This window comes from Rhizobium sp. 05L419 (genome assembly GCF_056397845.1).
The window spans coordinates 225,193-282,863 of sequence record NZ_JBFTOF010000005.1 but is presented as its reverse complement, the minus strand read 5'-3'; the positions used below and the strand labels follow the sequence as shown (position 1 = coordinate 282,863).

Sequence of the window (57,671 nt, the reverse complement as noted above, 5' to 3'; positions counted from 1 at the left end):
GCGAATTGGCGGCCGTGCCGGTTGCAACGAAGAAGACCGCGACTTCGCGCTCGAAGATCTCCGCGAAACGTGCCTCAACGCGGCGATCGAGGTCGCTTGCGCCATAGGCGGCCGCAAAACCTGTGGATTCCTTGAGCAGGCGTTCGGCAATGGAAGGATGGGCGCCAGCCCAGTTATCGGATGCAAAGAACATGAAAAACCGCATGGGAATGGGTGGAAATGATGTGCGCGCGGGAGATTAAGCCAAAGCTTCACCCGATCAAGCGTCGGTGCGCGAACCCATCACAAAAATTGAATTCCGCAATCAATAAACAAAATAATGCGCAGATGTGTAATTAAATTTCGCGGTTTCCTTCGGTTTGGCAATCTTCCGTCGTTAATTGACGATTTTTTAATCCGTCACTCTTGCGAAGTTTGTGCGTTTCTGGCATAGAACCATTGAATTAGGACAGGGTTGCTGTCCTATTTTGGCCGCTCAGGCCGAAGAGGCGCCGAAAAACCTTACACTCGTTGGGTTTCACGCTATAGTTCATCGGGCGCGGGCGAAAGCTCCCGCAGGGAACGCATGGCAGGCGCGGAGCGCAACGGTTGCTTTCCCCGGAAAGCCTGCCGCCGGCGACCGGATCTTCGACAATGCAACAGCGCTGTCACGCGCCGAACCTAAGATAGGGGGCGGTGTGCGACGAAGAGCCGCCCGCAAGTCGCGGGCTCTGACAGGAGGAAAACGATGACGAAGAACACGCCATCCACGGGTATCGACCAGTTCGCAGCAGCAGATGCGCGCGCGACGGCCAATGCACGTAAATTCGCCTCCGGTCTGCCACGAAAACAAGGGCTCTATGATCCGCGCAACGAACATGATGCCTGCGGTGTCGGCTTCGTCGCGCATATGAAGGGTCAGAAGTCTCACCAGATCGTCAAGGACGGCCTGTTCATTCTCGAAAACCTGACGCATCGCGGTGCCGTCGGCGCAGATCCGCTGATGGGCGATGGCGCGGGCATTCTGGTGCAGATTCCCGACCGCTTCTTCCGCGAGGAAATGGCCAAGCAGGGCATCACGCTGCCGAAATCAGGCGAATATGGCATGGGCCATATCTTCATGCCGCGCGACGAGAAGCAGATCGAGCACTTCAAGAAGGTGATCAAGGACGTCATCACCGAGGAAGGCCAGGTCTTCATCGGCTTTCGCGATGTGCCGGTCGATAACGCGTCGCTTTCCAAGGCACCCGACATTGCCGCCACCGAGCCGCACCATGTTCAGGTCTTCATCGGCGCCGGCGAAGATGCCGCGACGAACGACGAGTTCGAGCGCCGCCTGTTCACGCTGCGCAAGGTGATCTCCAACCGCATCTACGACGAGTTCGACGGCGAGGAGAGCAACTTCTATCCCGTCTCGCTGTCGTCGGCGACGGTCGTCTACAAGGGCATGTTCCTGGCCTACCAGGTCGGCGCCTACTATAAGGACCTGTCGGACCCACGTTTCGAAAGCGCTGTTGCCCTCGTTCACCAGCGCTTCTCGACCAACACCTTCCCGTCGTGGAAGCTTGCGCATCCGTATCGCATGGTCGCCCACAACGGCGAGATCAACACGCTGCGCTCGAACGTCAACTGGATGGCAGCGCGCCAGGCCTCGGTGTCTTCTCCGCTGTTCGGCGACGATATCTCCAAGCTCTGGCCAATCTCCTACGAAGGCCAGTCGGACACGGCCTGTTTCGACAACGCGCTCGAATTTCTCGTGCGCGGCGGCTATTCCATGGCGCATGCCGTGATGATGCTGATCCCGGAAGCCTGGGCCGGCAACCAGTCGATGGCCGCCGAGCGCAAGGCGTTCTACGAATATCACGCCGCCCTGATGGAGCCGTGGGACGGACCGGCGGCGGTTGCCTTTACCGATGGCAAGCAGATCGGCGCGACGCTCGACCGCAACGGCCTGCGTCCGGCCCGCTACCTCGTCACCAACGACGATCGCGTCATCCTCGCATCGGAAGCCGGAACGCTGCCGGTTCCGGAAGAGAGCATCGTCCAGAAGTGGCGCCTGCAGCCGGGCAAGATGCTGTTGATCGACATGGAAAAGGGCCGCATCGTTTCTGACGAGGAAGTGAAGTCGGAGCTCGCGACCAAGCACCCCTACCGCAGCTGGCTGAACCGCACGCAGCTGATCCTCGAAGACCTGAAGCCGGTCGAGCCGCGCGCGCTTCGCCGCGACGTGTCGCTGCTGAACCGCCAGCAGGCGTTCGGCTATACCACCGAGGACACCCGGCTCCTGATGTCGCCGATGGCGACGACCGGTCAGGAAGCGATCGGCTCGATGGGCACGGATACGCCGATCTCGGCCATGTCCGAGAAGTCGAAGCTGCTCTACACCTATTTCAAGCAGAACTTCGCGCAGGTCACCAACCCGCCGATCGACCCGATCCGCGAAGAGCTGGTCATGAGCCTGGTATCCTTCATCGGACCGCGACCGAACATTCTCGACCACGAAGGTGCGGCAAACGCCAAGCGCCTGGAAGTGCGCCAGCCGATCCTGACCAATGGCGACCTCGAAAAGATCCGCTCCATCGGCCATACGGAAGATCGGTTCGACACCAAGACGCTCGACTTCACCTATGATGTCGAGCGCGGCGCCGAAGGCATGCCCGAAATGCTCGACCGTCTCTGCGAGCGCGCAGAAGCGGCCGTCAGGGGCGGCTACAACATCATCGTGCTTTCCGACMGCCAGGTCGGCCCGGACCGCATCGCGATCCCGGCACTGCTGGCGACGGCGGCCGTGCACCATCACCTGATCCGCAAGGGGCTTCGCACCTCCGTCGGTCTCGTCGTCGAAACCGGCGAGCCGCGCGAAGTGCATCATTTCTGCCTGCTCGCGGGTTATGGCGCCGAGGCGATCAACCCCTACCTTGCTTTCGACACGCTGCTCGACATGCATGCCAGGGGCGAGTTCCCGAAGGAAGTGGACGCCACCGAAGTCGTCTACCGCTACATCAAGGCTGTCGGCAAAGGCATCCTCAAGGTCATGTCGAAGATGGGAATCTCGACCTACCAGTCCTATTGCGGCGGCCAGATCTTCGACGCGATCGGCCTGCAGCAGACGCTGGTCGACAAGTACTTCTTCGGCACCGCGACGATGATCGAGGGTGTCGGGCTCGAAGCGATCGCCGAGGAAACCGTGTCCCGCCACACCTCGGCCTTCGGCAAGGATCCGCTTTTGGCGACGACGCTCGATATCGGCGGCGAATATGCCTACCGCATGCGCGGCGAAAGCCACGCCTGGACGCCAGATGCGGTCGCGACGCTCCAGCATGCCGTTCGCGGCAATGCCGAGGATCGCTACCGCGAGTTCGCCGAGATGGTGAACACGTCGGCGCTGCGCATGAACACGATCCGCGGCCTGTTCAACATCAAGAGCGCCGAACAGCTCGGCCGCACACCGGTCTCGGTCGACGAGGTCGAGCCGGCGATCGATATCGTCAAGCGCTTCTCGACGGGTGCCATGTCCTTCGGCTCGATCAGCCGCGAGGCGCATACGACGCTTGCGATCGCCATGAACCAGATCGGCGGCAAGTCCAACACCGGTGAGGGCGGCGAGGAATCCGACCGCTACATGCCGCTGGCGGACGGCTCGTCGAACCCTGAACGCTCGGCGATCAAGCAGATCGCATCGGGACGCTTCGGCGTGACGACCGAGTATCTTGTCAACGCCGACATGCTGCAGATCAAGGTCGCGCAGGGTGCAAAGCCCGGCGAAGGCGGCCAGCTGCCCGGTCACAAGGTCGATGCGACTGTCGCCAAGACCCGCCACTCGACGCCGGGCGTCGGCCTGATTTCGCCGCCGCCGCATCACGACATCTATTCGATCGAGGATCTGGCGCAGCTGATCTACGACCTGAAGAACGTCAACCCGACGGCCGATGTTTCGGTCAAGCTCGTCTCGGAAGTCGGCGTCGGCACGGTTGCTGCCGGCGTTGCCAAGGCGCGCGCCGACCACATCACCGTCTCCGGCTTCGACGGCGGCACGGGCGCGTCGCCGCTCACCTCGCTGAAGCATGCCGGAAGCCCGTGGGAAATCGGTCTTGCCGAAACACAGCAGACGCTGGTGTTGAACGGSCTTCGCTCGCGCGTTGCGCTGCAGGTCGATGGYGGAYTGAAGACCGGCCGCGACGTCATCATCGGTGCCCTTCTCGGCGCCGACGAGTTCGGCTTTGCGACCGCGCCGCTGATCGCCGCCGGCTGCATCATGATGCGCAAGTGCCACCTCAACACCTGTCCGGTAGGGGTTGCGACGCAGGATCCGGTTCTGCGCAAGCGCTTCAAGGGCACGCCCGAGCACGTCGTCAACTACTTCTTCTTCGTCGCCAACGAAGTGCGCGAAATCCTCGCCTCCCTCGGCTTCACCAAGCTCAATGACATCATCGGCGCTTCGGAGCTCTTGGAGAAGGACGAGATGCTGGCGCACTGGAAGGCCGAGGGTCTCGACTTCAGCCGCATCTTCCACAAGGTCGATGCCGCCAAGGAAGAGACCTACTGGACCACGCGGCAGAAGCACCCGATCGACGACATTCTCGACCGCAAGCTGATCGAGCAGGCGCAGCCCGCGCTGACCTCGAAGACACCTGTCGCCTTCGAAGTCGACATCAAGAACGTCGACCGTTCGGCGGGCGCGATGCTGTCCGGCGAGGTCGCCAAGCGGTATAATCATCGCGGCCTGAAGGAAGACACTATCAGCGTGACGCTGAGGGGCACGGCCGGACAGTCGTTCGGCGCGTTCCTGGCACGCGGCATCACCTTCAACCTGATCGGCGACGGCAACGACTACGTCGGCAAAGGACTGTCGGGCGGCAAGATCATCGTCCGCCCGCCCGAAAACTCGAAGATCCTTGCGGAAGAGTCGATCATCGTCGGCAACACCGTTCTCTACGGCGCGACCGAGGGCGAGTGCTACTTCCGCGGTATCGCGGGCGAACGCTTCGCGGTGCGCAACTCGGGCGCCATCGCCATCGTCGAAGGCGTGGGCGACCACGGCTGCGAATACATGACGGGCGGCGTCGTGGTCGTACTTGGCGAAACGGGCCGCAACTTCGCAGCCGGCATGTCCGGCGGCGTGGCCTACGTACTCGACGAGAGCGGCGATTTCGCCAAGCGCTGCAACATGGCCATGGTCGAGCTCGAGCCGGTTCCGGAAGAGGACGACATGCTGGAGAAGCTGCATCATCACGGTGGCGACCTCATGCACAAGGGACGCGTCGACGTTTCCGGTGACATGACGCGCCACGACGAGGAGCGCCTCTACCAGCTGATCTCCAACCATCTGCACTATACGGGCTCCACCCGCGCCAAGCAGATCCTGGACAACTGGATCGACTACCGCCCGAAATTCCGCAAGGTCATGCCGGTCGAGTACCGCCGTGCGCTCGAGGAAATGGAGCGGAGCCGGATGGGGATCGCTGCGGAGTAAAATGTGCCGACACATCCGTCACAAGCGACTGCGCATGTGACGGATGACCGAAATATCTCGATGACCATGATGATGGTGGCGACGGCAAATGCCGTCCCGGTCGCATGATGCCTTTCAGGGGATATGTTCAAATGACGGTCAAGCAACTTGCCCCGGATACCGGGACTGACAATAGACAGCTGGCTGCGGTGAGGCGGTCATGAGTGTAAGGGAAGACAGCAGTATGGGTAAGGTAACAGGGTTTCTGGAAATCGACCGGCAGGTAGCGAAGTATCAGCCGGCCTCGGATCGCATCCGTCATTTCCGCGAATTCACGATCCCGATGTCGGACCCGGAAGTGCAGAAACAGGCGGCGCGCTGCATGGACTGTGGCATTCCTTATTGCCACGGGCCGACGGGCTGCCCGGTGCACAACCAGATCCCGGATTGGAACGACCTCGTCTACAACAACAACTGGGAAGCGGCGATCCAGAACCTGCATTCGACCAACAACTTCCCGGAGTTCACCGGCCGCGTTTGCCCCGCGCCTTGCGAAGAAGCCTGCACGCTGAACCTTGAGGACACGCCAGTTGCGATCAAGACTGTCGAACAGGCGATTGCCGACAAGGCCTACGAGCTCGGCTTCATCCGCCCGCAGCCGGCAACGGTTCACACCGGCAAGCAGGTGGCGATCATCGGTTCCGGTCCCGCCGGCATGGCGGCTGCCCAGCAGCTCGGCCGCGCCGGTCACGACGTCCATGTCTACGAGCGCGAGAGCAAGCCGGGCGGCCTGCTGCGCTACGGCATTCCTGACTTCAAGATGGAGAAGAACTTCATCKACCGCCGCGTCGAGCAGATGAGCGGCGAAGKGGTGAGCTTCCATTGCGGCGTCAACGTCGGCCTCGACGTGAAGGTCGAGCAACTGCTCGCCGATCATGATGCGGTGCTTTACTGCGGCGGTTCCGAAACGCCGCGCGAAGCGGGCATTCCCGGCATCGAACTCGCCGGCGTCCACGACGCGATGCCCTACCTCGTTCAGCAAAACAAGCGCGTCGGCCGCGAAAACATCGACAGCGTCGGCTGGGCCTCCGATCCGATCCTTGCCGGCGCCAAGCATGTGGTGGTCGTCGGCGGCGGTGATACGGCGTCCGACTGTGTCGGCACGGCGTTCCGTCAGGGCGCGGTGAAAGTCACGCAGCTCGACATCCGCCCGCAGCCGCCGGAAAAGGAAGACAAGCTCGCCGTCTGGCCGTTCTGGGCAACGAAGATGCGCACCTCCTCCTCGCAGGCGGAAGGTGCGGTGCGCGAGTTCCAGGTCGCCACGCTCGAATTCGTCGGCGAAGACGGCGTCCTGACGGGCGTCAAGTGCTGCGAGGTCGACGAGCGCCGCAAGCCGATCGCCGGCACGGAGTTCGTCATCAAGGCCGACCTCGCCTTCATCGCCATCGGCTTCAGCGGCCCGTTCACCGGCAGCGTTTTGAAGGAACTCGACGGCAAGCTGACGCTCAACACCGACCGCCGCGGCTCGACCAACGTCGTTGCCAACGACCGCGACTACAAGACCTCGGTCGACAAGTTCTGGACCGCCGGCGACGTACGCCGTGGGCAGTCGCTGGTCGTCTGGGCGATCCGCGAAGGCCGCCAGGCCGCCCGCGCCATCGACGAAGCGCTGATGGGCTCGACGGTCCTGCCGCGGTAAGATTGGGCGTTTGATCGGGGATTGAACGGGGCCGCATCACGCGGCCCTTTTCATTTCGCCGAGACTTCGGCGGCGGACTTGGCGGGCAGCATGCGATAGTCGTCGACGCGGCCTGCCGGCGGGGGTGCCATCTGACCGTCCTGGACGAGCTTGTCGCGCGGCGACTTGGTCATGCTGACGGGTAGCGCCGTGCCTCCGAGGAGGGCCGTTCCGCCATCGAGGTTGGGGTCGGACAAGCTGATCGGATCGGTGTGGTCGGCCGGGTTCGATGACGGGTTAAGGCTCGGCATACTGCTGCTGTCGAGGCGGACGAGGTCCGGGCTTGCCTGTGTGCCGAGGATGCGCCGGGCGGGCTTTTCGACGTAGAAGGCAAGTTTGCGGCGTCCCGCCTCGGTGAGGTTGATGCCGTCGGACGTCCTCAGGCGCACCTGCTGGCCGTTGATGTCGGAGCCCGTCACGACGAAGTCACCGTTCTCACTGACGAAGCCGTCCCATATGTCGACGAATTCGCCGCCGATGCTTTCGACTTGCTTGCGGTAAAGGAGGTTCATCTGAACGGCGTCTGCGGTCATCGCCGGCGAATCGAAGGCCGGCAATCCGACCCACAGAAGCGGGATCTTGCGGCTGGTAACGTCCTTGCCGAAGTTCATCACCCGGCGCTGGTATTCGGCATACCAGCCGTCGGTGCGGAACTTCTCCTTGCCGCCGTCGGTCACCATCTGCTGGCGGTCGTTGGCGCCGAGCATGACAACCACCATGGCGGGCTTTGCCTCGTCCATGAATTTGGTGAGCTGCGCCGGCCAATTGTAATAGTCGTCGCGAACCAGGCCGGAGGCGACGTTGCTGTGGGTCTCGATGAGAATGCCGGGCGAGTCCTGAAACGCAGCCTCCATGCCGACCCCGAGGCCGCCGGCCAGGAAGTCGCCGACGACGAGGATCTTCTGCGCGTTGTCGAGCTTCTGGACGAGCTTGTCTTCGGGCGCGATAACAGGTGCAGCGCGGGGAACCGAAACCACTGCCTTCGGCGGGGCCTTCTTCTTTCTGGGGATGGCCCGGGGTGCCGGAGCATACTCGTTGGGGGCCGGCGGATATTGATCGACGTAACGGCGGCCGAAGAAGAAATCGAGGATGGAGCGGCGCTGGTAGTAGCGCTCCTGGGCTTCGGCAACATGCACGGGAGGCAGCACGCCCGATGAAAACACCAGGGCGGCAGCGCAGAGGGCGCCCCAGCGGGCCGTGCCCCATTTTACTCGTTTACGCATCGTCAGCAGCCTCGCATCTGCCGCTATTTTCTCATGTAGCGGGACATGCGTCCACACCCCAAAACGCATGGCGCCAGTCTACATCACTTATTTGCGAAGTGCATTCAGCAGCGGCAACGATGGTTCGCCGTCCGCCTGCATGCCGAACCGGCCCTGAACGACCGCAATGGCCGCCTTCGATCCGCTGCCGAAATTGCCGTCGACTTCGCCGTCATAGTAGCCGAGCGCTTTCAGACGGGTCTGAAGCTCGAACTTCTCCTTGACGTCGAGCACGCCGTCCGGGCGTGGCCAGCGCTGCTTCATGCCGCCATAGCCGGCGATCTCGTCGGCGAGCAGGCCGACGGCGATGGCATAGCTGTCCGATGCATTGTAATTCTTGATGGTGAAGAAGTTAGCGGTCATCAGGAAGCCGGGGCCATTCGGGCCGGCCGGCATCTTCAGGACGGCTTTGCTGCCGCCGTCCTTGAAGCCCTTGCCGTTTGGTCTGGAGAGGCCGAGGGACGCCCATTGCGACAGCGTGTGGGTCTTGCCCACTTGCTTCAGGACGCCTTGCGGAACCACCACTTCGTATCCCCAGGTCTTGCCCGCATCCCAGCCGTTCTTCTTCAGCAGATTGGCCGACGTCGCCAGGGCATCGGGCACGGAATTCCAGATATCGCGGTGGCCGTTGTTATCGGCATCGACGGCGTAAAGCAGATAGCTCGTCGGTATGAACTGCGTATGGCCCATGGCGCCTGCCCAGGAACCGGTCATGCCATCAGGCGAGATGTCGCCGTTCTGGAGGATTTTCAACGCAGCGATCAGCTGCTTCTTGGCAAATTTGGCGCGGCGCTMGTCGGCATAGGCAAGCGTCGCCAGCGCACGCGGCACGTAATGCAGCCTGTCGTCCTTTTCGAGAACTGCGCCGTAATTGGATTCCATCGACCAGATGGCGAGGAGAATCGTTTTGTCGACGCCGAAGTGGCGCTCAATCGCGTTCAACGTAGAGGCATGTTTGGCGGCCATTTTGCGGCCGATCTGGACCGTGTAGGGATTTACACGGGAATCGACATAGTCCCATATTTTCGTTGTAAATTCAGGCTGATAGGCGGCTTTTTCGAGCACGGTCGGGTCCGGATCGGTCACACCTGAAAAGGCTTTGCTGTAGGTTGCCTTGCTGATGCCACTTTGAGCGGCTGTTTGATAAAAGTCCGCGATCCATTTCTGGAACCGCTGATCGGCTTTCGCGTTAAGGGGGGCCAGACCGGCGGACGCGGTCACGATGAGTGCAAGAGCAAGACCACGAAGGGAGTTTCTGTGATTTTGAGTCATCGGCGGTTATCCGTCCTTTCGTTTCAGGCGCAGCAGAACGCGAAGTTCCGCTCAGGCCCGAGACTACCCGAACGGAGTCAACAAATTCTTTACCATGACGGACGAACACAGTCACCATTTGCAAAACAGTAGCAAATCTCATCTAGTCCAATCAAATATGCCTTTTATTTCAAGCGGTGAAATCACCGCAGGAGGATTGTGTGGCAGAGCATAAAAAAGTTCGCAAAGCTGTATTCCCGGTTGCCGGCCTCGGCACCCGCTTTCTCCCGGCCACCAAAGCCGTTCCAAAGGAGATGCTGACGGTCGTCGACAAGCCGATTATTCAGTATGTCGTCGATGAAGCGCTGGAAGCCGGGATCGAGCACTTCGTCTTCGTCACCGGCCGCAACAAGCACATCATCGAAGACTATTTCGACATTCACTTCGAACTCGAGCAGACGCTGCGGGAGCGCAGCAAGAAGGCCGAGATCACGCTGCTTGCCGGCCAGCTTCCCAAGGCCGGCACGGTCAGCTTCACCCGACAGCAGGAACCGCTCGGCCTCGGCCACGCGGTGTGGTGCGCCCGCGAGATCGTCGGCAACGAGCCTTTCGCGCTGTTGCTTCCCGACATGATCATGAAGAGTGACGCCAGGGGCTGCATGAAGGGTATGATCGACCTTTACGCCCACAGTGGCGGCAACATCATTGCGGTCGAAGAGTGCGCGCCCGATCAGGCCCACAAATACGGCATCGTCGGCGTTGGTGACGCCATCGGCGACGGTTTCCACATTACCGACATGGTCGAAAAGCCTGCCAAGGGCACGGCGCCGTCGAACTACTTCATCAATGGTCGCTACATCCTGCAGCCGGAGATCTTCAAGATCCTGGAGACCCAGGAACGCGGTGCCGGCAATGAAATCCAGCTGACCGACGGCATGCTGAAGCTGCTCAAGGATCAGGATTTCGCGGGCTACCATTTCCGCGGCACGACGTATGACTGCGGCGCCAAGGATGGCTTCATCCTCGCCAACGTGGCGTTTGCGCTGGAGCGTGCGGACATTCGTCCGACCGTCGAGGAAGGCTTCAAGGCGCTGCTCAAGACCCTTGATCGAGGCTAGCGCTTCAATTTGAGACCAACGCCGGCTCGCCATTGCTGCGAGTCGGCGCCTGTCTTGCGGGACGTCAGCTCGTATCCGAGCGTGCTCGTCAGGTCGAGATAGCGGTTGATGTTCCAGGTCAAGCCGGCGCTTGTCGCATAGACCGTCTCGTCGCTCGACTGGCTCGCCGATGGATAGTCGCGCAGCGTAATACCACCCAGGAACGTGCCGACCAGATTGTCGCGCAGCTGGTGCGTGATGGTCGTCGTCAATGCATGCGAGACGTAGCCGGAGTCGCCGGCATTGGTCGACGGCTGAATGCTGGTCTGAAGGCCGAAGTCGACGTCGGTTCCGCGGAGCGGGGACCAGAGCAGCCGGGCATCGACCACGGGCGTATCGATATCGGCCAGGCGGTCGTCGTCGAAGGTGGCGATCTCGTAGCCGAGCCCGATTTCGCCACGAAGCTTCTCTCCCATGTCCACTTCGACCCCGGCCTTGGCGCCGTAGGACTGGCCCGAGCGCCGATAGCCTGCACTGTCCACGGTGTCGTCGTAGTGGGTTTTTCCGATATTCGCCTCGATGAAGGGAATAAGGGCGGGCGAGAGCTCGTAGCCGATGCGGCCGCGAAGGGTGCCGCTCGTCTGGTTGCGGTCGCTCAGCGAGACCGTCGTGCCGTCGGAAAGCGTTGCATCCGAATAGATGGTCCGCGTCAGATCGATGCCGGTGGTGCCGCGCAGAATGCCGAAGTCGCGCTCGATCGAGCCGCCGGCGCTGAACAGCTGCACGTTGGATTGCTTGTCGGCGTTCTGGATTGCATTCGGATCATCGGTGTCTTCGCGATAGAAATGGTAGCCACCGAGGATGTGGGCGGTCGTATCCTGCGGCAGGTCGAGACGCAGATCGCCGCCGATCCTGAAATCCGGCTGCTCCTCGCCTTCGCCGCTGATGTTCTGCTGCCAGGCGCCCTCTGTCGTCACGAGGAGCTGATGCAGGGCCCAGTCTGATGTCAGCGTCGCCAGCATGTCGGTTTCGAGGAAGGCGCGGGTCTCCTTGGTGCCGTTGTCCCGCTGCGTTTCGGTGTTTATGCTCTGTGTTACCGTCGGGCGCAGAACGAAGGTGCCGATGCGAATGCCCGGCGTTTCCTCGGTCGTAAGGTTCCGCTCCAGCCTGCGGGTCGATCGTTCGTCAAGCGGTGCCTCGCGCGTGTTCAAGCGCAGCATGTCTTCATCGAGAATCGCGCCGGTGGTTTCGTCGCTTGGCTGTTGATCTCCAGATACCGGTTGTTGATCGGCAGGCGTTGTCTGCTTTTCCGCAGCGTCGGCGGGTTCCAGCGGTGATGCCGGCTCCTGCGGCTGGGCGCCGGCGTTGTCGCCGCCTTGGCCCGCAGCGGCAGGTGCTGCCGTGGCGGCGCGATCTGGCGAACGCAGCTGTGCGGATTGCGCAAGCGAGGGGGAGGGCACGAGCGTGATGCCTGATAGAACCGAGCACACGGCAATGCTCGCCGCGCGGAGCGGCGTCAGACTGCTCGTGTATTTCCAATGGCCCATCTATCCGTGCCCGGCATGCTTCGAAGTGTTACCCGAACGTAAAGCCTCGTGGTTAACCATTCGTTGCCAAGGCGCACTTGGAACGGTGCGACGAGGCGATGGACTTGGCCGCGGAAAACCGCTAACGCATTTGCCATGATCAGAAGAGCGGAAAATCTCATCGAAAATGGGGTGGTCGACTCGGCCAAGCGCACGATCGGCACCGAGAGGCAGGCCCTCGAGGCTCTGGAGAAGGCGCTGGACGGCTCTCTTGCCGAGCCCTTTGCGCGTGCAGTCGAGGTCGCGGGCGCCATTTCGGGGCGCGTGATCGTCACCGGTGTCGGCAAGAGCGGTCATATCGGGGTGAAGATCGCGGCGACGCTCGCCTCGACAGGGACGCCGGCCTTCTTCATGCACGCCGCCGAGGCCAATCACGGTGATCTCGGCATGGTCGGCAGGGGCGACGTGGTGCTTGCGCTGTCGAAGGGCGGCGAAAGCGCCGAGCTTCGCAACATCATCGTCTATACGCGACGTTTCTCCATTCCTCTGATTGCGCTGACATCGTCGGAAAAATCCTCGCTTGCATCTGCCTCGGACGTCGTTTTGCTGATGCCGAATGTGGAGGAGGCATGTCCGCATGGTCTGGCGCCGACGACGTCGACGCTGATGCAGCTTGCCATGGGTGACGCGCTGGCGATTGCGCTGCTCGAAGCCCGCGGCTTTACGGCGCGCGATTTTCACGTTTTCCACCCGGGCGGCAAACTCGGCGCGAGCCTCAGCCACGTTGGCGACATCATGCACACCGGCGAACGCGTGCCTTTGGCGCCGAAGGGTACGACGCTGCCGGAGGCGATTTCAACGCTTTCGCGCAAGCATTTCGGCTGCGTCGGTATTGTCGACGGTGACGGGCGGCTGTGCGGGATCGTCACGGAAGGCGATCTGGCGCGCAACTTGACGCGCAATCTGTCGGAACTGGCGGTCGACGACATCATGACCCGCACGCCGAAGACCGTGAAGGCGACGGTCCTGGCGACGGCTGCTCTGGCACTGCTGAACAAGCACAGCATCGGCGCTCTGATCGTCGTCGACGATGACAACCGGCCGATCGGGCTCATCCACTTCCACGATCTGCTCAGGATCGGGGTCGCCTGATCAGGCCTCTTCGACCGTCAGGTCGCGGCCGTTGCTCGCAACGACTTTCACCCGCGCACCGACCGGCAGATCGGGGCCGCTGACGCGCCATTGCGTATCGTCCAGACGGATGCGGCCGCGCCCCTCGTGGATGGGTTCGGCAAGCGTTGCGGTGCGGCCGACGAGGCTGGCGCCGCGCTGGTTCAGGAAGGGTTCGTCGGTGGTGGCGTGGCGGCGGGTCAAACGCCGGCCGATGAAGGTGGCGGCGACGGCAAGGGCAGCAAACAGGATCGCCTGCACCTGCCACAGCCAGAAGGTCTCGTTCCAGAACAGCAGCGACAGCACACCCACGGCAAGTGCCGCAAGGCCGATCCAGACGAGGAAGAAGCCGGGGGCGATCATCTCGGCGGCAAGCAGCACCAGTCCGGCGATCCACCAGCTCCAGGGTCCGAGCTCCGCGACAATGGCGGCGATCATCGCTCAGCTCTCCTGATTGGTGTTAAAGGGATTGACCGGCGGCGTCGTGCGCGCCGGCACCTGGCGAGGGCGCGGTGGGGCAGGCGGCGTGGATGGATCGGCGAAGACTTCCTTGGCGATTGCGCCGATGCCGCTCAGCGAACCCAGAATGGACGAGGCTTCGATGGGCATCAGCACGACCTTCGAATTGCTCGCCGAACCGATCGCGGTCAGCGCCTCGGTGTATTTCTGCGCGACGAAGTAGTTGATGGCCTGGATGTCGCCGGCGGCGATCGCCTGCGACACCATCGTCGTCGCCTTGGCTTCGGCCTCGGCAAGGCGCTCGCGGGCCTCGGCGTTGCGAAAAGCGGCCTCGCGCTGGCCCTCGGCCTGCAGGATCGCCGACTGCTTGGCGCCCTCGGCGCGCAGGATCTGCGCGTTCCTGGAGCCCTCGGCTTCGAGAACCTGGGCGCGCTTTTCACGCTCGGCCTTCATCTGCCGAGCCATCGCGTCGACAAGGTCGCGCGGCGGCTGGATATCCTTGATCTCGACGCGCGTGACCTTGATGCCCCAGGGCTGGACGGCGTCATCGACGACGCGCAGCAGGCGGTCGTTGATCGCGTCGCGGTTCGACAGCAATTCGTCGAGATCCATCGAGCCCATGACGGAGCGGATATTGGTCATGGTCAGGTTGAGGATGGCGTTTTCGAGATTGGAGACCTGATAGGCGGCCTGGGCGGCGTTCAGGATCTGGTAGAAGGAGACGGCATCGGCAGATACGGAGGCGTTGTCCTTGGTGATGACCTCCTGGGTCGGCACGTTGAGAACCTGCTCCATGACGTTCAAGCGGGCGCCGACGCGCTCCACAAAAGGCGTGATGATGTTCAGGCCCGGTTCCAGCGTCCGGGTGTAGCGGCCGAAACGCTCGACCGTATAGCGATAACCCTGCGGCACGGTCTTAATCGCGGCAAAGAGCACCAGAATGACGAAGACCACCAACGCGATCACGACAATGTCGAAGCCGCCCAAAACCATGAAACTCCCCCGCGATAGAATCGATTGACCACACCTTAGCGTAGACGAATTCAAACGCCAGTCTTGCAGCGTCGCCGCCAATGATCACGCTTGATATATGGGTTTTCGATTGGCCCTTCACAACGGGAGGGGGCTGGCGTAAAAGGCGCCCTGTATCCGGTCGCAGCCCACCCGGTCAAAACAAGGGACCCATCATGAAGACTATCGTCATCTGCTCCGGCGGATTGGATTCCGTTTCGCTTGCCCACAAGGTCGCGGCGGAACAGCAACTCATCGGCCTTCTCTCCTTCGACTACGGCCAGCGGCATCGCAAGGAGCTGGATTTCGCCACCGCCTGCGCCAAACGGCTCGGCGTGCCGCACCAGATCATCGACATTCGCACCATCGGCCGCCACCTCAGCGGCTCGGCGCTGACCGACGATATCGACGTTCCCGATGGCCACTATGCCGAGGAGACGATGAAGGCGACCGTCGTTCCGAACCGCAATGCGATCATGCTGGCGATCGCTTTCGGCCTTGCCGCCGCGCAAAAGGCCGATGCGGTTGCGGTCGCCGTGCATGGCGGCGATCATTTCATCTACCCAGATTGCCGTCCCGGCTTCATCGACGCGTTCCAGGCGATGCAGAACCAGGCGCTCGACGGCTATGCCAGCGTTTCGCTCTACGCGCCCTACGTCAACATCTCCAAGGCCGACATCGTGACGGACGGGGTGAAGAGCGGTACGCCTTTTGCGAAGACATGGTCCTGCTACAAGGGCGGCGTTCGTCATTGCGGACGCTGCGGCACCTGTGTCGAGCGGCGCGAGGCCTTCCACCTGGCCGGCGTCGAGGACCCGACCGAGTACGACGACGCGGACTTCTGGGTCGCTGCGACGAGTGGCTTTTCGGCCGAGGAGGTGAAGTGATGTTTCGCATCACCAAGGAATTCCACTTTTCCGCCTCGCATCAGCTGACACACCTGCCGGCCGAGCATCAGTGCGCCCGGCTGCATGGGCACAACTACATCGTCGAAGTGGAGCTTTCGGCCGCTGAGCTGGACGACGACGGGTTTGTTCGCGACTATCACGAGCTGGCGCCGCTCAAGCGCTATATCGACGACAGTTTCGACCACCGCCACCTGAACGACGTGCTCGGTCATGGGCGCGTGACGTCGGAATATCTGGCGAAGCACTTCTACGACTGGTGCAAGGAGCGCTTGCCCGAGACTTCGGCAGTCCGCGTCAGCGAGACGCCCAAGACGTGGGCGGAATACCGGCCATGAGCGGGGTTCGCGAGGCGCCCATTCGCGTCAGCGAAATCTTCGGACCGACGATCCAGGGAGAGGGCATCCTGATCGGCCTGCCGACGGTGTTCGTCAGGACCGGAGGCTGCGACTACCGCTGTTCGTGGTGCGATACGCTGCATGCGGTCGACAGCGACTACCGCGATCAATGGCGGCCGATGTCGGTGGACGAGATCTGGCACGAGGTCCGGCGGCTTTCCGGCGAGGTGCCGCTGACCGTCTCGCTTTCCGGCGGTAACCCGGCGATCCAGCCGCTCGGCGCCCTCATAAAGCATGGGCACGCGCAAGGCTACACGTTCGCGCTTGAGACGCAGGGCAGTGTCGCCAAGGACTGGTTTGCCGATCTCGATACGCTGGTGCTGAGCCCGAAGCCGCCCTCAAGCGGCATGGAGACCGACTGGGCCGCCTTTGATGACTGTCTGCGCATGGCRGACGACGGGCCTAAGGTGGCGTTGAAGATCGTCGTCTTCGACGATCGGGACTATGCCTATGCGCGCGATGCGGCTGTCCGCTACCCGCACCTGCCGGTCTATCTGCAGCCCGGCAACCACACGCCGCCACCGCCGGACGATGACGATGCCAGGATCGACATCGACGGGATCATGGACCGGATGCTCTGGCTTGTCGGCAAGGTGACGGAGGACAGGTGGTTTATGGCGCGGGTCCTGCCGCAACTGCATGTACTGCTCTGGGGGAATCGGCGCGGGGTGTGACATGTTGAGGGTGTGCCATGTTTCCCCTTCGTCCGGCTGCCGCCACCTTCTGCCCGCATCTCTTCTTCCCTCGATGAGAAAGTGGCCCGAAGGGTCGGATGACGGGCTGCGCGGCAAAACAGCAACCAGCTGAGCCGAGGCTTTCAACACCTCGCCCTCGATCACGCCCAGCCGAGCAGTTCGCGGCGGACGACCTTCTCCAGTACCCGCACCCCATCCTCGCTGTCGTTGAGGCAGGGGATGTGCGTGAACTTGTCGCCGCCGTTCTCAAGGAACGAATGGGCGGCCTGTTCGGCGATTTCCTCCAGCGTCTCCAGACAGTCGGAGACGAAGCCGGGGTTGAGCACGGCGATTTTCTTGACGCCATCCTGCGCCAGCTTCTCCACCGTCTTGTCGGTGTAGGGCTGCAGCCACTCTTCCGGGCCGAAGCGGGACTGGAAGGTGACCATGAATTTCTCCTTGGTCAGGCCGAGCCTTTCGCGCAGCAGCCGGCCGGTCTTCATGCACTGGCAGTGGTAGGGATCGCCCTTCTTGAAATAGGACATCGGGATGCCGTGGAAGGAGGCGAGGATCATCTCCGGTTCCCAGTCCAGCGTCGCCAGATGCGTTGTGATCGAGTTTGCGAGCGCTTCGATGTAGGTTTCGTCGTCGTGATAATCCGGTACCGTGCGCAGCGCCGGTTGCCAGCGCATCTTCAGCAGATGCTGGAAGGCCTTGTCGTTGACGGTTGCGGTCGTTGCCGCTGCATATTGCGGATAGAGCGGGAAGAGCACGATCCGGTCGCAGCCGTCGTCCTTCAGCGCCTGGATGCGCGAGGGGATCGACGGGTTGCCATAGCGCATCGCCCAGTCGACTTTCACGTTCGGCAGGTCCTTCAGGCGCTCCGCCATCATGTCCGACTGGCTGCGCGTGTAGGTGCGAAGGTAGCTTTCGTCCCTGTCCTTGTTCCAGATCAGCTCATAGGCCTTTCCGACCTTGCCCGGACGGGTGTTGAGCACGATGCCGAACAGGATCGGATACCACTTCCAGGGCGACCACTCGATGACGCGCTTGTCGGTGAGGAACTCCTTGAGGTAGCGACGCATGGAGGCGTAGTCGGTGCCATCGGGTGTTCCGAGATTGACGAGCAGGACGCCCACCTTGCCTGATTTCACGGGCGGGTGGTCCGCCGGGAGGTGCGCAGTATCGATGCTTGTCATTTAAACCCCAATGCTCGTCGTCTCTGCCCGGCTCATACGAAGCCGTACGCGGCTGGTTCACCCTATAAGAACAAAAGCCGGCCCGGGAAAGCCCGGGCCGGCTCAGGCACTCGAGACAAATCGTCTTACTTGGTCGGTATCTGCAGCTCCTTGCCGATCGTCAGATGACGGGGCGTCGGCGTGCCGTTGGCCTCAGAGATCTTCTTCCAAAGGGTGCCGTCGCCGTAGAATTGCTTGGCGAGATCCCAGAGCGTGTCGCCGGATGCGATGACATGGCTGGTCGGCGTGTTCGGTGCAGGCGCTGCCGGCGCTTCCGCCACCGGTGCTGCGGCCGGAGCCGCGGGCGTTGCCGTCCCAGGTTCCGACGCCGCCGGCGCTGTCGTTCCCGACGCGGCGACTTCGCTCACGCGACCATCGGTGTAGGGCTTGTAGGGCGAATGCGCTGCGATGTAGTCGGCCGTTACATCGGCGAGATCGGGACCGAAGTCGTAGGCGTTCTTGCCTGCTGTCGCGAAGATCGAATAGCCGTCGCCGCCGGCGCGCATATAGTTGTTGGTGACGACGCCGTAGGTCTTTGTGTCGTCGAGCGGCACGAAGGCATCGCCTTCCCGGGCCTCGACGGACACCAGGCGGCTACCGGCCGGCTTGGTCTTGTCGTAGCTGTACTTGAGGCCGGAGACCTGCGGGAAACGGCCCGCGCCTTCCTCGATCTTGCCGAGGCCGTTCTCAAGTGCCTTGCGGATATCGCCGCCCGTCAGCTGGAATGTCGCCAGCGTGTTCTGGAAGGGAAGGACGGTGATGACTTCGCCCTGGGTGACATCGCCGCCGTCGATCGAGGCGCGCAGGCCGCCGCCGTTCTGGATGGCGATGCTCATGCCCTGGCTCTTGCCGCGGTCGAGCATGGCGTCAGTGACGAGATTGCCCATCGAGCATTCCTCGACGCGGCAAACGGTGCGGTCGCCTTGGATCGGCCCTTCGGACGAACCGATGACCTTCTTGCGCAACTCTTCGATCGGCTTGGCCAACTCGGCGATGCGGGCGGTCATCGCGGGATCGGGCGTGAAGGAGGAATCGATCAGGATCGGATCGCCCTTGGCGCTCTTGACGACGCCGTTATCGTCGAAGTCAACGACGAGATCGCCGAGATACTTGCTGTATGACGCCGCCTGTACGACCGGCACCTTGTAGCCGCCGGGGTTGTCCACCAGCGTGGGGTAGGGACCCTCGGCTTTCGGGTCGGTGTTCGACAGAAGGCTGTGCGAGTGGCCACCGACGACGATATCGACATCCGGGATCTTGGCGATCGCCGAGAGATCGCGCGGATAACCCACGTGGGTGAGCGCGATGATCTTGTTGATACCCTGCTTCTTCAGATCCTCGACGGCTGCCGTGATGGTCTGCACGTCGTCGGCAATCAGGATTTTCGGGCCGGGCGAGGAAATTTCCTCCGTATCGTTGGTTACGGCACCGACGATGCCGATCTTCTGGCCGCCGACGTCAAGCACCAGCGAGGGCTTGATGCGATCGCCGAGCTTGGAGCCGTCTGCGGCAAGCACATTGGCCGAGATGACCGGGAATTTGACCTTGTCGAGGAAGGTCGCCAGGCCGTCCTCGCTGTCGTCGAACTCGTGGTTGCCGACGGTCATGACGTCGAACTTCATGTCGTTCAGGAATTCGGCTTCGGCGGCACCCTTGTAGGTCGTGTAGAAGAGCGAGCCCTGGAAATTGTCACCGGCGTTGAGAAGCAGGACATTCTGGCCGGAGAGCGCTGCACGGCGCTGGTCGATCGCGGTCTTCAGGCGGGCGGCGCCGCCGAAGCATTCCTTCTTGCCTTCCTCCTCGGCCGAGCAGGTGGAATCGAACTTGTTGATCGCCTCGATGCGCGAATGGAAATCGTTGATGTGCAATATATTGAGCTGGTAGTCCGCCAAGGCGGCACTGCTCGACAGCGCCAGCACCGACGCGGTCAGAAGACCGAATTGAAACGACTTCGTCATACTGTTCTCCTGGTTTTGCTGGCAAAGCCTGGACCCCCGCGCTCCGCCGTCCCTACGCTATCGATGTTTCCACTAAGCATTAGTGTCTGCAAGAGAAAAAGCTGTGACAGCGGACGCCGTTTCCAAGGGCGGGAAACAAAAAAGCTCCCGCGAGGGGAGCTTTTTTTAGCGAAGTTGACGCTCTTACATGTGGCGGTTCAGCGTGAACTGCGATCCTGCATCCGAGGTGCAGTTCAGCTGGCTCTGTGTCACCAGAGCGCAGTTGACCTTCGATTGGGTTTTGCGCACCAGCGACGTCATGTTGATCTCAACCAGCGACGGCGAGGTGTTCACGTAGGTGCCGGAGGCGAGCAACTGGTTGCTGTCGGTCGTGCGGGTCGTGAAGGTTCCGGCCTGGAATGTGGAAATAATGCCATTCGGATCCGCCCAGGAGCCTTCCACACCCGACGGTGCCGGATTTGCGGCGACCGGCATCGGGCGCGGCGACGGCGAAACACAGGCTGCAAGAGCCGCGCAGGCGCCGACGAGGACAACGAGGGTTTTGATTTTCATGAGCTTCTCCCGGGGATTTCGGAACGAAAACTATCCGTGTGGTTGCGAAAAACATGGCGCGGGCTGTCGGGGAAGGCAAGGCTCCAGGGGAGCGAGGCGGCATTTTATACAGCAAGCGTTACAAAAATGCCCGCCTTGCGGCGGGCATCTTCGAGGTGGGTTCAGGCAGAGTTCAACGAACGAGGACGTTCTTGAACTGCCACGGATCCTTGGTGTCGATGTCCTCGGCAAACAGGCCCGGACGACCGTCGAGCGGGGTCCAGTCGGTGTAGTGGCCTTCCACCGGTCCGAGATACGGCGTCTGCACTTGGAGGCAGCGCTTGTAGTCGATCTCGTCAGCTTCGACGATGCCGGCCTTCGGGTTTTCGAGGGCCCAGACCATGCCGGCGAGAACGGCGGAGGTCACCTGCAGGCCGGTTGCGTTCTGGTAAGGGGCGATGCGGCGGGTCTCTTCCAGAGACAGGCGCGAGCCGTACCAGTAGGCATTCTTTTCGTGGCCGTAGAGCAGCACGCCGAGTTCGTCGATGCCGTCGACCAGTTCGTCCTCGTCCAGAACGTGGTGGACCGGCTGAGCCGTGCCCCCGTTGCCGAACATCTCATGCAGCGACAGCACCGCGTCATTGGCCGGATGGTAGGCGTAGTGGCAGGTCGGGCGGAAGGTCACTTCGCCGTCCTTGTCGCGCACCGTGAAGTAGTCGGCGATGGAGATGGATTCGTTGTGGGTGACAAGGAAGCCGTATTGCGGGCCGGGCGTCGGGCACCAGGTGCGAACGCGCGTGTTGGCGCCCGGCTGTTCCAGGTAGATCGCCGCCTTGTTGCCCTTCTTGTGCTTCTTGGCGTTCTTCGGCATCCACTCTTCGTGCGTGCCCCAGCCGAGTTCGGCCGGCTGCAGGCCTTCGGAGATGAAGCCTTCGACGGACCATGTGTTCCAGAAGACGTCGAGCGGCTTCGGGTGGATGGTGCGCTGGGTGTCGCGCTCGGCGATGTGAACGCCCTTGACGCCGACCTTCTTCATCAGCTTCGCCCAGCCTTCGCGGTCGTGCTGATCCGGCTCTTCGAACTTCACGCCGATCTCGTTGGCGAGGTTGACGAGCGCCTGCTTGACGAACCAGGAGACCATGCCGGGGTTCGCGCCGCAGGTGGAAACGGCAGTCGCGCCGCCGGGGTTCTTCTTCTTCTCATGGCGAACGGTTTCGCGCAGCGCATAGTTGGTGCGGTCGGCGTTCTTCATGGTCTTGTCGAAATAGAAGCCGAGCCACGGTTCGACGACGGTGTCGATGTAGAGCACGTCGAGCTTGCGGCAGAGCTTCATCAGGTCGAGCGAGCCGGTGTCTACAGACAGGTTGACGCAGAAGCCCTGGCCTTCGCCTTCGGTCAGGAGCGGCTTCAGCAGGTCCTTGTAGTTGTCCTTGGTCACATATTCCTTGATGTGACGGACGCCGTGCTTCTTCAGGATCTCCATGTCGGCGGGCTCTTCGCGCGGGTCGATGACGACCATCCGGCTCTTGTCGAACTTGAAGTGGCGCTCGATCAGCGGCAGCGTGCCGCGGCCGATGGAGCCAAAGCCGATCATAACGATCGGACCGGTAATTTCGGCATATACCGGGTGGGTCTGTTCCGTCATTCTTTTCTCCTGTGGAAGGCGACGAAGGCGATGGGCCTTAAGAATTCATCTGAAATGGTGCAAAATACTGCGAGGTTGAGCGGCTCTAACCACAAATCGCCGTCACAATAAAGAGTGTTCGGGCCGAGAACGCAAATATCAGGCGGGCGAGAACGCGTTCGCCAGCCCGCGCAGCTTGGCCGCAAGCTCGGTTTTCTGCACGGTCAAACCCTTGTAGGCGGTCTGTTGCGGATCCAGGCCATCGAGCTGTGCGGCAAAGCTTGCGGCGAGCGCGGCGGCATTGGGGTGGTGCGCGATCGCGGCAATCGGATCGACGTAGACGCGGATGGTGAAGAGGATGTCGCCCGATCCCGGCAGCTTTCGCAGCGTCTGCCGTTCGACGCGGGCAAAGCGTTCGGCGAGCGTGAAGGCTTCAGCCTGCGGCGCGCGGCGGTGCTTGGAAAGCGGCAGGAAGAGGTCGCCTGTCGTATTGACGGACCAGTTCATTCGCTCGACCGGCTGGGTGACCGAGAGATTGTCGAAGATGCGGGTGATCAGGCCGGCATTGCGGGTGCCTTCGCCGAAGCCCGGCACATCGGCGTGGATCGCCTGCATCGGCCGGCCGAATTTCTCCTGCAGCGACCAGGAGGAGGGGAAGGCCACGAAGCCCGCGACGAGGTGCCAGCCGTCCTTCTTGCGCCGCATGATGACGAGGTCGTCCTGCACGAGCAGGCCGGCCCTCAGCAGTGGAGGAAGACCGCCGGCCATATCATCCTGCGTGTCGCGGCCAAGGTGCGGATGGCGTTCGGCAAGATGCGCTTCCAGCAGATCGAGGGTCTCCCGCTGCGCCGCCTCGGTGCCGTCCTCGGCAACGAAGACCTCGTTTGGGTGGGTGCGGACGAGCATCTGCTTTTCGCCGACATAGCGCGCCCAGTCGGCATCCGGCTCGATCCAGCGTGCAAGATCGAGCGGCAGCAGGCCGATGGTAAAAGGCCTGGCCGAGCCGTCATAGGGCGTGTAGGTCGGAAGCGTCATTGGAGAACTCTACCGCGTCGGGGTCCCCTGATGGAAGACCATGCGCCAACGGCCATCCGCGTCGTGACGCCAGATAGAACTGCGGAGTGATTTGACGGGTTGGGCGTTGGGAACGATACGCTCGGAGCGGTAGGTGGCGAGCACCAGGCAGGGACCCAGCGGCTCGATCTCGAAATCGGTGAGTGCGCGCGAGGTGCCGTCAGCCGGCTCGGAGAGCAGGGCGGCGATGACGTCTTCGAAGGTAAAGAGGCGGCCCGAACTGCCGATTTCGCGGAAGTTGGGCGAGAGCAACGTTTCCAAAGAGGCGCGGGAGTTGCGGACCGACTGGTCGAACAGCCTTTCTTCCAGGCACCTGAGGTGCGGGCGAAGGTCGTCTGTGCCGTCAATCATCAACTCACCCTTTCAAAATATCCAATCCAGCAGCCGTCGTGGTGATGGCGACCTCGGTGATGTCGTATTTTGCAACGCCGTGGATCGTGAAGGGGTCGGCGGCGACGTAGGCTTCGATTTCGGCGCGTTCGCCGACTGCGAAAACCACGCCGCCGGTGCGCGGGACCTTGCGGCCGGAGGCAAGGAACCAGCCCCTGGCATAGCCTTCGCTCACCCAGGCCATATGCGGCTCCATATGCTTGTCGGCTTCTTCGTTCGGCTTCACATAGGTCAGGGCGAGGATGAACATCGCGGTGTTACCTTTCAGGGCGTTTCGTTCCGATACATCTGAGTATTCAATTGTCCCCGAACCATCCATCTTCTTTTTAGGTTTCCGCTCCAAAGTGCGAATCGTCGTTATTCAGCACGCCCGGAACAATCGGATGACCCAGATATCGGAGCGGCTTGCGGAGTTGCAGGAGGATAGTGCCGTCCTGATCGCGCTTTACGATCAGGACGACCGGCTGCGTTATGCAAACGCGGCTTTCCGCTCCACCTTCGCGCTAGAGCCAGACGAGTGCCCTTTTTGGGCAGAGCTTATGCGCCGCAATACCAAGGCGGGAAGAGGCACGATCATTCGTGCAGCCGACTTCGAGACCTGGCTTGTCTCTGCGCAGTCGCGCCGCGGCAAGCTGCCGTTTCGCGCGTTCGAGACCGACGTGACAGAAGGGCGCTGGCTGTGGATGACGGAGACCGTCCAGCGCGACGGATGGATGTTGTGCATCGCCAGCAACATCACGCATCTGAAGGCGAGCGAACGCGACGTCAGGCAGGATCGCGATTTGGCGGTGCGGGCCTCGCAGACAGACGAGCTGACCAGCATTTCCAACCGCCGCTTCATGATGGCGGCGCTGGAGAGCATGGTCCAACGCCCAGCATCGGTGGCTGCATCCGCAGGCTGCATCTGCATTATCGACCTGGATTTCTTCAAGCGCATAAACGACCTTTACGGCCACCAGGTCGGCGACGATGTGCTCGTCGATTTCGCGCGCCGGGTGCATCCGCTCGTCCGTCGCCGAGACAGCTTCGGCCGCATCGGAGGCGAGGAGTTCATGCTGATCCTGCCGGATACGACGCTGTCGCAGGGCGAGCTGATCATTGACCGCATCTTGACGACTGTGCGGGATGCGCGGCCGATCCGTACGGCGCCCGCTTTCTCCTACACCTGCTCTGCCGGCCTTGCCGAACCGCATGCAGGCGAGACGGTGCGCGAACTTTACGCACGGGCCGACGAAGCGCTCTATCATGCCAAGCAGAGCGGTCGCGATCGATTGCGGATCGTCGCCTAGAGGGCAAGGGTGGCGGCGATCAAACCCCGCAGGGAGTTGCCGACGTACAGTCTGCCGGCCCTCAGCTCTTCCAACGAGATGCGGCCGACGCGGGCCCTGCGCTGGCAAATGAGTTCGGTGCGCAGCACGCCTGCAAGCAAGCCGCAGGAAATCGGGGGCGTACGGAGGATGCCCGATCCGTCATCCAGGAAGACCGAGGTAATCGTCCCCTCGCAAACCTCGCCTCGCTCGTTGAGCATGACGACTTCGTCTGCATCCGAAGAAGCGTATTCGGCTCGGGCATTGTCGTAGACGGCCCGCTTGGTCGTCTTCATCCGCAAGAGCTTGTCGTTCGAATCAAGGCGGGTTTTTGCGATGCGCACCGTCCAGGGCGTATCGGCTGGAAGTGGTGCGAAGGGCACGGTGGTGACCTCCATCTGTCCCTGTCGATCCAGCGTCAGGCGGACGCGCAACCCCTGGGAAGCGCCGGTGACAGCTTCGTTGAGTTTCGCGGCCGCCGCTGCCGGCTCGGGAAAGCCGACCCGGCGGGCAGAGCGGGAGAGCCGAGCGAGATGGAGGCGCCAGCGGATGAAGCCGGCGTCCGGCTCGAAGCGCAGCGTTTCGATCAGCGAAAAGTCAGTCACCTCGCGATCCCCTGATCGCCCGCGATCCCCTGATCGCCGATGGCGAAGCGCGCCTTCAGCAGGCACTCTTCGTATTCGGCTTCGGCGGTGGAATCGAAGACGATGCCGCCGCCGACGTTGAAGATCGCCTTGCCGCCCTCGAAAAGGCTGAGAGTGCGGATGGCGACGGAAAAGCGCATGGCGCCATCGGGCGAGATCATACCGATCGCCCCGCAATAGGCATCGCGCGGCGTGTCCTCCAATTCGTGCAGGATCTGCATCGCGCTGATCTTCGGCGCGCCGGTCACCGAACCGCAGGGGAAGAGGGCAGCGAAGATATCGCAAAGCGAGAGATCGGGGAGAAGCCTTGCCCGGACGTGGCTCACCATCTGGTGGACGGTCGGATAAGTCTCGATGTCGAAGAGTTTCGGCACGTCGAGGGTGCCGACCCTGGTGATGCGGGAGATGTCGTTGCGCAGCAGATCGACGATCATGCGGTTTTCGGCCTGCGTCTTGATGTCGTGGCGCATGGCCTCGATGATCCCGGCATCTTCGGCAGCGCTGGCGCCGCGCTTGGCGGTGCCCTTCATCGGATGCGTCTCGATCCAGCCGGTACTGTCGGTGCGGAAGAAGAGCTCGGGTGAGCGGGAGAGGATCACAGGCCCGCCGAGATTGACGAGGGTGCCGTATTTTACCGGCTGACGCTCGATCAGCGACCAGAAGGCGGCGCGGGGATCGCCGCTCCATCGGGCAGTGACGGGCATGGTGAGATTGGCCTGGTAGCAATTGCCCTGTCTAAGGTGCCAGTGCAGGCGGTCGAAGCGCTCTTCATATGTCGGGAAATCCCATGCGGCCTTGGGGGCGGTCAGGAATTCCTCGTTTTCGAGACGCTGCGCCGGTTGGGCAAGCGGATGGCCGTCGGCTTCAGGCGCGTCGAAGACACCGAAGCAGAGGAGCGGGGTCTGCCTGTTTTCCACTGCGAAGGCGGAGAGCTTTTCCTCGAAGAGATACCCGGCCTCATAGGCCATGTAGCCTGCCAGCCATTTGCCCGCAGCCCTGGCTTGCTCCATTCTTGCGAGCGCTGAGAAGAATTCGGCATGCGTCCTCGCGATGATGATCTCGGCCGGTTTGGCGAAGAGCATCACTTGCCCGGAGGTGTCGTCCCGGAAGAGGGCGTAGGGCTGTCTGTCGGTCATGTCGACGCTCGCGCCCCATGCGGCGAGGTTCGCGGTGCGCCACTTCTTTCCTGCGGGGAGAAGAGGCCCTTAGGGCAGATGAGGGGGCGGAGCGGAGCGACGAGCAGCCGCTTGTTCAGCCGAGAGGATGTGCAGTGCGGCCCCGTCATCCGCCCTGGAATCCAGCCACGCCGCATCTGCGCCGTAAATGACGCCATTCGTCGCAAAGTGTTTCCTGCGCCCAAGGACTTGGGCGCACTGGATTCCTGCGACAAGCACAGGCATGAGGGGGAAGGGGGTGCCTTCATTGTTCCTCTTGAACGTTACGCTACGGCGCACGCCGAGCGCTACAGAACTGCTTTCGGCCGGCGTGCCGGCACCTTCTCCCTGGTGGGGAGACGGCACCGGTTGCGCCGCCTTCTCCCTCTTTGGAGAAACCGTTGCTGCCGCCTCAGCCCTTATCTAGCGCTTCCAGCTCGTCGATCAGCCCCTCGATCATCGACAATCCCTGGCTCCAGAACGACGGATCGGTCGCGTCGAGGCCGAAGGGCTTCAGGAGTTCGGCGTGGTGCTTGGTGCCGCCGGCCTTCAGGAGCTCGAAGTACTTGTCCTGGAAGCCCTTGTCAGCTTTCTGGTAGACCGCATAGAGCGAGTTCACCAGGCAGTCGCCGAAGGCATAGGCGTAGACGTAGAAGGGCGAATGGATGAAGTGGGGGATATAGGCCCAGTAGGTCTCGTAGCCCTCGGAAATCCTGATCGCCGGTCCGAGGCTTTCCGACTGAACCGAGAGCCAGAGGTCGCCGATGTCGTCCGAAGTCAGTTCGCCGGCCTTGCGAGCGGTGTGGATCTTGCGCTCGAATTCATAGAAGGCGATCTGGCGCACGACCGTGTTGATCATGTCCTCGACCTTTTGCGCCAGCATCGCCTTGCGCTCGCGCTTGTCCTTGGTCTTGTCGAGCAGCGCCCGGAAGGTCAGCATCTCGCCGAAGACGGACGCGGTTTCGGCAAGCGTCAGCGGCGTCTGGCACATCAGCGCGCCCTGCGCGCCGGCCAGAACCTGATGGACGCCGTGGCCGAGTTCATGCGCAAGCGTCATCACGTCGCGCGGCTTGCCGAGGTAGTTGACGAGCACATAGGGGTGGGCCGAGGGCACCGTCGGGTGGGCGAAGGCGCCCGGGGCCTTGCCGGGGCGCACCGGCGCGTCGATCCACTGTTCGTCGAAGAAGCGCTTGGCGATCGCGGCCATCTCAGGGGCAAAGTTGCCGTAGGCGGATAGCACGGTGTCCCTGGCTTCATCCCAGGAAATAACTGCGCTCGATGTCTCCGGCAGCGGCGCGTTGCGGTCCCAGAACTCCATCTGCTCCATGCCGAGCCACTTGGCCTTCATCTTGTAATAGCGGTGCGAGAGGCGCGGATAAGCCTGCTTGACGGCGGCGGCCAGAGCATCGACGACGTCTCGTTCGACGCGGTTTGCCAGATGCCGTGAGTCGGCGATGTCCTCGAAGCCGCGCCAGCGGTCGGCGATGTCCTTGTCCTTGGCGAGCGTGTTGGTGATGAGGGTAAAGGTGCGCAGGTTCGTCCTGAAGGTCGCGGCAAGCGCCATGGCCGCCTTCCGGCGTACTTCGGGGTCCTTGTCCTGCAACATGTTGAGCGTCACTTCGAGCGACAGCTTCTCGCCGTCGACATCGAACCGCAGCTCTGCCATGGTTTCGTCGAACAGGCGGTTGAAGGCGGCAGCCGACGTCATCGACTTTTCAAGGAAGAGCTGCTCCAGCCTGTCGTCGAGCTGGTAGGGCTTGTCCTGGCGCAGGTCGACCAGCCAGGGGCGATAATGCCCGGCATCGGGATCGCTTGCCATGCACGCGTCGATGACCGCATCGTCGATGCGGTTGAGTTCGAGGGCGAAGAACAGGAGGTGGCCGGAGAAATCGGTGATCTTCGCCTGCACGTCGCCGTAGAGTTTGCCGTTCACCGGGTTGCTGGTATCGGAAAAGTAGGTAAGGCCGGCAAACGAGCCGAGGCGTCCGATGATGTCGTCGAGCGCTTCATATTCCTTGAGCGCCTGGCCGATGCCCTCTGTGCCCGTCCTGGTCGCGGCCTCGGCAAGCTTGCCCTTCCATTTCTCTTCGAAGGCAACCGCAAGTCTGCCGGCCTTGTCCATGTCGGCGACGAAGGCGGTCGATGTGGCGGATGGGTAAAGGTCGTGCAATTTCCAGGTCGGCAGATCGCCCAGCGCGGTATCTGTCGCGGAGGCGGATGAGCTGGCCGAGAAATTAAGATCGGCGCCGGCGAGCGTGTTTTTCATGAGCGGGGTTCCTCTTCCTCTTTTGCGACAGGCTTGACTGTCTATGCGCCTAAAGGCCCGGCATCAAGGGGCTTTAGGCGGCCGGGAAGCTCCGTTTCGAGGCGAATTGGGCTCCATCACAAACGTTAAAATGCGATTATTTCTCAAAACTGGATGTTCAAGCCTTTCTGCGAGAGTGCCTGCAGGTTTCGCATGAAGTGAGGCGGCAATGACCGGTTACAATGAGCTCAAGGGTGCAGCGCAGATACTCGTCGTCGAGGACGATCCAGTACAGCGCCGACTGCTAAAGAACGCGATCGAGCGTCATGGGCACGTCGTCCATCAGGCGGAGAATGGACGCATCGGTCTGGAGATGGTGAAGAGGGCCAGCGGCCTCTACAACGTCATCGTGCTCGACCTGATGATGCCCGAAATGACCGGCCTCGAATTTCTCGAAGCGGTGCATGAATTCGGCACACAAATCCCGGTCATCGTCCAGACCGGGCAGGGCGGGATCGAGACGGTGGTCCAGGCGATGCGCGCCGGTGCCTTCGATTTCGTCGTCAAGCCGGTATCTCCGGAACGCATTGCCAATTCGATATCGAACGCCTTGAAGCTCGACCAGCGCGAAATCAAGGCGCGCACCGGTCGTCGGTCCCGTTCCGGGGCAGTCGGTTTCGACGATATCGTCTCGGCCAGTCCCGCAATGCTACGCGTTATCGATCTTGCCCAGCGCGGGGCACAGTCCAACATCCCGGTGGTGCTGGAAGGCGAATCCGGCGTCGGAAAGGAACTCGTGGCGCGGGCCATCCAGTCCGGCAGCGACCGCTCCGGCAAGCCGTTCGTCACGGTCAATTGCGGCGCCATTCCGCACAATCTCGTCGAGAGCATTCTCTTCGGACATGAGAAGGGCGCCTTCACCGGCGCCACGGAGCGCCACGTCGGCAAGTTCATGGAGGCCGACGGCGGGACCATCTTCCTCGACGAGATCGGCGACCTTCCGCTCGATGTCCAGGTCAAGCTTCTTCGCGCCGTGCAGCAGGGCGAGATCGAGACAGTCGGCGCGCGCACCGCGCACAAGGTCAATGTCCGCCTGATCTCGGCGACCAACAAGGATCTGATCGAAGAGGTCAAGAACGGCCACTTCCGCGAAGACCTGTACTACCGCTTGAACGTGTTCCCGATCACCATCCCGGCGCTGCGCAAGCGCAAGGAGGATATCCCTCATCTGGTGCGTGTTTTCACGGAGCGGTTCTCGACCGAGCAGAAGAACGGTCATCGCATGACGGTCAGTTCCGGCGCGCTGGCGCTGCTCACCGCCTATGACTGGCCAGGCAACATCCGCCAACTCGAGAACGCCATCTTCCGCGCCGTGGTTCTCGCCGACGGACCGGAGCTGACCGAGGCAGATTTCCCGCAGATCGCGGCGCAGTTGCCCGAATACGATGTCGTCGATCATCTCGCGCTGGTCGCCGACAACAGCAGCAGTGCGCGTCTCGGCGAACTTGTGGAGGTGGAATATTCCGCCGCGCATTCGGCCGGCGATCCAGCCTTGTCGCGAATCACCGAGGCGTCTGACAACGCAATTGCCAGCACGAACCCCGCTGGCGAGGTGCGCAAGCTTGCCGATGTCGAAGAGGAATTGATAAGATTCGCCCTTAAATTCTATAGGGGCCAGATGAGTCAAGTGGCCCGAAAACTGGGCATCGGACGATCCACACTCTATAGAAAACTCAAGGATTACGGCATCGATCCCGACAATCCCCAGAAGGATGCGGCCTAACCTGCTACATTAACAATCCGGCAATCATCTTTTGTTACCAATCATAAACCACTTGTTAGTGGCCTGTTCACTATGTAAAGAAAAGGTTGATCACGTGTGGCATTTTTGCCATCGTGTGACCGCATTTCACAGTCAAGGGTCGGGTAGAGGACCATCGGCTGTCTGACGGGGATTGAGTTTGCCGGATCTGAATTGGAACACGAAGCCTTCGCGCCCGACATGGCGCAAGAGGTGCGCAGACCTTTGCGGAAAGGTGGTTAGGACGGCTATGGCCGCCCTTGTCGCAGTCGCTGTTTCGTCGCCTGTGGTGGTGAGCACCCCTTCCCAGGCGGCCGGCGAAACGCGTAGTCTCAAGCTCTATTTCATCCACACCGGCGAGAAGGCCGTCATCACCTACAAGCGCAATGGCCGGTTCGACCCTAAGGGTCTTGAGCAGCTGAACCGCTTCCTTCGCGACTGGCGCAAGAACCAGCCGACAAGGATGGACCCGCGCCTTTTCGACCTCATCTGGGAAGTTTACCGCCAGAGCGGGTCGCGGGACTATATCAACGTCGTTTGCGGCTTCCGCTCGCCGGGCACCAACGCCATGCTGAAGGGTCGTTCGCGCAATTCCGGCGTTGCCGAGAAGAGCCAGCACATGCTTGGCAAGGCAATGGATTTCTTCATTCCTGACGTCAAACTGGCCACTTTGCGCGGGATCGRCATGAAAATGCAGGTCGGCGGTGTTGGATTCTATCCGAAATCGGGTTCGCCCTTCGTGCACATGGATGTCGGCGGCGTACGTGCCTGGCCACGCATGAGCCGTGATGAACTCGTGAGACTGTTCCCGAATGGCAACACGATGCACATCCCTGCGGATGGCCGTCCGCTGCCTGGATATGAGCAGGCCGTTGCCGACTACAAGCGCCGTGTCAGCTCGAACCAGGTGGAGATGGCAAGCTCGGGCGCCTATTCCGGTTCGTCTTCGGACGAGCCACGGAAACACAAGACGCTGTTTGCCGTGCTCTTCGGCGGCGGCGCCGACGAGGCGGAAGATAATTCCGACGATGATAGCGGTGCAGCAGCGGTGGCTGTCGCCAAGGCGACACCGCCCAAGGCGGCCGATATGCCGAACGCCGCCGATCCCGACCAGCAGGCTCCCGCCCAGCCGACCGAGGTCGCAAGCGTCCATGCGCCGATTCCGCAGGTGCGGCCGGCGTTCGCCAATCAACCAGGCGGCAGCGAAGTGGCTAGCGCCCTCGTCGCCCCGCAATCCGGAAATGCAGCGCAACAGGCCCTTTCTGCCGTGACCGATCAGGGTCCGCAGCAGTTTGCCGATCTCAGCGCCTATAGCGTACCGGTTCCTTCGCTGCTCGGACCGCGCCGCTCTGCGGGTGACGCGGAAGTCGCCTCGGCCGATCCGACTGCGATGACGGGGAATCTCGCAGGCGTTCCGACGCCGGCTGAACGCCCGGCGCTTGCCGAGAAGCTTCTCGCTACGGCGAATGCCGACGCGGAAGCGGACGACGACATGGCAGACCAGGAGGATACGCTTTCTCCGGCTGTTGCCGACGCCCTCAACCAGCAGGATACGGCTGGCGACCGTCAGGTCGCATCTAGCCAGCCGCCGGTTTCGAGCGTCGAACAGGCTATTAACGCGGCAATGCCCCAAAAGGTTCCGGCCCAGACGGCGCCGGTGCAAATGGCTGCGCTGGCTCCGGCGACGAGATCGACAGGCTTCGGGGATGGTTTCGACGCGCCCAGGGCATCCGGCGACGCCGGCGTTGCACAGGGCCTGCCCGCCAAGGGTGGCCGCCCGACCAAGCATGAGGCGGCAGAAGCCGATGCCAGCCGGGCAACGGTCAGAACCGAGCCGAAGCTGACAGAGAAGATCATTTCGAAGTGGGCTCTCACCAATTCGCGCATGGAGATGGTAACCAAGCCGGTCAAGGCGCCGCGCTTCGTCAGCCAGACCCTTCGTGCCCAGCCGACCTCGGTCTACGCGGAGGGCTTCACCAAGACGGCCTCCATCGATCCGGGCCGGTTCAGCGGTACCGCCGTAAACTTCATGGAAGTTCGCAAGTTCGAATCGAACTGAGCCACCCGTTGTTGGAACAAAAAAGAACCGCCGGATCGTTCCGGCGGTTTTTTCGTTTGTCCGAGGATGTATGCCTGTTGCGACGTTGCGCTAGAGAGCACCCGCCGGTACGAACTGCAGATAGGCTGCCAGGCTGGCCACTGAAAGGCAGAGGTCCGCGTCATGCGAGGTCGTCCACCTCGCTGCCGCGGCAAGCCCCCCGACCAGGACGATCAGCAGGCCGAGCCAAAGGCCGTTGCCGGCGAAGGCCAATCCCAGCGAGCCGAGACTGATCGCGCTGGCGATCATCGTCTGAGGCGAGGCTGCAACCGATGAATCCGGCTGGACACGAAATATGTTCGCGAACCGGCATGCGCTGAACGCGATCGACAGGACGAGGAGAGCCGGGGCCATCAACTGAAACTGCATCATCCTGCCCTTTCGAATGCCATCGCGGGCTGCGCGAGGTGACTGCCGTCCTGTTCGCTTTGGCGCGCGGCGAGCGCGCTTCCCACGGCGATCAGGACGGGATTGTCGTAGCCGATCTGGCCGATACCGTTAGAGAGAGCAGCAAGGCTGCCGCGCCATACGCGCTCTGCGGTGCGGCTCGCGTCGCTCATGATCACGGCGGGCGTGGCGGGCGAGAGCCCTTCGGCGATCAGTTTTTCTGCGATTGCAGGGGCCGTCCGGCCGCCCATGTAGAAGACCGTCGTCGTCTGCGGATCGGCGACGGTTGCCCAGTTCACATCCACCGGCAGCCCGCCATGACGGGAATGGCCGGTGATGAAGCGGACGGACTGGGCATGATCGCGGTGGGTCAGCGAGATACCCAAACGGGAGGCCATTGCGCTCGCAGCCGTTATGCCGGGGATCACGTCGACCGGAATGTTCTCGCGATCCAGGTGGGCGATCTCTTCGCCGGCGCGGCCGAAGATCATCGGGTCGCCGGATTTCAGGCGGACGACCCGTTTGCCTGCCTTGGCGAGCTTCACCATCATCTCGTTGATGTCTTCCTGGCGGCAGCTGGTGCGGCCGCCGCGTTTGCCCACCAGCAGGCGCTTTGCCTCGCGGCGGGCGAGTTCCAGAACCTCTGGTGAGACGAGATCGTCAAAGAGGATCACATCGGCGGCCTGCAGGGCGCGGACGGCCTTCAGCGTCATCAGTTCCGCATCGCCGGGGCCGGCGCCGACCAGCGTGACGCGGCCACCTGCCAAAGAGTGGGCGGGCGCTTCTCGAAGCCGTTCGGCCTCCTTGAGAAGCAGCCCGCCGACGCCCTCCTGCGGCGTATCGGAACTTGAAAAGGCGCGATCGACGAAACCCTCCCAGAAGGCGCGGCGCATCGGTCCGGACACGAGGCGCTCATTGACAGCCCCCCGCAACGACCGGGCAAGTTCTGCCCAGCCCTTCAGCGCCCGCGGCAACAATGTCTCGATCCTCCGGCGGATCGCCTGTGCCAGGATGGGCGCTGCACCATCGGTCGAGATCGCCACCACGACGGGCGAGCGGTTGACGATCGATCCGAACTGGAACTGGCAGCAATCGGGCTTGTCGATGACGTTGACCGGCACGCCTGCCATGCTGGCGGCGTCGAAAAAGGCCTGCGCTTCGTCGTCCTCGCCACAGTCGGCGATGGCGATTGCCGCGCCGGCGATGATCGACCCGTCCCAGGCCTGCGGATGGTGAATGAATGAGCCTTGTGGATGTTCTGCGCCGCGCAGGATCAGCTTTTCGAACGTGTCGGTCAGTCTCTCTGCATAGACGTGGACGTCCGCGCCGCAGGCCGCGAGAAGCTCGGCCTTCCAGGCCGCCGCATCGGAGCCACCGGCGACGACGACGCGCTTTCCCTCGAGCGCCCAGAAGACCGGGAGCTTGGCGAGCGGCTCCATGCGGGCCGGATTGTCATTCCGCGGCTGCTGCAAGACATCCATCTATGATCCCCCTGATCTCGGCGCGGCAGGAGCCGCAGTTGGTTCCGGCATTGGTTTGCTTGCCGACGGCCTCGACGCTGTGACAGCCGCTGCGCACTGCCGCGACGATCTGGTTGACGCCGACGCTGAGGCAGGAGCAGACGGTTGCGCCTGGATCCGGCTTGTCGGCGCCGGGGCGGCCGGCGACGAGCGCGAAGCGCTTGCGCAGGTCGTCATGACAGGCGGCAAGCTGCGAGATCGCCCAGTTGCGGGCGACCGCGACCGGCTGGCGCGCTAGGAACAGCGCCGCGATCAGGCGCGTGCCATCGAAGAAGGCCAGCCTGAGATCGCCGGATTGCTGGTCGGCGTAACCGAGCGGTTCGATGTTGGCGGGGATTGCGAACGTGTCGCGGCACCAGTTGCACCAGTCTTCGACCGCATGATCGAAGCCAAGCTCCAGCCGCCAGCCGCCCTCTGCCTTTGCCAGTGCCCAATAGGCAGCATCGAGGCGTTGCGGCTTGGCGGCCGAGACGGCAAATCCATAGCGCGCCGGCTTGAAGGGCCGTGCAGCGACGGCAACGTTCTTGGAGGCTGGCTGACCGGAGAACGGATCCGTGACCGGAGCAACGACCGCGTCGATGCGGGCCCGGGCTGCGAACTGATCGTTCCAGTGCATCGGCACGAAGATGCTGCCACGCGCCTGCCGCTCGGTGATGAGCGCGCGCACGATCGATTTCCCGTGCGGGCTTTCGATCTCGACGAGACCGGCATTGCCGACGCCGATCTCGATCGCATCACGGGGATGCAGTTCGCCAAAGGGCTCGGCGATATGGGAGGACAGTCGGGCGCTTTTACCGGTCCGTGTCATCGTGTGCCACTGGTCGCGGATGCGGCCGGTGTTGAGCGTGAAGGGATAGTCGGCATTGGTTCGGTCCGAAGCGGCGGGCTCGACCGCGATGAAGCGTGCCTTGCGATCTGCATGGAAGAAGCCGCCCTTGGCGAAAAAGCGGGTATCGGCCTTCGCGGCGTCTACAGACTGCGGCCACTGGAACGAGGACATCGCATCATAGTTCGCCTCGTCGATGCCGGAATAGGCGCCGATGTCGAAATCGCGGCTGCCGTCGTTTTCGAAGGCGGAGAGCGCCGCGTGCTCTTCGAAGACGGCTGCCGGCGAGGCGAAGGAGAAGGGGCTTGCAAAGCCCATGCGGCGCGCGACTTCGGCAAGTTGCCACCAGTCCGCGCGCGCCTCGCCGGGTGCATCGAGGAAGGGGCGCTGGCGCGAGATGCGGCGTTCGGAGTTGGTGACCGTGCCACTCTTTTCGCCCCAGCCGAGGGAGGGCAGCAGCACGTGGGCGTGGCGTGCGGTGTCTGTTTCCCCGAGGACGTCGGAAACGACGACGAAGGGGCACGCCTTGATGGCAGCCTCGACCGCATCGGCATCGGGCATCGAGACGACGGGGTTGGTCGCCATGATCCACAGCGCCTTGATGCGCCCGTCGGCGACGGCCTTGAACATGTCGACGGCTTTCAGCCCAGGCTTCTGGGCAATGACTGGAGATTGCCAGAAGCGTTGGACGCGGTCGCGGTCATCGGCGCTCTCGATCGCCATGTGGGCGGCGAGCATGTTCGCCAGCCCACCGACCTCGCGGCCGCCCATGGCATTCGGCTGGCCGGTGAGCGAGAAGGGGCCCATGCCGGGCCGGCCGATGCGGCCGGTTGCGAGATGGCAGTTGATGATGGCGTTGACCTTATCCGTGCCCGAGGAGGACTGGTTGACGCCCTGGCTGTAGCAGGTGACGACCTTCTCCGTCGTCGCGAACAGGCGGTAGAATTCGCGGAGCTGCATGGCCGGCAGGCCGGTGCGCTCGAGGATCTCGCTGAAGGAAACCGCCGAGGCCGATGCGAAGGCTTCGGCAAAACCGTTGGTGTATTCGGCCACATAGTTCTGGTCGATGGCATTGTTCGAGATCAGATGCGAGAAGAGCCCGACGAACAGGGCGACATCGCTGTCGGGCCGGATCGCCAGATGCAGGTCGGCGATATCGGCCGTCATCGTGCGGCGCGGATCGATGACGACGACCTTCATGCCGGGGCGGGCAGCCTTTGCCGCCGCCAGCCTTTGATAGATGACAGGGTGACACCAGGCGAGGTTGGAGCCCGTGAGGATCACCAGGTCGGCAAGCTCGATGTCCTCGTAGGTGCCGGGCACGGTGTCGGCTCCGAAGGCGCGGCGGTGGCCGGCGACGGAGGACGACATGCAGAGGCGGGAATTGGTGTCGATGTTGGCCGAACCGATGAAGCCCTTCATCAGCTTGTTGGCGACATAGTAGTCTTCGGTGAGCAACTGGCCGGAGACATAGAAGGCGACTGCATCGGGCCCGTGTTCGGCGATGGCTTGCGAGAAGCTGTTGGCAACGAGATCAAGAGCGTCGTCCCAGCCGGCCCGCCGTCCGGCGATCTCGGGGTGCAGGACGCGTCCGTCGAGGTCGATGGTTTCGGCGAGCGCCGAGCCCTTCGAGCACAAGCGCCCGAAGTTGGCGGGGTGCTCGGGGTCACCTTTGACGGACACCATGCCGTCATCGGTGACCTTGGCGATCACACCGCAGCCGACGCCGCAGTAGGGACAGGTTGTCTTGACCTCTTGCGCCATCTATTCCGCCGCCATCATCAGGCTTTCAAGAGCGATCGAGAGGGCGCCGTCCTCATTGCGCACGGCAATGGTGCGGACTTCGCCCTCGTCGGCGCCGAGTGCCTTGCCGGTTTCCAGCGAGATCACCCAGTTGTGCAGCGGGCAGGTGACCGCCCTGGCGTGGACGATGCCCTGGCTGAGCGGGCCGCCCTTGTGCGGGCAATGGTCCTCGATGGCGAAGACTTCGTTTTCAGCCGTGCGGAAGACGGCGATCTTGCCCTGCGGCGTCTTCACACAGCGTGCGCCGCGCAGCGGAATGTCCGAGATGTTGCCGATTGGATGCCAGTTCATCAAATGTGCTCCTGTTCGTGGCTGAGACCCCTCCCCAACCCCTCCCCACAAGGGGAGGGACTTCCTGCGCCGCACCTTCATCGCTGGATGCGAGACTGTGCCTCCGGTTTTCTCCTCCCTCCTGGAGGAGATGGCCGCCGGCAGGCCAGAGGGTATGAAAACTCACTCCGCAGCCTCGGAATATCCGACTGTCGCCATCGGCTTGAACTCGTGCTTGTCCTTGCCGGAGACGCGTTCCGACCAGGGGTCGACCTGCGCGAAGGTCTGGCTGAAGACGAAACGGTCGTAGTAGCCTTGGCGCTTCTCGGCATCGCCGATGATCTGGCGGCGGATTTCCTCCAGGCCGACGCGCTTGGCCCATTTGTAGATGCGCTCGAGGTAGCGGGCCTGCTCGCGGTACATCTGCGTCAGCGCCACGATATGCTCCAGCGCCTCGTCTTCGGTCCTGACGAGCCCGAGGATCTCGGTGCCCTTGATGTCGAGGCCGGCAGCGCYGGCGAAATGGATCTCGAAGCCGGAGTCCACGCAGATGACGCCGATGTCCTTGCAGGTGGCTTCCGCGCAGTTTCGCGGACATCCCGAGACCGCGAGCTTCAGTTTTGCCGGCGTCCAGGAGCCCCACATGAACTTCTCGATGCGGATGCCGAGGCCGGTCGAATCCTGCGTGCCGAAGCGGCACCAGTCGGAGCCGACGCAGGTTTTCACGGTGCGCAGGCCCTTTGCGTAGGCCTGGCCGGAGACGAAGCCGGCCTTGCCGAGATCGGCCCAGACGGCCGGCAGATCCTCCTTCTCGATGCCGAGCAGGTCGATGCGCTGGCCGCCGGTGACCTTCACCATCGGGATTTCAAACTTGTCGACGACATCGGCGATGGCGCGCAATTCGTTCGAATTGGTGACGCCGCCCCACATGCGCGGCACAACCGAGTAGGTGCCGTCCTTCTGGATGTTGGCGTGGACGCGCTCGTTGATGAAGCGCGACTGGTAATCGTCGGCGTATTCGTCCGGCCAGTCGCTGACGAGGTAGTAGTTCAGTGCCGGCCGACATTTGGCGCAGCCGCAGGAGGTTTTCCATTCGAGCTCCTGCATGACGGCAGGAATGCTCTTCAGGCCCTTGGCCTTGATCAGCCGGCGGACGTCGTCATGGCCGAGCTCGGTGCAGGTGCACATCGGCTGGACGGCGGCCGGGTTGTAGGTGTCGCCCAGCGTCAGCGCCATCAGCTGCTCGACCAGGCCAGTGCACGAGCCGCAGGAGGCGGAGGCCTTGGTGTGGGCGCGGACATCGTCGAGCGACGTCAGGCCCTTGCCCGAGATCGTCGAGGTGATCTTGCCCTTGCATACGCCGTTGCAGCCGCAGATTTCCGCATCATCCGGCAAGGCTGCAACGGCCGCCATAGGGTCCAGCGGCGACCCTCCCTGGTAGGCCTGTCCGAAGATCAGCGTCTCGCGCATCTGCGAGATATCGGTCGCCTTCTTCTTGAGATCGTTGAACCAGGCACCGTCGGCGGTCTCGCCGTAGAGGACGGTGCCGATGATCCTGTTGTCCTTCAGCACGAGGCGCTTGTAGACGCCGGCTGAGGCGTCGCGCAGCACGATCTCCTCGCGGTCGTCGCCGTCGGCGAAATCGCCGAGCGAGTAGAGCTCGATGCCTGTCACCTTGAGCTTCGTCGGCGTATCGGAGTGGACGAAGGCCGCCGAGGTGTCGCCGGAAAGATGCGAGGCGGCGACGCGGGCCATTTCATAGAGCGGCGCGACGAGGCCGTAGACCATGCCGCCGACTTCGGCGCATTCGCCGAGCGACAGAATGCTGCCGTCGGAGGTCCGCATGCCGTCGTCGACGACGATGCCGCGGTTGACCGCAAGGCCGGCGTCCTTTGCGAGGCCGACATTCGGGCGGATGCCGACGGCCATGACGACAAGGCTTGCGGGAATGACGCGGCCGTCATCGAGTTCGATGCCCTCGACCTTGCCATTGCCTATTATCGCCTTGGTGTTGGCCTTGGTGATGACCTTGATGCCGCGCTCCTCGACGGCCTTCTGCAGGAGATAGCCGGCAGCCGGGTCGAGCTGGCGCTCCATCAGCGTCGGCATGACGTGCAGCACGGTGACATCCATGCCGCGCTGGGCAAGGCCGGCCGCGGCTTCGAGGCCGAGCAGACCGCCGCCGATGACGATTGCCTTTTCGCGAGACTGGGCGGCAAGCAACATGGCCTGCACGTCATCGAGGTCGCGGTAGGTGATGACGCCGGGCAGGTCGTTGCCGGGGACTGGGATGATGAAGGGCACGGAGCCGGTGGCAATCACCAATCTGTCGTAGCTCTCGGTAACACCGTGGTCCGAGGTCACGGTCTTGGCGTGGCGGTCGATCGCAACGATCTTGTGGCCCTTGTAGAGTGTGATGCCGTGGTCGATGTACCAGCCATCGCCGTGGATCACGATCTGCTCGTAGGTCTTTTCGCCAGACAGGACCGGCGAGAGCATGATGCGATCGTAGTTGACGCGCGGCTCGGCGTTGAAAATGGTGACCTGGTACCGGCCGGGGGCCCTTTCGAAGAGGTGCTCGAGCATGCGCCCGGGCGCCATGCCGTTGCCGATGATAACGAGTTTCTCGGTCATGTCGGTTACTCCGCGGCTTCGACGAAGCGGTGGCGTTCGTAGAGGAACTTCAGCACGGCTTCGCGGCATTTGAGGTAGGTTCGGTCGGAGGCGAGCTCGATGCGGTTGCGTGGGCGGGCGATCGGGACGTCGAGGACCTCGCCGATCCTGGCGGCCGGGCCGTTGGTCATCATCACGATACGATCGGAGAGCAGAACCGCCTCGTCGACATCGTGGGTGATCATCACCATCGTGTTGCCAAGGCGGGCGTGGATCTCCATCACCGCGTCCTGCAGGTGGGCGCGGGTGAGCGCGTCGAGCGCGCCGAAGGGCTCGTCGAGGAGCAGGATCTTCGGCTCCATCGAGAGTGCGCGGGCGATGCCGACGCGCTGCTTCATGCCGCCGGAGATTTCAGACGGGCGCTTGTCCTTGGCGTGGGCCATCTGGACGAGGTCGAGATTGGCCATGACCCAGTCGTGGCGCTCGGCCCGGGTCTTCGAATTGCTGAAGACCTTGGAGACGGCGAGATTGACGTTCTCGTAGACCGTCAGCCAGGGGAGCAGGCTGTGGTTCTGGAAGACGACGGCCCGCTCGGGGCCGGGGGCGTTGACCTCGCGGTTTTCGAGAAGCACGGCGCCAGCCGAGACCGGCGTCAGTCCGGCGATGAGGTTCAGCAGCGTGGACTTGCCGCAGCCGGAGTGGCCGATGATCGAGACAAATTCACCCTTGGAGAACGTCAGGTTGATGCCCTTCAGCACCTCGGCGCGCGTTCCTGCCCGGTCGAAATACTTGTCGATGTGGTCGAGCTTGAGATAGGCGGTCATGATCGTTCCTCTCAATTGGCCGAAGCGCCGCGGGTGATCAGCTTGCCGACCGCTGCCACCAGCTTGTCGAGCGCGAAGCCGACGACACCGATGTAGGCGAGGGCGACGATGATGTCGGGCAGGCGCGACGAGTTCCACGCATCCCAGATGAAGAAGCCGATACCGACGCCGCCGGTGAGCATCTCGGCTGCGACGATCGCGAGCCAGGAGAGGCCGACGCCGATGCGAAGGCCGGTGAAGATGTAGGGGGCGGCAGAGGGCAGCATGATCTTGAAGAAGAATTCTATCTGGTTCAGGCGCAGCACCTTGGCGACGTTGCGGTAGTCCTGCGGAATGTTGCGCACACCGACGGCGGTGTTGATGATCACAGGCCAGATCGAGGTGATGAAGATCACGAAGATCGCCGAGGGGTTGGCGTTCTGGAACGCCGCCAGCGACAGCGGCAGCCAGGCGAGCGGCGGCACGGTGCGAAGCACCTGAAAGATCGGGTCTAGGCCGCGCATGGCCCAGATCGACTGGCCGATGACGGCGCCGATCACGACGCCCGCGATTGCCGCGAGGCCGAAGCCGTAGGCAACGCGCTGCAGCGAGATCAGCACGCGCCAGCCAAGGCCGATATCTTGCGAGCCGTAGTTGAAGAAGGGGTAGGCGATCAGGTCGTAGCTTTCCTGCCAGACCTGGTGCGGCGACGGCAGGGAAGCGGTGGGCGACGAACAGAGCACCTGCCAGACGACAAGCAGGATCATCAGCACGACGAACGGCGGGACGACGTTGCGGGCGATCGTTGCTGCGATCTTCTTCACGTCGAACCTGGCTGCGGGCCGCTTTGAAAGCGGTAGAATGGTTGCAGTTTTCGACGCAGCTGCGGCCGTCGCAGTCGTTTGTTTCTTGGCCAGGGCGGGCATTGAACGCTCCTCTTACGAATTCAAGACAGAACCGACGCGACCCTTGCGCGCCGGAGACGTGATCAGGACGCAGCCTTGATCGCCAGGCTATCGAGATAGGCGGACGGGTTTTCCGGGTCGAAGACCTTGCCGTCGAAGAAGGTTTCCTTGCCGCGTGAGGAGGATGCCGGGATGTCGGCTGCGGCGACGCCGAGATCCTTGGCGGCTTGACGCCAGATGTCCTCGCGGTTCACCTTGTCGACCAGCGCTTTGATATCGGTATCCGGCGTGAACTTGCCCCAGCGGATGTTTTCGGCGAGAAACCAGGTGTCGTGGCTCTTGAAGGGATAGGAGACGCCGCCGGCCCAGAATTTCATGTAGAGATCGGTGCCGTGGGCGACGCGGCCGTTGCCATAGTTGATGTCGCCCTTGAGGCGTCCGAGGACGTCCTTCGGCGGCACGTTGAACCACTGCCGCTTGCCGAGGATGGCCGACATTTCCTCCTTGTTGTCCATGCTGTCGCACCATTGCTGGGCTTCCATCACGGCCATCAGCAGGGCCTTGGCGGCGTTCGGGTTCTTCTCGACCCAATCGGTCCGCATGCCGAGCGCCTTTTCGGGGTGACCCTTCCAGAGTTCGCCGGTCGTTGCCGCCGTGAAGCCGATGCCCTGGTTGACGAGCTGCTCGTTCCAGGGTTCGCCGACACAGAAGACGTCCATGTTGCCGACCTTCATGTTCGCCACCATCTGCGGCGGCGGCACGACGATGGTGGAGATATCCTTGTCCGGGTCGATGCCGCCGGCGGCGAGCCAGTAGCGGACCCAGAGGTCGTGGGTGCCGCCCGGGAAGGTCATGGCGGCCTTGATTTCCTTGCCTTCGGCCTTCTTCTTCTCGAAGGCGGCCTTCAGCCTGGAGGAGTCGAGCTGTACGCCGGTATCGGCATATTCCTTGGCAACGGAGATGCCCTGGCTGTCGTAGTTCAGCCGAGCGAGGATCGACATCGGCACCGGCTGATTGTTCTGCGTCACCTTGCCTGTCTGCATGAGGTAGGGAAGCGGCGAGAGGATGTGGGCGCCATCGATGCCGTTGGCGGCGCCGCCGAGCACGAGGTTGTCACGCGTGGCGCCCCACGAAGCCTGCTTGGCGACGTCGACGTCAGGAAGGCCGTGCTTTTCGAAGAGGCCCTTTTCCTTGGCAACGATCAACGGCGCTGCGTCGGTCAGCGCGATGAAGCCGAGCTTGGCGCCGGTGACCTCGGGTCCCGCGGCGGCGGCGAAGGCGCCCGAGGGAAAGGCTGTGCGGACGGCGGTGATCAATGCCGCGGTCGCCGTCGTCTTCAAGATGCTGCGGCGAGTGATGCCGGTCGTGACTGTCTTGTTCATGCCGAGGTCCCCTGTGCTGGTGCTGGCCGGAATTTCGGGAATAAAAAAACGCCGCTCGGAGATTGCGTCTTCGGGAGGGAGGTCCCGGACAGCAAAAACCTTGCGACGTCGATGTCTTTTGTGAACGCCTATCGCGCGTTCATCTTGCTCCTGTCGCCGTTGACCGGTGCAATCTGATCCATGCAAGCAGCGTGCCAGTTTTGGCTGCGCTTCCTAAGGATATGACATTAAACAAAAAATTTAAGATTCAGCGCGACTGCCTATTTCTAGGGCGTGTTTCTTACGTGCTAATTCTTTGTGCGGTTGCCATTGTTGCGGCCTTCGCAGGTGCAATCAATTTGTGCATAGCAGCGAGCAGATCAGGCCTCGTCCGTGGCCGGGGCCGCCTGCCGGTTGCTCCGGACCGCAAAGCCGGAGACGTATTCGACGAAGTGCGAGGGGTCGAAGACATGGCCGTCCATGAAACGGTCGCCGTCCGCGTTGCCCTCGATACGGATGTCTGCATCGGGCGGGGTGTTGGCCTCTCCCAGGGCGGCGCGATAGAGATCGGGGCGATAGGCGGATGCGGCGGTCCTTGCGTTGTTGAGCGTCATCTCCGCCTGTCCCCACCGGACCATCTGGCTGTAGATCCACAAGGCGTGGCTTTTGCGCGGATAGTTGGCAAAGCGGCCATGAAACAGGAAATATTCGTCGATGACGCGCCGGTTGCCCCTGGCGTCGAGGTTGAATTCGCCGGCCAGGACATGGCGGATGATCTGCACGGGGGCGGCAATGTAGCGTGCGTCTGCCAATGCTTCGGCAAGCGCGTCGTGGTTCTCGACCCGGTCGCACCAGCGCGCCGCCGCATCGAGGGCGACGATCAGCCGCGCGACGGTTTCACGGTGGCTCTCGGCCCAGTCCGGGCGCATGCCGATCACCTTTTCCGGCGCGGAAGGCCAGATATCCTGCTTGGCGGCGACGATGCGCCCGACGCCGCGTTCGGAGGCGACCATGTTCCACGGCGCGCCGACGCAGAAACCGTCGATGGCGCCGGCAGCCAGCGCGTCCGACGTCAGCGGTGGCGGGACGACGACAAGCTTGACGTCATTGTCGGGATCGATGCCGCCGGCGGCCAGCCAGTACCGGAATTCGTAGTTGTGCGAGGAGAACGGGTAAGTCATTGCAAGCGTCGGCAGCGGCTCGCCGCGTGCCCTGATGTCGCGCAGGACCGTTGCCAGCGCGCGTGCGCTGTCGAGCGCGCCTGCGGACTCAGCAAGGCCGGCGTCTTCCCGCATCCTGTCAAAGAGCCGCGTCGACAAGGTAATGGCGTTGCCGCCGCGGCCGAGCGAGAAAGGGGTGATGGTCGGCGACGGGTTGGATCCGAGGCCGAGCATGGATGCAACGGGCATCGGCGAGAGCATATGGGCGATGTCGAACTGGCGAAAGGCGAGACGGTCGCGGACATTGGCCCAGGAGACGTCCTTGACGAGGTCGAGTGTCAGGCCCTCCTTTTTTGCAAAGCCGAATTCCGCGGCCGCGATCAGGACGGAGGCGTCGACGAGGGGGATGAAGCCCGCCCGCAATGTCTTGGAGCCCTCGGTCGAGGCGCGGGCAGGGCCGGCCAGGCCGGCGGAACGTTCGGTCATCGTCATATCCACTCCGGTTTCCTCCGGACATCGGGCCCAGCGCCCGCCATCACATCAGCAGTCCAGCGGCGGTCACCACGCTTTGGGCGATCTCGGCGATCTTCTTCTTCTCGTTCATCGCTGTCTGCCGCAGGAGCGCAAAGGCTTCCTCTTCCGACAGGCCTCGCATTTTCATCAGTATGCCCTTTGCCCGGTCGACGATCTTGCGTTCCTCGAGCGCCGATTTGGCGTCTGCAAGCTCGCGCTGCAGGCGGCTGAAGGCATTGAAGCGGCTGACGGCCATCTCGAGGATCGGCTTGACGCGCTCCTTCTTGAGGCCGTCGACGATGTAGGCGGACACGCCGGCCTCGACGGCCGCCACGATCGAGTCTTCGTCCGACTTGTCCACGAACATGGCGATCGGGCGTTTCACGGCGCGCGAAATCTGGAAGATGCTTTCCAGCATGTCGCGGTTCGGGTTCTCCAGATCGATGACGATGACATCGGGATTGATTTCCTCGATCCGCCGCGCCAGGCCGTTCATGTCGTCCACGACGGTCACGCGATCGTAGCCGGCTTCCCGGAGCCCTACCTCGATGATAGACGCCCGGATGCTGTTCTCATCGATGACCAGTACGTTCAGACTGGACTTCAAGGGTTGAGTGGCCACGGATCTACCGGCATCCATTCGTTGTTGAACGCATCAAGACGCTAGATAGCGTCTAACGGATAGCTGGGAATGCGCGATATCAGCCTCAAAATCAAGCAAATATTTTTTTGCATAAATTTTGGACTTTCCACGGGCGCAACGCGGCAAAAAGAAAGCCGCCGATGTGATCGGCGGCTTTCAAAGTACAGCGACACGCAGGATCAGCCTGCTGGCGGCGACTCGATCATGCCGAGCGCATGCAGGTAAGTATCGAGAATAGCTTCCTCTTCCAGGCGCTCCTGCTCGTCCTTCTTGCGAAGCGCAATCACCTTCTTGAGGATCTTGGTGTCGAAGCCTTATACCCCCGTACGATTCATATGTTTCTTCTTAAGCCAAAGTATCCGCCGACTAGGCGGATCCCGCATATCTTCTTTCGAATGCATGCCGGAACAAGCGTGTCCTCTCGCTGGCGCAGGGCCGGCATGCTTTCATTCGAAAGATCAAAAACTCCGGGCGTAGCCCGACCTTTTGCCCACGCAGGGGGCGTTGGACCCGGCCGCAGGACGGGCTTTGACACTCCGTTCGCAACCGTGTCACCTCCGACCTTGTTCGTGCCAAGGATTCGGGGCATGCGCTTTTGGCCGTCGAGCTTATCTTTTGCCGTTCGCACGCCGAACAAAGTTACGCCAGCCCTCGGGCCCCCGCCAGGTACTACAAACCAGAAGCCATCGTCTTCGAATTTTTTCTGAAGGGTGTACGCCGTCTCCGGGCTTACACGGCGGTTCGAGCTTCCGCACGAGGCGCTCGAACGTGCAGCGATCCACGAATGCGGGCACGCAAGTTGCGCCCTTTTCTGCGGATTTTGTCGATGAGGTGAAAGTGATGCTTCCAAGGCGATCCTTGAAGAACGCGTGCCCCAGACAGGTGGCCAGGTTGCATTTGAGATGCGCAGTTCGACACAGACGGCCGAAGCTTTTCTTCGGACGCGGATTTGCATTGGTCTTGCCGGTATGGTGGCCGAGCAGATAGCCACGCGAAATCGCTCTATCGGCGTTCCGGAAACCGGGGCTCCGATCACCTCGCTGCTACCGGCATCGCGACGAGAATGATCGCCGCCTATGGATTCGGTCGTATTAGGAAGCCAACAGCTAGGCTGTGGCAGGCAACCGCCGTCTGAAGGGCTGGTCGAGAACTATTGCTCGGGTGCTTGAACTGATCGCTTGCGCACCGTTACATGCGGCAGCCTATTAAGGGGAAAATCGTCACCAACCGCATTATTGTTGACGAGGCCCCAACCAGCGCCGTTCGACGGCGCGATAAATTCGATACCGCTGTCCTGGTAAAACTTCTGCAATTCGACCGCGGAGTTCAACACTCCGCTGCGCCCGCGTTCGACGCGTTGAATGCTCGACCGCGAAACGCGGGTATGGGCTTCGACCTCATCCTGGGACAGCCCGAGGAATTCCCTGGCGAGTTTGAGAATGATTGCGGGAGCTACCAACATAAGGATTCATTGGCACGGATCAGGACGCCAATCAAATTGATGGAAAGGATCTTGACGAGTGAAGCGTTGGGCGTCAAAAAAGCTGCCATCGGCGTCAAAAATGAAGCCAATCGAATCCTCTTGCTACCATCAAGAAATGGGATCACGAATCATGACCTCGCGGCTGCTGATCGAAGTCGAACCACCTGAAAGCCTTCTTTGGGACATTCGACGTCTTCGAGTGGGATCACTCCGGACGAGGGAACCGGGAGACGCGCTGCCGCCACTCACAAGCACAATTTCCGCAAGGCAGATATCATGTCCGGAGGGCGTCGTGGTCGGTAACCCGAAACGCCCGATCGGCAATTGGATTGTTACCAGTCTGCTTTACGCTCTCCCCGAAGACGATGGGCAACTGTTCCGGCGCGCCAAGAACCGCTGGTGCGGGTTGGATTCGATTGGCGATCGGGGGAACGGGGCATGAGGCATCGTATCTCCGCCGCCGCCTTCAAAGAACTGAAGCGAAATCTGGGCGCCTTCCTTTCCAGCAGTTCGCTCCGGGCTACGTTGAAACCCTTTGGACAGTTCAGGGGAAACACGCGCGGAATCTTTGTGGTCATCGTCGATGAGAAGTGGATCCGTAGGTATGAACGCGCCGCCGAGCTTCTGATAACGGGTGAAAGGAGATCACTTCTCCAGCGCGATGTATCTCGGAGGCTGGTTCACGTCATCGAGTGTTCGACGAGGCCCAAAACAGGGGATTGGATCGATACCCTTGGCGCTCATCGCCAACTGATCATACTTTCTACTTCGTTCGACATCGTGCCCGAACAGGTGCGGCGGGCGGCGGACGTCATCGTGCATGTGTCGCCTCCGACCGCTCGACACATTGCTGCTGGACGCAAGCTAGCCGGTCTTCCTGCGCTGCCGCGGGACATTTTAGCGAGGTTGGCCCGACAGGACATGCGCGCGATCGAATGTTTGGCTGGGCGTCGGTCACTATCGAACATTGATTTCGAACTCATCCACGGGACCAGCCCCAATCACATTTCGACATCCCGGCTAGGTGAACTGCCAGGGTTCGCACCGGTCCGGCCATGGGTCGCAGCTCTGAAGCAAGATCTGCTGGATTGGAGAGCGGGCCGGCTGGATTGGAAGGACGTCGATCACGGCGCGGTCCTTTATGGGGCGCCTGGGACCGGCAAGACGCTTTTCGCAGCGGCGCTTGCCGCCGAACTTGAAATCCCGTTGGTCGCCACCTCAGTTTCGGCCTGGCAAGCGAGCGGGGAGGGATATCTGGGCGACATGCTCAGGGCGATGCGGGCGTCTTTCGCAGAGGCCAGATCGAAGAAATGCGCAATCCTCTTCGTCGATGAACTCGACGGGATCGGCCGACGAGGATCGCGAGGACGAAACGCCTACTATGAATCCAACGTCGTCAACTGCTTCCTCGAACTTTCTAACGGGTTGGTCGATATCGAAGGCGTCGTGCTGGTCGGAGCCACAAATCGGCTGGAAGACGTCGATCCGGCCGTACTTCGGTCTGGTCGTTTCGAGGAGCATTTTCACATAGATCTTCCCAATGATGCCGAGCGAGCTGCCATATTGGGCTATCACGTCGCACACGCGATCGACGCGTCGCAGATTCGGAAGGTCACCGACGCCCTGCGAACCGCGACGCCCGCGGATCTTCAGAAGCTGGCGCGGAGGGCGAAGCGGAATGCTCGGACCAATGAGAGAGCGGTGACGATGGAGGATCTCAAAGCCAGTCTCCCCCGTAAAACCAAGCTCCCCGAGGCCGCAGTACTGCGCATCGCCGTACACGAGTGTGGTCACGTGCTCGTCGCGTTGGCGAGCAGGCTGGTTGATGATCTTGTCGTCGAACTTGAGGACAGTATCTGTGAGGGAGGTTCCGTTCTGCAGGAAGGGGGCAGGGTTCGATATCAGATGACCGAGACGGTTCTTCCGACCGAAGCGACGCTTCTTGCAAGGATACGCATTGCGCTTGCCGGGATGGCGGCGGAAGAGGTCGTTCAAGGTTCCCGTTCGATTGGAGGCGCGGGCGCAACCGGATCTGACCTCGACACTGCGACCCAAATCGCCACACAGATGGTTCTATCCTATGGTATGGGGAAGAGCATGCGATTCCACGTAGACCGGGAGAAGATCGCCGCAGGCTTTATGCCCCCACCGGAGTATCATGCAGAGATCAGCGGCATCCTTAGCAGAGAATATCGTGCGGCCAAGGAGTTGCTTGGCAAAGAGAAGGCCAGACTAATGAGAATGGCCGCGGAGCTAGTCGTCGATCGGCGGATGGAAATCAAGCGAGAGGTTCCGTTGCGGTGATAATTTCGGCGGTGCATGCAACGGCAAAGTTTCGACGGTCACGAATATTGTCGATAACTGCCAACCCTGGAATGGTCGAAAGTGGTTTGCAAGTGATGCAGGGGTTCGGGAGGCCTTTTAACGGAAAAGCTCGCCGTCCTGCCTGCTCGTTCTGGTATGGCGAGTGTCTAGCACGGCCGGAGAGACGACAAAGGCTCGCCGGGTTTTCGAAGCGATTCCAAACCAAGCCAATCATGTTGGACTATACGCCGAAGAGTTCGATGCCAAGGCCCGGCTTGCCGGCAATTTTCCTCAAGCGTTTCATGCATCTCGCTCTCATCAGCGGCGCGTTTACCTAGACCGCGAACTCGACGATCGGAATAGTCAGGAGTGGCGTCCATAAAAAGCTCGGATCTCCGGCCGACTCAGAGCTTCGGTGACCGCCGGCACGTCGTCGCTGCCGCCTCAATTAGCAGGAAGTTTACGAGAGGGCTTTCGGCGAGCGGCCTTGCAACGACCGAGCCGCTTGTGCCCGCGCCGCAGACGATGAAGTCGTAGCTCTTCTTGAGATTATTGACGAGCGATGTCTGGTTCGAGGCAACCCGGTCGGTAAAGTCGAGATCGAGCGCTCCCGTGTTTGCGAGGTCCATGTCCTACTGATTCGATTTCCAGGCGTTCCGCACCCGTCGGACCTCGTCGAACATGGTTTCGGGTTGGTGATCCCAACTTTTTTCCTTTTTTTTTGAAAAAATCGCACATCGTCGAATCCTTTGTCGATCGCATTCTTGACCAAGGACCCGCGTGTGATGACCCGAAAAATTCTGAAGGCGGTTTCGCTGAAAAAACAGTGCCCCTTAAGGATTCGACGCCGTGGCGTGTCGGTCGTCTCCCTCCGCGCCGATTTTCGAACCGCAAGGATTCCAGCACGTTAGCCGGGAATTGACCCGCCCGCGGGGATGTGCAGTCTCATGCGGGCGGGTGGGGACACACACACGGGCCACCTTGCGTCAAGAGGAAAGTTGTGAGGCACGATGAGCTCTGGAAAACTATTAGACATACTCCCGCATGCGCCTGCAGAGGAGCAATTAGGATCGATCGAAGACTGGGCGGTGTATGTGGTCGACGAGAGGTCGCAATACTGGTCCGACCGGAAATGTATCCGCAAGGTGGAAGGCGCGCTTCCGTGCGACGGGCTGCTGACTGCCGCCGCCGGGCAGTTCGAAGTGCTTCTCGCTCAATTGCGTCTCGGGGCGTTCGTGCCGGGATTTCCGAATAGCTTTTTTAGAATCCTGAGCCCGGCGCGGCTGACCTTTCAAAATTTGGGAGCTGTCGACCTCTCCGAACATCTGGAGTTCCGGGAGGCCCTTTACGGCGTCGCCCTAGAGACGGATTACATCAAACATCTCGAGTTCTTTGGCGACGTTATCGACGGTAGGCCGGAAGCGGAATTTGAAGGTGTCTTCAGTTGGAACAACGAGGGCCAGCACGCCATCGAGCTTCTGATTCCCTTGGGCGACGGGGGCGTGGGCTTCGTCGGCGCGCTGCCCTTACTTCTGGACGACGTTCTCGGGAAGATGGTGGTGTTCGTAGGCGGGCGTGACGAGGCCGAGGTGGTTCGTGACGTGATCACTGCCCGTCGTATGTTGCTGATAAATCGTGAATCCGAACTTCGCTGGCAATGTGCCGCTGAGGATCTCGATGACGCGATCATCGTGTGGCCTGGAGATCCGTCCGACGTAGCGGGCGACGAGGATTTCTGCTCGATCGAAGGCCTTCATCACTACGTCGAAATCGCAGGCGTCGATCCGCTGCTCGAGCATCGGCTTTCAGGGCAAGCCGCTCTTCTAGCCAGCGAGATCGGTCCGTCCACAAGCGTCTTGCAAAAGACGGCCGGTCCCGATGGGACGATGACGTTCCAGACATTTGTTGCCCCGGATCCTGTCGTCACCCGGTTTCTCCAGGACGTTGGACTGGCCGTTCGCGACCCGGCCTGCCCCGATGGAACTGTTTGGCTCCTGATGTCGGACGAGCTGCAGCCCGTTCTCGAAGAGAAGTTCGGCTGCGTCTTCAACAAGCGATCGCTCGTGCTCAGGAATTAGGGACGGTGACAGTGAGTTGTCAAGACCGCTCGATACGCAACCGTCAGAAGTCGCGGCTCTTCGTATCAAAGGGGCGCGAGAACGGTCGCTGCCTTTCGTGGCGCCGACGTCGGCGCCATCCCCTCTGGAGCGGCGCTACCGAACGGCGCCGCCGGTCCGCGCGACGTCGCGCGTCCATCGTGCGCAGGCTCCTCTCATTTGAAGGTAGGAACGTCGATAAAGAAAGGTACTCGATGGACGTGAATCCAAATGACAATGCTCACGCAGTTCGTGATGCTAGCGCTATCGTATTCGACGTTCCAGTCCGTTTGAGGTTCGGCGACGTCATGGATGTGCCGCTGCCCCTCCTGGTGATCCTAAAGGGAGGAGAGGTCAGCGTTCCATCCGACACCTACCGCTTTGCCCTCAATAAGGCCGTGGTCGAGAGGTTCGAAGCCCTGCACAGCATGCTGACTGCGATCTGCTCGCTGTACCGTGGCACCGGCTATGCTTTCCGCGCGGGCGTCGTCAACCGCATCAATCTAATCATGATCGAACTGCGGATGTCCGGGGCAAGAAGCATCGAATTGAATTAGAGGATTGGAAAGGAATCCGCCGCGGGTAGGCCTGTCAAGGCACTCGCAAGGGCCGCGCGACTGAGGAGGAGCTTCGTCGAAACCTGACTGAAGAGCTTCGGCTGGAACAGGACACACTTCAGCGTATACCCAGCTCCAATGGTGAGGCGTTTGCGTTGGCGTCCTCGCCGGCCCTATAGCGCAAGCACTGCATATGCGCCTGAAACTCCGGCAGCGACCTCATATTTGGCGATGCGGAGGCGGACGTCGTTTCACACGTCGACAACGCGATGCCGACCAGAACCAGGCCGGTAATTCTTTTGTTCATTGATCGACCACCCGACTGTCTTTTAGATGCACAGTCATGCTTGAAATGACCGCCTCGGCTGAATTCAGGACGCCATGCGGCATCACGTACATCGGCATGTATTCGCCATTCTCGTTTCTGGCGTAGAAAATCGAGGCGAGGATATCTAAGATAAACCCTGCACCACCAGGCGCCGACCTCAGCTCTGTCACGAACGCCTTCAAACGTTCAGGCTCGAGATAAAGCCTCGCCCTCAGCTTCGCCTCCTCGAACTGGAGCTTCGACGTGATGAGCTTGCCATAGGTATGCTTGTTGCTACCGGAGAGCCAGAAATCGATATTCTCGAAGTAGGCCTCGAACGGTTCGACGGTGCGGACTTCTCCCGGTCGTCCTGCCGCAAAGTTCGACCAAACGATCGGATGGTGCACCATCTTCCCACGCCCCTGGATAACGTGACCATCCCATTGCTCGGGTAGAAGGCGTTCGCGTTGAGCCTCCTCGATATTGTCCGGGGCCGAACGAGTCAGCGGAAACCCCGGCAGATCTTCATGATTGTGGTCATAGGCACGAGCGACGTACGAGATCGAATACTGCTCAACCTGGACGACGACGTTACACCAAGCTCGCTTAAAATGCGTTTCCTTGCCGATATCTCCGCCGAGCCCGATGAGGTCGTGGCCGATCCATTTGAAGCCCTTGCCGTGCATCTGGATACCCTCACTTACCACACGGGAAAGCATCATGGAGTGCCTCGCCGAGCAATCCATCTGCCGGATCAGCGCGCTTGGCAGGGTTTTCCTTCAAGAACTTACAAAACACGTCGCTGAGCTGACCAGATGTTGCTTTTGGGGGCAGGCAAATCTTTCGGCCGATACCGCCCTTCAGCATCGTTCTGCGAACGTAGTCCAAGCCAGTATCATGCTTCTCGTCCTGCCAGGCGGAATCGACCCAATAGGAATCGACACCCCATTTGTCGATCCATCCGGTGACGTATCCGTTGACGAAGCCGCTGTCGCCTTGACAGTTGCGGTACAAGAAGTTGCCGTCCCAGAAGCCGGCATGGGCGGTTTTAACCGACGCCAAGATCGCAACCAAAGCAATATATCGCCGCATGCGAATCCCCACCCGATAATTGCCCGAAGCTATATCTGATTCGGGTAGTAAGAAAGATCTTTGCAACCTCTTGCAGACCTGAGAATGAATACACATTTCAGTCTTGGATATCCAAAAAGCCAAGCGCCAAACGTACCAAACGCACAAATCGAAAAAGCAAGCACGAAAACCGACACAGCGAACAGTAAAAAGCAAACACGAAGCTCAGAGTAGAAAAACCGAAGCACGAAGAACGAAACAGCAAAAACGATCAGCGAACAGAAGCACGAGAAAGATCACACAATTTGGCGGGACGCCGCCTTCAGCATGCCGCAATACTCATTCCATGAGTTCTAGAACTCCGACATTCACCCCAATAAGGGTTTGCCGGGCAGACCTGAGGAACCTTCAGTGGAACTTCAGTTCAATCTAAAGCTCCGGATTGACCCGCGCACCGTATATCGGATCGTCGCGCTGCTCATCTGGTTCTTCTGCTTTTAGCTTCAACAACGGAAGGGCGCTCGCAACGGCGCCCTTTCTTTATGACTGGGGCTCTGCCGACATCACCTCCTTGTGCTATGGGGCAGCCCTACGTCGCGGCTGGCACCGCCCAGTCAAACTTCAAGCCGTCATGTCGGTCGCCGGGCCGCCCATGACGTCGTCCTTTCAACGCGATTTCGAAGGATTCGCCAACGATGTCGGCTGCCCGCGAGGTAGCCATCGCCGATCTCCGCGAGCGCATCGCTGCTCTTGAAGGCGGCGTCGCGAAGCGGAAGGGCTGCCTACCTTTTGGAATACCGGAGATCGACGCCGTGCTTCTCGGCGGAGGCCTCACCTACGGCGCTCTGCACGAATTCGCAGGCGGCGGATCGGGCACGGTCGACGGAGCAGCGGCGGCCCTCTTCGCCGCGGGCGTCGCCGCCGGCACGAAAGGGAAGGTCGGCGCCGCCGAGACGATCGACAAGTACGTGGGGCGGCTTGTGGTCCAGCTCGTCAAGGAGCTGCAGCGCAAGGGGCTGGGCGTCCGGCGCACGGACCTCGTCGTGGAGAAGGTCGCCGGCACCCGGCAAGCGACCCGTGCGGAGAAGACGTCCGACGCGATGGAACTCTACCTCGATCCGGAGATCGCCTGAGATGCGTTCGTGAAGGCGGCCCATGCCGCGGGGGGCACGTCCTTCCGGACGACATGTCGGAAATGAAGATGGCGAGCTGATAGAAAGAGGCCCCGCTGTCGGGGCGGGGCAGGCTGTCGGAAGTTTGCTCCTGGCGGCGAGGAAGGTCGACGACCTATACGTCGGATCGGTCGGCACGGGCTTTAAATACAGGGATGCCGCGCGAGGTGCTCGAGAAGCTGTTCACGAAGAAGCCCCCAGTCGCCTACGACGGTCTCCGGAAGGACATGGTCTGGGCGCAGCCGACTTTGATCGCGGAGGAGGAAGCCGCGCCCATCCGCAGCCTTCGATTTCAAGGCGAACAAGATACGCTCAGTCTTCCGAGCACATCGTGCGTCTCAATGTTCACCGGCTCAGTATCACACACCGGCGCGACAAAAAAACCTGTGCATCCATGCGAAAGCAACATCGCTTTTGAAGCAACTTTTGTAGCGCGGACGACACACTGCTTCTTTCCTTTACAAGTCTTCGCTGCGTATGCATAAAATCCGTCGATCGCCGAATTTGATGATCTGCAGTAAATCCCCCCGTCCTCTATTTCCTTCATCACGTCGCTTTCCCCCGCGTGTGAGGGGGCACCAGCAGACGCGCAGAGAAGTACAACCAAGCAGACGGGCGAGGCAATCGTGCTTAGCACTCTTGTTACGCATTTCATCCCGATCTTATTGCGCCGCTCGCTAACCACCGACCGAACCCTCCAATTTCAATCTGTCACACCAACCACTCAGGTTAGAAAAACGCGCACTATAAGCCATCAGAGTTCGCATATTCTCGTTTGGGCAACCTAGTAGCCATCGAAAACCGCCGTTCCAGTTCGAGCGCTTGGTCCTTGTTCAACATCGTCTTTGCCTTTGAAAGATGCGCGGTCGAACAAATGCGTTCTCCCTTTCCCTCATAAGCCGCAGACGCTAGCAGGTGACAAAAAACATCGCGAAGAGGTGAAATTCCCAGCGCGTCTGTCTTAAGGAGAAGACGCGAAACAAGATGAATTACCTCATCAAAACGCCCATTCCTAAGCTTTAACTTTGCTAGCTCTATGACCACCTCGCCGTTTCCTGAGAACTGCTCCTTTGAAACCACTGCATCTAGCATTTGTTCAGCCGTGTCGTGACGGTTCAAGCGGCTTACTAATATTCGAGACGTATTCAATGTAACAAGTTCATGGGCCCATTCAATTACCGCCATCGGCACATTTTCAGCGCTCTCAATTAACGTGCGAGCACGTTGTTCTATATCGAGGGCTTCATAGTGGTCCCCCTGCTGATACTCGAGGAGCGCTAATATGTTCAGAAGTCGAATTGAATAGTAAAACTTGTTAGCGTTGTCACACTTTTCCACGAATTCAAGTGCACTCACCGCCAAATTTCTCGCCCTTGTTTTCGCTTGTGTCGACCGTTCTAGTGCAAGCATGTTTGCAAAATCGCAGTACAGCATACACTGTATTTCTTTCACCTTAGCCATTCTTATTGATTGTTGATATATACTATACGCAGCTCTTCTTCTTCCTGAAATCTTTGCAAGCCGAGGGAGCGCGACTATCAGTTTGTCAGAATTAAGAAACTCATTTACGGAGTTCATGCGCCACATTTGTAAAACGCACGCATACATTGCCCGCTTTGACAAATGATTTAGACCGATCAGAACGGCAGGGGCTTCCTTGCTAACAATCGAAGCGCTCCCTGAAGCAAAGGCATGAAATGCTCTTCGCAAGTAACCCCAGCCCGCTGGGCTCCACTGACCCCAAATCGATTTGTGAAGCGCTTGCCGCTCGCTTAAGCTCACTGTGCGCCTTATACTCGCGGCAATGGCAGGAGAAAGGTACGCATACTTATCAAAGCCACAATCAACAACTCCGATTTGTTCGAGTTCTGTATATTGGCAGACGCCGCTCAGTACGCTTAGTGGCAATCCATGAGGAGAAATCGATAGGGCCCGAAGTGCTTGCTGGCTTCCCAACTGCGCCCCGTTTGATACGTCAAAGCCGACGATCCCATTGACCGTATCGCCTTCTCGGATCGCATCGCTGGAAACCGATGACTTGAGCCCCGCATAGAAAGCGAATTCACTCTCTTGCATCCGGGCGTCGTGCGCCATTTCGAATCCAAATCGTTTGTCAGATGCGAGCAACTTTGCAAGCGCCGTCATCAGGAAGCTGCTTTGACCGCCGTCTTCGAAGTCTACCTCGCCGAGGACTTCATCCAGGCTAAAATCAACAAGTGATAGCTCATCATACGTAGGGGCGATTGCCCGGCGCAAATCAGCCGCTTGGGCGTGTCCATGATGGATGGCGGCCTCAACAAGGTCGAGCACCCTCGGCAGAGCCCTGTTCCCCACGCAAGGCGTAGGTATCAACCAAAGGTAATCCGATTCAGCCAAAGGACGCCTCAATAGAATAACAATCCAGCTAGCGAGTTATGCTGCGCTCCAGTTCTGCGTAAAGTCGTCCAAACGCCTCAGGAAAATATTGCTTGAACGACTCGCACTCCGAATTCAGTATGCTTCCTGTCCGACCTCTGGCGTGCTGCCCACATCCAGACTTGTGGATTAACGCATACTGGCATTCACTGCAGCCATCAATTTTATCGGGTGATCGATTGAGCCAATCCTGATACGCGTCTCCCGCGTAGTGAAGTCCCGATTGGTCGTAATCCGCCACCTTATACTCGGAGAAACCCACATCTTCCCAACAACTAAACACTTGTCCGTAGGGATCAAACATCAGTTGGCCAGTCTCTGCAGAACAGCTCGCTACGCTTTGATACGGATACCCGTTGCCGAAGACCGCTTGCTGAATGAAGGTTTGTATTAGCCCCTCGTAGCTCTCGATAGGCGTGTCTTCGCCGTCGCGCATACCTAAAGTAACTCTCAGCAAATCCAAATGGCTTATTGGA

Annotated in this window: 43 protein-coding genes and 5 pseudogenes (2 of these 48 only partly in view); 15 read left to right on the top strand and 33 right to left on the bottom strand. The window is 61.3% G+C overall.

Features of this window, described 5'->3' with window-relative positions:
• Window positions 1-193, bottom strand: the beginning of a protein-coding gene (locus tag AC1DMK_RS09195) for a threonine aldolase family protein (protein ID WP_477858506.1). 857 nt of this gene lie to the left of the window's left edge; 193 of the gene's 1,050 nt are visible here — the first part of the coding sequence; the start codon lies at window positions 191-193; its stop codon lies off the left edge, out of view.
• 534 nt (window positions 194-727) lie between these two features.
• Here AC1DMK_RS09195 and gltB point away from each other — a divergent pair.
• Entirely contained in the window at window positions 728-5,452 is a 4,725-nt protein-coding gene (gene gltB / locus AC1DMK_RS09190) for a glutamate synthase large subunit (RefSeq protein WP_477858505.1), read from the top strand.
• 223 nt (window positions 5,453-5,675) lie between these two features.
• On the top strand, window positions 5,676-7,130 hold the full coding sequence (locus tag AC1DMK_RS09185; protein ID WP_477858503.1) for a glutamate synthase subunit beta: 1,455 nt from the start codon (window positions 5,676-5,678) through the stop codon (window positions 7,128-7,130).
• A gap of 50 nt (window positions 7,131-7,180) precedes the next feature.
• Here AC1DMK_RS09185 and AC1DMK_RS09180 read toward each other — a convergent pair whose 3' ends face one another.
• Both AC1DMK_RS09180 and AC1DMK_RS09175 read right to left on the bottom strand, forming a co-directional pair.
• The gene (locus tag AC1DMK_RS09180; RefSeq protein ID WP_477858502.1) at window positions 7,181-8,392 is read right to left on the bottom strand and encodes an SGNH/GDSL hydrolase family protein; all 1,212 of its coding nucleotides are present in this window, start codon (window positions 8,390-8,392) and stop codon (window positions 7,181-7,183) included.
• An 87-nt stretch (window positions 8,393-8,479) separates the two neighbouring features.
• Entirely contained in the window at window positions 8,480-9,703 is a 1,224-nt protein-coding gene (locus AC1DMK_RS09175) for a lytic murein transglycosylase (RefSeq protein WP_477858500.1), read from the bottom strand.
• Between the two features lie 200 nt (window positions 9,704-9,903).
• Here AC1DMK_RS09175 and galU point away from each other — a divergent pair, with 200 nt between their 5' ends.
• On the top strand, window positions 9,904-10,800 hold the full coding sequence (gene galU / locus AC1DMK_RS09170) for a UTP--glucose-1-phosphate uridylyltransferase GalU (protein WP_477858498.1): 897 nt from the start codon (window positions 9,904-9,906) through the stop codon (window positions 10,798-10,800).
• Here the strand turns inward: galU and AC1DMK_RS09165 are convergent.
• The gene (locus AC1DMK_RS09165) at window positions 10,797-12,326 is read right to left on the bottom strand and encodes an outer membrane beta-barrel protein (RefSeq protein WP_477858496.1); all 1,530 of its coding nucleotides are present in this window, start codon (window positions 12,324-12,326) and stop codon (window positions 10,797-10,799) included. The genes galU and AC1DMK_RS09165 overlap by 4 nt on opposite strands.
• Window positions 12,327-12,461: 135 nt before the next feature.
• Here AC1DMK_RS09165 and AC1DMK_RS09160 point away from each other — a divergent pair, with 135 nt between their 5' ends.
• A complete protein-coding gene (locus AC1DMK_RS09160; protein ID WP_037069491.1) occupies window positions 12,462-13,457 on the top strand; it encodes a KpsF/GutQ family sugar-phosphate isomerase in 996 nt (331 codons plus the stop codon).
• On the opposite strand, the gene AC1DMK_RS09155 is transcribed toward AC1DMK_RS09160, so the two are convergent.
• On the bottom strand, window positions 13,458-13,913 hold the full coding sequence (locus AC1DMK_RS09155) for an NfeD family protein (protein ID WP_037069488.1): 456 nt from the start codon (window positions 13,911-13,913) through the stop codon (window positions 13,458-13,460).
• A 3-nt stretch (window positions 13,914-13,916) separates the two neighbouring features.
• Complete coding sequence (locus AC1DMK_RS09150) at window positions 13,917-14,927, bottom strand: SPFH domain-containing protein (RefSeq protein ID WP_037069485.1); 1,011 nt, start codon at window positions 14,925-14,927, stop codon at window positions 13,917-13,919.
• A 194-nt stretch (window positions 14,928-15,121) separates the two neighbouring features.
• On the opposite strand from AC1DMK_RS09150, the gene queC reads away from it, so the two are divergent.
• The 3 genes from queC to queE are packed head-to-tail and all read left to right on the top strand — an operon-like array spanning window position 15,122 to window position 16,922.
• A complete protein-coding gene (queC, locus tag AC1DMK_RS09145; RefSeq protein WP_037069482.1) occupies window positions 15,122-15,832 on the top strand; it encodes a 7-cyano-7-deazaguanine synthase QueC in 711 nt (236 codons plus the stop codon).
• Window positions 15,832-16,188 carry a 6-carboxytetrahydropterin synthase QueD gene (queD, locus tag AC1DMK_RS09140; protein ID WP_037069479.1) on the top strand — a complete coding sequence of 119 codons (357 nt, stop codon included), beginning with the start codon at window positions 15,832-15,834 and terminating at the stop codon, window positions 16,186-16,188. The genes queC and queD overlap by 1 nt, the downstream gene beginning before the upstream one ends.
• Window positions 16,185-16,922 carry a 7-carboxy-7-deazaguanine synthase QueE gene (gene queE, locus AC1DMK_RS09135; RefSeq protein ID WP_477858491.1) on the top strand — a complete coding sequence of 246 codons (738 nt, stop codon included), beginning with the start codon at window positions 16,185-16,187 and terminating at the stop codon, window positions 16,920-16,922. The genes queD and queE overlap by 4 nt, the downstream gene beginning before the upstream one ends.
• 161 nt (window positions 16,923-17,083) lie before the next feature.
• Here queE and hemH read toward each other — a convergent pair whose 3' ends face one another.
• From hemH to AC1DMK_RS09100, 7 genes are all read right to left on the bottom strand, one after another.
• Window positions 17,084-18,121, bottom strand: a complete 1,038-nt coding sequence (gene hemH, locus AC1DMK_RS09130; protein ID WP_477858490.1) for a ferrochelatase — start codon at window positions 18,119-18,121, stop codon at window positions 17,084-17,086.
• 125 nt (window positions 18,122-18,246) lie between these two features.
• Entirely contained in the window at window positions 18,247-20,118 is a 1,872-nt protein-coding gene (locus AC1DMK_RS09125; RefSeq protein ID WP_477858489.1) for a 5'-nucleotidase C-terminal domain-containing protein, read from the bottom strand.
• Between the two features lie 183 nt (window positions 20,119-20,301).
• Window positions 20,302-20,670: an outer membrane lipoprotein Omp10 gene (gene omp10 / locus AC1DMK_RS09120; RefSeq protein ID WP_037069471.1), complete on the bottom strand. Its 369-nt coding sequence runs from the start codon at window positions 20,668-20,670 to the stop codon at window positions 20,302-20,304.
• Window positions 20,671-20,842: 172 nt separating this feature from the next.
• Window positions 20,843-22,294 carry a homospermidine synthase gene (locus AC1DMK_RS09115; RefSeq protein WP_037069468.1) on the bottom strand — a complete coding sequence of 484 codons (1,452 nt, stop codon included), beginning with the start codon at window positions 22,292-22,294 and terminating at the stop codon, window positions 20,843-20,845.
• A gap of 138 nt (window positions 22,295-22,432) precedes the next feature.
• A complete protein-coding gene (locus AC1DMK_RS09110) occupies window positions 22,433-23,308 on the bottom strand; it encodes a heme-dependent oxidative N-demethylase family protein (protein WP_477858487.1) in 876 nt (291 codons plus the stop codon).
• A 9-nt stretch (window positions 23,309-23,317) separates the two neighbouring features.
• A complete protein-coding gene (locus AC1DMK_RS09105; RefSeq protein WP_477858485.1) occupies window positions 23,318-23,698 on the bottom strand; it encodes a nuclear transport factor 2 family protein in 381 nt (126 codons plus the stop codon).
• 4 nt (window positions 23,699-23,702) lie between these two features.
• Window positions 23,703-23,987, bottom strand: a complete 285-nt coding sequence (locus AC1DMK_RS09100; protein ID WP_477858484.1) for a YciI family protein — start codon at window positions 23,985-23,987, stop codon at window positions 23,703-23,705.
• 133 nt (window positions 23,988-24,120) lie between these two features.
• Between AC1DMK_RS09100 and AC1DMK_RS09095 the strand changes: the two genes are divergently transcribed.
• Window positions 24,121-25,026 carry a GGDEF domain-containing protein gene (locus tag AC1DMK_RS09095; protein WP_477858482.1) on the top strand — a complete coding sequence of 302 codons (906 nt, stop codon included), beginning with the start codon at window positions 24,121-24,123 and terminating at the stop codon, window positions 25,024-25,026.
• Here AC1DMK_RS09095 and AC1DMK_RS09090 read toward each other — a convergent pair.
• From AC1DMK_RS09090 to AC1DMK_RS09080, 3 genes are all read right to left on the bottom strand, one after another.
• Window positions 25,023-25,649 (bottom strand): aminotransferase class IV family protein, encoded by a 627-nt coding sequence (locus AC1DMK_RS09090; protein WP_477858480.1) that lies wholly within the window; start codon window positions 25,647-25,649, stop codon window positions 25,023-25,025. The two genes, AC1DMK_RS09095 and AC1DMK_RS09090, sit on opposite strands and share 4 nt — an antisense overlap.
• The gene (locus AC1DMK_RS09085) at window positions 25,646-26,824 is read right to left on the bottom strand and encodes an aminodeoxychorismate synthase component I (RefSeq protein ID WP_477858478.1); all 1,179 of its coding nucleotides are present in this window, start codon (window positions 26,822-26,824) and stop codon (window positions 25,646-25,648) included. Before AC1DMK_RS09085 ends, AC1DMK_RS09090 begins: the two co-directional genes overlap by 4 nt.
• A gap of 430 nt (window positions 26,825-27,254) precedes the next feature.
• Entirely contained in the window at window positions 27,255-29,108 is a 1,854-nt protein-coding gene (locus AC1DMK_RS09080) for a M3 family oligoendopeptidase (RefSeq protein WP_477858476.1), read from the bottom strand.
• A 208-nt stretch (window positions 29,109-29,316) separates the two neighbouring features.
• Here AC1DMK_RS09080 and AC1DMK_RS09075 point away from each other — a divergent pair.
• From AC1DMK_RS09075 to AC1DMK_RS09065, 3 genes and pseudogenes are all read left to right on the top strand, one after another.
• Window positions 29,317-30,571 (top strand): annotated as a pseudogene (locus AC1DMK_RS09075) (sigma-54-dependent transcriptional regulator); the annotation flags it as partial.
• 74 nt (window positions 30,572-30,645) lie between these two features.
• A pseudogene (locus AC1DMK_RS09070) lies at window positions 30,646-30,870 on the top strand (helix-turn-helix domain-containing protein); the annotation flags it as partial.
• 178 nt (window positions 30,871-31,048) lie between these two features.
• Window positions 31,049-32,947, top strand: a complete 1,899-nt coding sequence (locus AC1DMK_RS09065; protein WP_477858474.1) for a peptidoglycan L,D-endopeptidase MepK — start codon at window positions 31,049-31,051, stop codon at window positions 32,945-32,947.
• Window positions 32,948-33,037: 90 nt separating this feature from the next.
• On the opposite strand, the gene AC1DMK_RS09060 is transcribed toward AC1DMK_RS09065, so the two are convergent.
• The 12 genes and pseudogenes from AC1DMK_RS09060 to AC1DMK_RS09005 form a co-directional block, all read right to left on the bottom strand.
• Window positions 33,038-33,355, bottom strand: a complete 318-nt coding sequence (locus AC1DMK_RS09060; protein ID WP_037069970.1) for a hypothetical protein — start codon at window positions 33,353-33,355, stop codon at window positions 33,038-33,040.
• A complete protein-coding gene (cysG, locus tag AC1DMK_RS09055; RefSeq protein ID WP_477858472.1) occupies window positions 33,355-34,854 on the bottom strand; it encodes a siroheme synthase CysG in 1,500 nt (499 codons plus the stop codon). The genes AC1DMK_RS09060 and cysG overlap by 1 nt, the downstream gene beginning before the upstream one ends.
• Window positions 34,826-37,483 (bottom strand): nitrate reductase, encoded by a 2,658-nt coding sequence (locus AC1DMK_RS09050; protein WP_477858470.1) that lies wholly within the window; start codon window positions 37,481-37,483, stop codon window positions 34,826-34,828. The genes cysG and AC1DMK_RS09050 overlap by 29 nt, the downstream gene beginning before the upstream one ends.
• Window positions 37,484-37,813 (bottom strand): nitrite reductase small subunit NirD, encoded by a 330-nt coding sequence (nirD, locus tag AC1DMK_RS09045; protein WP_037069423.1) that lies wholly within the window; start codon window positions 37,811-37,813, stop codon window positions 37,484-37,486. It abuts the gene before it with no gap.
• Window positions 37,814-37,975: 162 nt separating this feature from the next.
• The gene (gene nirB / locus AC1DMK_RS09040) at window positions 37,976-40,426 is read right to left on the bottom strand and encodes a nitrite reductase large subunit NirB (RefSeq protein ID WP_477858468.1); all 2,451 of its coding nucleotides are present in this window, start codon (window positions 40,424-40,426) and stop codon (window positions 37,976-37,978) included.
• A gap of 5 nt (window positions 40,427-40,431) precedes the next feature.
• Entirely contained in the window at window positions 40,432-41,229 is a 798-nt protein-coding gene (locus tag AC1DMK_RS09035) for an ABC transporter ATP-binding protein (RefSeq protein WP_037069417.1), read from the bottom strand.
• An 11-nt stretch (window positions 41,230-41,240) separates the two neighbouring features.
• The gene (gene ntrB / locus AC1DMK_RS09030; protein ID WP_477858466.1) at window positions 41,241-42,134 is read right to left on the bottom strand and encodes a nitrate ABC transporter permease; all 894 of its coding nucleotides are present in this window, start codon (window positions 42,132-42,134) and stop codon (window positions 41,241-41,243) included.
• A gap of 62 nt (window positions 42,135-42,196) precedes the next feature.
• Window positions 42,197-43,495, bottom strand: coding sequence for a CmpA/NrtA family ABC transporter substrate-binding protein (locus tag AC1DMK_RS09025; RefSeq protein ID WP_477858464.1), 1,299 nt, complete (start codon window positions 43,493-43,495; stop codon window positions 42,197-42,199).
• 359 nt (window positions 43,496-43,854) lie between these two features.
• Window positions 43,855-45,126 (bottom strand): CmpA/NrtA family ABC transporter substrate-binding protein, encoded by a 1,272-nt coding sequence (locus AC1DMK_RS09020; RefSeq protein ID WP_037069409.1) that lies wholly within the window; start codon window positions 45,124-45,126, stop codon window positions 43,855-43,857.
• Window positions 45,127-45,169: 43 nt separating this feature from the next.
• Window positions 45,170-45,787 (bottom strand): ANTAR domain-containing response regulator, encoded by a 618-nt coding sequence (locus AC1DMK_RS09015; protein ID WP_477858462.1) that lies wholly within the window; start codon window positions 45,785-45,787, stop codon window positions 45,170-45,172.
• 182 nt (window positions 45,788-45,969) lie between these two features.
• Window positions 45,970-46,104, bottom strand: a pseudogene (locus AC1DMK_RS09010) (DUF2312 domain-containing protein); the annotation flags it as partial.
• An 836-nt stretch (window positions 46,105-46,940) separates the two neighbouring features.
• Window positions 46,941-47,252 carry a helix-turn-helix domain-containing protein gene (locus AC1DMK_RS09005; protein ID WP_477858460.1) on the bottom strand — a complete coding sequence of 104 codons (312 nt, stop codon included), beginning with the start codon at window positions 47,250-47,252 and terminating at the stop codon, window positions 46,941-46,943.
• A 591-nt stretch (window positions 47,253-47,843) separates the two neighbouring features.
• On the opposite strand from AC1DMK_RS09005, the gene AC1DMK_RS09000 reads away from it, so the two are divergent.
• Window positions 47,844-49,577 carry an AAA family ATPase gene (locus tag AC1DMK_RS09000; protein ID WP_477858458.1) on the top strand — a complete coding sequence of 578 codons (1,734 nt, stop codon included), beginning with the start codon at window positions 47,844-47,846 and terminating at the stop codon, window positions 49,575-49,577.
• A 431-nt stretch (window positions 49,578-50,008) separates the two neighbouring features.
• On the opposite strand, the pseudogene AC1DMK_RS08995 reads toward AC1DMK_RS09000, so the two are convergent.
• Window positions 50,009-50,206, bottom strand: a pseudogene (locus AC1DMK_RS08995) (GMC family oxidoreductase); the annotation flags it as partial.
• 381 nt (window positions 50,207-50,587) lie between these two features.
• On the opposite strand from AC1DMK_RS08995, the gene AC1DMK_RS08990 reads away from it, so the two are divergent.
• Together AC1DMK_RS08990 and AC1DMK_RS08985 are read left to right on the top strand one after the other, a co-directional pair.
• Complete coding sequence (locus AC1DMK_RS08990; RefSeq protein ID WP_477858456.1) at window positions 50,588-51,655, top strand: hypothetical protein; 1,068 nt, start codon at window positions 50,588-50,590, stop codon at window positions 51,653-51,655.
• Window positions 51,656-51,981: 326 nt separating this feature from the next.
• Entirely contained in the window at window positions 51,982-52,230 is a 249-nt protein-coding gene (locus tag AC1DMK_RS08985; protein WP_477858455.1) for a hypothetical protein, read from the top strand.
• Window positions 52,231-52,533: 303 nt separating this feature from the next.
• On the opposite strand, the gene AC1DMK_RS08980 is transcribed toward AC1DMK_RS08985, so the two are convergent.
• Window positions 52,534-53,223 (bottom strand): hypothetical protein, encoded by a 690-nt coding sequence (locus AC1DMK_RS08980; protein ID WP_477858453.1) that lies wholly within the window; start codon window positions 53,221-53,223, stop codon window positions 52,534-52,536.
• Window positions 53,224-53,233: 10 nt separating this feature from the next.
• Entirely contained in the window at window positions 53,234-53,611 is a 378-nt protein-coding gene (locus AC1DMK_RS08975; RefSeq protein ID WP_477858451.1) for a Rap1a/Tai family immunity protein, read from the bottom strand.
• A gap of 692 nt (window positions 53,612-54,303) precedes the next feature.
• Here AC1DMK_RS08975 and AC1DMK_RS08970 point away from each other — a divergent pair.
• Window positions 54,304-54,549, top strand: a pseudogene (locus AC1DMK_RS08970) (damage-inducible mutagenesis protein); the annotation flags it as partial.
• A gap of 975 nt (window positions 54,550-55,524) precedes the next feature.
• Here the strand turns inward: AC1DMK_RS08970 and AC1DMK_RS08965 are convergent.
• Window positions 55,525-57,090 carry a hypothetical protein gene (locus AC1DMK_RS08965; protein ID WP_477858449.1) on the bottom strand — a complete coding sequence of 522 codons (1,566 nt, stop codon included), beginning with the start codon at window positions 57,088-57,090 and terminating at the stop codon, window positions 55,525-55,527.
• A 94-nt stretch (window positions 57,091-57,184) separates the two neighbouring features.
• Window positions 57,185-57,671 carry the 3' end of a radical SAM protein gene (locus tag AC1DMK_RS08960; RefSeq protein WP_477858447.1) on the bottom strand. The gene runs 914 nt beyond the window's last position, so the window shows 487 of its 1,401 coding nt (coding positions 915-1,401); its start codon lies off the right edge, out of view; it ends in the stop codon at window positions 57,185-57,187.

Bases quoted from the DNA above. Each gene is read 5' to 3' on its own strand.
- AC1DMK_RS09060 (WP_037069970.1), bottom strand. From the start codon at position 33,355: ATGCAGTTTCAGTTGATGGCCCCGGCTCTCCTCGTCCTGTCGATCGCG.
- AC1DMK_RS09025 (WP_477858464.1), bottom strand. From the start codon at position 43,495: ATGAACAAGACAGTCACGACCGGCATCACTCGCCGCAGCATCTTGAAG.
- AC1DMK_RS09050 (WP_477858470.1), bottom strand. From the start codon at position 37,483: ATGGCGCAAGAGGTCAAGACAACCTGTCCCTACTGCGGCGTCGGCTGC.
- AC1DMK_RS09165 (WP_477858496.1), bottom strand. From the start codon at position 12,326: ATGGGCCATTGGAAATACACGAGCAGTCTGACGCCGCTCCGCGCGGCG.
- AC1DMK_RS09100 (WP_477858484.1), bottom strand. From the start codon at position 23,987: ATGTTCATCCTCGCCCTGACCTATGTGAAGCCGAACGAAGAAGCCGAC.
- queC (WP_037069482.1), top strand. From the start codon at position 15,122: ATGAAGACTATCGTCATCTGCTCCGGCGGATTGGATTCCGTTTCGCTT.
- AC1DMK_RS09105 (WP_477858485.1), bottom strand. From the start codon at position 23,698: ATGATTGACGGCACAGACGACCTTCGCCCGCACCTCAGGTGCCTGGAA.
- AC1DMK_RS09005 (WP_477858460.1), bottom strand. From the start codon at position 47,252: ATGTTGGTAGCTCCCGCAATCATTCTCAAACTCGCCAGGGAATTCCTC.
- AC1DMK_RS09125 (WP_477858489.1), bottom strand. From the start codon at position 20,118: ATGACGAAGTCGTTTCAATTCGGTCTTCTGACCGCGTCGGTGCTGGCG.
- AC1DMK_RS08980 (WP_477858453.1), bottom strand. From the start codon at position 53,223: ATGCACGGCAAGGGCTTCAAATGGATCGGCCACGACCTCATCGGGCTC.
- AC1DMK_RS09085 (WP_477858478.1), bottom strand. From the start codon at position 26,824: ATGACCGACAGACAGCCCTACGCCCTCTTCCGGGACGACACCTCCGGG.
- AC1DMK_RS09160 (WP_037069491.1), top strand. From the start codon at position 12,462: ATGATCAGAAGAGCGGAAAATCTCATCGAAAATGGGGTGGTCGACTCG.
- AC1DMK_RS09115 (WP_037069468.1), bottom strand. From the start codon at position 22,294: ATGACGGAACAGACCCACCCGGTATATGCCGAAATTACCGGTCCGATC.
- AC1DMK_RS09155 (WP_037069488.1), bottom strand. From the start codon at position 13,913: ATGATCGCCGCCATTGTCGCGGAGCTCGGACCCTGGAGCTGGTGGATC.
- AC1DMK_RS09150 (WP_037069485.1), bottom strand. From the start codon at position 14,927: ATGGTTTTGGGCGGCTTCGACATTGTCGTGATCGCGTTGGTGGTCTTC.
- AC1DMK_RS09110 (WP_477858487.1), bottom strand. From the start codon at position 23,308: ATGACGCTTCCGACCTACACGCCCTATGACGGCTCGGCCAGGCCTTTT.
- AC1DMK_RS09180 (WP_477858502.1), bottom strand. From the start codon at position 8,392: ATGCGTAAACGAGTAAAATGGGGCACGGCCCGCTGGGGCGCCCTCTGC.
- AC1DMK_RS09080 (WP_477858476.1), bottom strand. From the start codon at position 29,108: ATGAAAAACACGCTCGCCGGCGCCGATCTTAATTTCTCGGCCAGCTCA.
- AC1DMK_RS08990 (WP_477858456.1), top strand. From the start codon at position 50,588: ATGAGCTCTGGAAAACTATTAGACATACTCCCGCATGCGCCTGCAGAG.
- ntrB (WP_477858466.1), bottom strand. From the start codon at position 42,134: ATGCCCGCCCTGGCCAAGAAACAAACGACTGCGACGGCCGCAGCTGCG.
- AC1DMK_RS09095 (WP_477858482.1), top strand. From the start codon at position 24,121: ATGACCCAGATATCGGAGCGGCTTGCGGAGTTGCAGGAGGATAGTGCC.
- AC1DMK_RS09020 (WP_037069409.1), bottom strand. From the start codon at position 45,126: ATGACGATGACCGAACGTTCCGCCGGCCTGGCCGGCCCTGCCCGCGCC.
- hemH (WP_477858490.1), bottom strand. From the start codon at position 18,121: ATGACAAGCATCGATACTGCGCACCTCCCGGCGGACCACCCGCCCGTG.
- AC1DMK_RS09035 (WP_037069417.1), bottom strand. From the start codon at position 41,229: ATGACCGCCTATCTCAAGCTCGACCACATCGACAAGTATTTCGACCGG.
- omp10 (WP_037069471.1), bottom strand. From the start codon at position 20,670: ATGAAAATCAAAACCCTCGTTGTCCTCGTCGGCGCCTGCGCGGCTCTT.
- queD (WP_037069479.1), top strand. From the start codon at position 15,832: ATGTTTCGCATCACCAAGGAATTCCACTTTTCCGCCTCGCATCAGCTG.
- AC1DMK_RS09015 (WP_477858462.1), bottom strand. From the start codon at position 45,787: ATGGATGCCGGTAGATCCGTGGCCACTCAACCCTTGAAGTCCAGTCTG.
- cysG (WP_477858472.1), bottom strand. From the start codon at position 34,854: ATGGATGTCTTGCAGCAGCCGCGGAATGACAATCCGGCCCGCATGGAG.
- AC1DMK_RS08985 (WP_477858455.1), top strand. From the start codon at position 51,982: ATGGATGTGCCGCTGCCCCTCCTGGTGATCCTAAAGGGAGGAGAGGTC.
- nirD (WP_037069423.1), bottom strand. From the start codon at position 37,813: ATGAACTGGCATCCAATCGGCAACATCTCGGACATTCCGCTGCGCGGC.